The organism is Methanothermobacter sp., from assembly GCF_030055425.1.
In the GTDB taxonomy this organism is placed as follows: domain Archaea; phylum Methanobacteriota; class Methanobacteria; order Methanobacteriales; family Methanothermobacteraceae; genus Methanothermobacter.
The window spans coordinates 37,381-95,051 of record NZ_JASFYE010000005.1 but is presented as its reverse complement, the minus strand read 5'-3'; the positions used below and the strand labels follow the sequence as shown (position 1 = coordinate 95,051).

At 46.8% G+C, this 57,671-nt stretch carries 46 protein-coding genes (1 of these 46 running past the window's edge); 24 read left to right on the top strand and 22 right to left on the bottom strand.

Annotated features, from left to right (window positions below):
- The 3 genes in view from QFX39_RS06215 to QFX39_RS06205 are tightly spaced (at most 4 nt apart) and all read left to right on the top strand, a layout consistent with a single transcriptional unit that may run on beyond the window.
- Positions 1 to 1,544, top strand: partial view of a Mur ligase family protein gene (locus QFX39_RS06215; protein ID WP_300478368.1) — the 3' portion only. The gene continues 1,465 nt to the left of window position 1, outside the view; the window shows 1,544 of its 3,009 coding nt (coding positions 1,466-3,009); the start codon falls outside the window, past its left edge; the stop codon is at positions 1,542 to 1,544.
- Complete coding sequence (locus QFX39_RS06210) at positions 1,522 to 2,691, top strand: hypothetical protein (RefSeq protein WP_300478366.1); 1,170 nt, start codon at positions 1,522 to 1,524, stop codon at positions 2,689 to 2,691. Before QFX39_RS06215 ends, QFX39_RS06210 begins: the two co-directional genes overlap by 23 nt.
- A gap of 4 nt (positions 2,692 to 2,695) precedes the next feature.
- Positions 2,696 to 3,349: an NTP transferase domain-containing protein gene (locus QFX39_RS06205; RefSeq protein WP_300478363.1), complete on the top strand. Its 654-nt coding sequence runs from the start codon at positions 2,696 to 2,698 to the stop codon at positions 3,347 to 3,349.
- A gap of 50 nt (positions 3,350 to 3,399) precedes the next feature.
- Here QFX39_RS06205 and QFX39_RS06200 read toward each other — a convergent pair whose 3' ends face one another.
- The 9 genes from QFX39_RS06200 to QFX39_RS06160 form a co-directional block, all read right to left on the bottom strand.
- Positions 3,400 to 3,615 carry a hypothetical protein gene (locus tag QFX39_RS06200; RefSeq protein WP_300478361.1) on the bottom strand — a complete coding sequence of 72 codons (216 nt, stop codon included), beginning with the start codon at positions 3,613 to 3,615 and terminating at the stop codon, positions 3,400 to 3,402.
- 25 nt (positions 3,616 to 3,640) lie between these two features.
- Positions 3,641 to 4,330 carry a DUF169 domain-containing protein gene (locus tag QFX39_RS06195; protein WP_300478359.1) on the bottom strand — a complete coding sequence of 230 codons (690 nt, stop codon included), beginning with the start codon at positions 4,328 to 4,330 and terminating at the stop codon, positions 3,641 to 3,643.
- A gap of 9 nt (positions 4,331 to 4,339) precedes the next feature.
- A complete protein-coding gene (locus tag QFX39_RS06190) occupies positions 4,340 to 4,522 on the bottom strand; it encodes a hypothetical protein (RefSeq protein WP_300478357.1) in 183 nt (60 codons plus the stop codon).
- Between the two features lie 126 nt (positions 4,523 to 4,648).
- Positions 4,649 to 5,335, bottom strand: a complete 687-nt coding sequence (locus QFX39_RS06185; RefSeq protein WP_300478355.1) for a hypothetical protein — start codon at positions 5,333 to 5,335, stop codon at positions 4,649 to 4,651.
- Between the two features lie 96 nt (positions 5,336 to 5,431).
- Positions 5,432 to 5,986 (bottom strand): pseudomurein-binding repeat-containing protein, encoded by a 555-nt coding sequence (locus tag QFX39_RS06180; protein ID WP_300478463.1) that lies wholly within the window; start codon positions 5,984 to 5,986, stop codon positions 5,432 to 5,434.
- A gap of 1 nt (position 5,987) precedes the next feature.
- Positions 5,988 to 6,671, bottom strand: a complete 684-nt coding sequence (locus QFX39_RS06175) for a PsbP-related protein (protein ID WP_300478353.1) — start codon at positions 6,669 to 6,671, stop codon at positions 5,988 to 5,990.
- Between the two features lie 34 nt (positions 6,672 to 6,705).
- The gene (locus QFX39_RS06170) at positions 6,706 to 7,020 is read right to left on the bottom strand and encodes a DUF4064 domain-containing protein (protein ID WP_013295728.1); all 315 of its coding nucleotides are present in this window, start codon (positions 7,018 to 7,020) and stop codon (positions 6,706 to 6,708) included.
- Between the two features lie 15 nt (positions 7,021 to 7,035).
- On the bottom strand, positions 7,036 to 7,512 hold the full coding sequence (locus QFX39_RS06165; protein ID WP_300478350.1) for a hypothetical protein: 477 nt from the start codon (positions 7,510 to 7,512) through the stop codon (positions 7,036 to 7,038).
- A 31-nt stretch (positions 7,513 to 7,543) separates the two neighbouring features.
- Positions 7,544 to 7,870 (bottom strand): DUF2085 domain-containing protein, encoded by a 327-nt coding sequence (locus tag QFX39_RS06160; RefSeq protein WP_300478348.1) that lies wholly within the window; start codon positions 7,868 to 7,870, stop codon positions 7,544 to 7,546.
- A gap of 436 nt (positions 7,871 to 8,306) precedes the next feature.
- Between QFX39_RS06160 and QFX39_RS06155 the strand changes: the two genes are divergently transcribed.
- Together QFX39_RS06155 and QFX39_RS06150 are read left to right on the top strand one after the other, a co-directional pair.
- Positions 8,307 to 8,900, top strand: a complete 594-nt coding sequence (locus QFX39_RS06155) for a CRISPR-associated transcriptional regulator Csa3 (RefSeq protein ID WP_160323081.1) — start codon at positions 8,307 to 8,309, stop codon at positions 8,898 to 8,900.
- A 49-nt stretch (positions 8,901 to 8,949) separates the two neighbouring features.
- Positions 8,950 to 9,816, top strand: a complete 867-nt coding sequence (locus QFX39_RS06150) for an ATP-binding protein (RefSeq protein ID WP_300478345.1) — start codon at positions 8,950 to 8,952, stop codon at positions 9,814 to 9,816.
- A 32-nt stretch (positions 9,817 to 9,848) separates the two neighbouring features.
- Here QFX39_RS06150 and QFX39_RS06145 read toward each other — a convergent pair whose 3' ends face one another.
- The 4 genes from QFX39_RS06145 to QFX39_RS06130 all read right to left on the bottom strand — a co-directional run bounded on the left by QFX39_RS06145 (position 9,849) and on the right by QFX39_RS06130 (position 21,649).
- Positions 9,849 to 14,309, bottom strand: coding sequence for a cobaltochelatase subunit CobN (locus QFX39_RS06145; protein WP_300478342.1), 4,461 nt, complete (start codon positions 14,307 to 14,309; stop codon positions 9,849 to 9,851).
- 231 nt (positions 14,310 to 14,540) lie between these two features.
- Entirely contained in the window at positions 14,541 to 15,626 is a 1,086-nt protein-coding gene (locus QFX39_RS06140) for a DUF6569 family protein (protein ID WP_300478339.1), read from the bottom strand.
- Between the two features lie 267 nt (positions 15,627 to 15,893).
- Positions 15,894 to 16,733, bottom strand: a complete 840-nt coding sequence (locus tag QFX39_RS06135) for a hypothetical protein (RefSeq protein ID WP_300478337.1) — start codon at positions 16,731 to 16,733, stop codon at positions 15,894 to 15,896.
- Positions 16,734 to 16,948: 215 nt separating this feature from the next.
- Positions 16,949 to 21,649, bottom strand: coding sequence for a cobaltochelatase subunit CobN (locus QFX39_RS06130; RefSeq protein WP_300478335.1), 4,701 nt, complete (start codon positions 21,647 to 21,649; stop codon positions 16,949 to 16,951).
- Between the two features lie 160 nt (positions 21,650 to 21,809).
- Between QFX39_RS06130 and QFX39_RS06125 the strand changes: the two genes are divergently transcribed.
- Positions 21,810 to 24,566, top strand: a complete 2,757-nt coding sequence (locus tag QFX39_RS06125; RefSeq protein WP_300478333.1) for an ATP-dependent DNA helicase — start codon at positions 21,810 to 21,812, stop codon at positions 24,564 to 24,566.
- A 3-nt stretch (positions 24,567 to 24,569) separates the two neighbouring features.
- On the opposite strand, the gene QFX39_RS06120 is transcribed toward QFX39_RS06125, so the two are convergent.
- Together QFX39_RS06120 and QFX39_RS06115 are read right to left on the bottom strand one after the other, a co-directional pair.
- Positions 24,570 to 25,031 (bottom strand): hypothetical protein, encoded by a 462-nt coding sequence (locus QFX39_RS06120; protein WP_300478331.1) that lies wholly within the window; start codon positions 25,029 to 25,031, stop codon positions 24,570 to 24,572.
- A 48-nt stretch (positions 25,032 to 25,079) separates the two neighbouring features.
- Positions 25,080 to 25,631, bottom strand: a complete 552-nt coding sequence (locus QFX39_RS06115) for a PsbP-related protein (RefSeq protein ID WP_300478329.1) — start codon at positions 25,629 to 25,631, stop codon at positions 25,080 to 25,082.
- Between the two features lie 130 nt (positions 25,632 to 25,761).
- Between QFX39_RS06115 and QFX39_RS06110 the strand changes: the two genes are divergently transcribed.
- Together QFX39_RS06110 and QFX39_RS06105 are read left to right on the top strand one after the other, a co-directional pair.
- A complete protein-coding gene (locus QFX39_RS06110; protein WP_300478328.1) occupies positions 25,762 to 26,088 on the top strand; it encodes a YbjQ family protein in 327 nt (108 codons plus the stop codon).
- A 15-nt stretch (positions 26,089 to 26,103) separates the two neighbouring features.
- Complete coding sequence (locus QFX39_RS06105; RefSeq protein WP_300478325.1) at positions 26,104 to 26,751, top strand: heavy metal-binding domain-containing protein; 648 nt, start codon at positions 26,104 to 26,106, stop codon at positions 26,749 to 26,751.
- A 7-nt stretch (positions 26,752 to 26,758) separates the two neighbouring features.
- On the opposite strand, the gene QFX39_RS06100 is transcribed toward QFX39_RS06105, so the two are convergent.
- Entirely contained in the window at positions 26,759 to 27,520 is a 762-nt protein-coding gene (locus QFX39_RS06100; RefSeq protein ID WP_300478322.1) for a potassium channel family protein, read from the bottom strand.
- A gap of 257 nt (positions 27,521 to 27,777) precedes the next feature.
- On the opposite strand from QFX39_RS06100, the gene QFX39_RS06095 reads away from it, so the two are divergent.
- The 6 genes from QFX39_RS06095 to QFX39_RS06070 all read left to right on the top strand — a co-directional run bounded on the left by QFX39_RS06095 (position 27,778) and on the right by QFX39_RS06070 (position 37,519).
- Positions 27,778 to 28,803: a H(2)-dependent methylenetetrahydromethanopterin dehydrogenase-related protein gene (locus QFX39_RS06095; RefSeq protein ID WP_300478319.1), complete on the top strand. Its 1,026-nt coding sequence runs from the start codon at positions 27,778 to 27,780 to the stop codon at positions 28,801 to 28,803.
- A gap of 11 nt (positions 28,804 to 28,814) precedes the next feature.
- Positions 28,815 to 29,162 carry a roadblock/LC7 domain-containing protein gene (locus QFX39_RS06090; RefSeq protein ID WP_013295713.1) on the top strand — a complete coding sequence of 116 codons (348 nt, stop codon included), beginning with the start codon at positions 28,815 to 28,817 and terminating at the stop codon, positions 29,160 to 29,162.
- 189 nt (positions 29,163 to 29,351) lie between these two features.
- Positions 29,352 to 30,491, top strand: a complete 1,140-nt coding sequence (locus QFX39_RS06085; protein ID WP_300478316.1) for a tRNA-guanine transglycosylase — start codon at positions 29,352 to 29,354, stop codon at positions 30,489 to 30,491.
- An 11-nt stretch (positions 30,492 to 30,502) separates the two neighbouring features.
- On the top strand, positions 30,503 to 31,597 hold the full coding sequence (locus tag QFX39_RS06080; protein ID WP_300478313.1) for a DNA double-strand break repair nuclease NurA: 1,095 nt from the start codon (positions 30,503 to 30,505) through the stop codon (positions 31,595 to 31,597).
- Positions 31,598 to 31,701: 104 nt separating this feature from the next.
- Positions 31,702 to 33,282: an ATP-binding protein gene (locus tag QFX39_RS06075; RefSeq protein ID WP_300478311.1), complete on the top strand. Its 1,581-nt coding sequence runs from the start codon at positions 31,702 to 31,704 to the stop codon at positions 33,280 to 33,282.
- A gap of 13 nt (positions 33,283 to 33,295) precedes the next feature.
- Positions 33,296 to 37,519, top strand: coding sequence for a hypothetical protein (locus tag QFX39_RS06070; RefSeq protein ID WP_300478308.1), 4,224 nt, complete (start codon positions 33,296 to 33,298; stop codon positions 37,517 to 37,519).
- Here the strand turns inward: QFX39_RS06070 and QFX39_RS06065 are convergent.
- Positions 37,496 to 37,996, bottom strand: coding sequence for a DUF6884 domain-containing protein (locus tag QFX39_RS06065; RefSeq protein WP_300478305.1), 501 nt, complete (start codon positions 37,994 to 37,996; stop codon positions 37,496 to 37,498). The two genes, QFX39_RS06070 and QFX39_RS06065, sit on opposite strands and share 24 nt — an antisense overlap.
- 10 nt (positions 37,997 to 38,006) lie before the next feature.
- On the bottom strand, positions 38,007 to 39,107 hold the full coding sequence (locus tag QFX39_RS06060; RefSeq protein ID WP_300478302.1) for a hypothetical protein: 1,101 nt from the start codon (positions 39,105 to 39,107) through the stop codon (positions 38,007 to 38,009).
- Positions 39,108 to 39,137: 30 nt separating this feature from the next.
- Between QFX39_RS06060 and QFX39_RS06055 the strand changes: the two genes are divergently transcribed.
- Entirely contained in the window at positions 39,138 to 41,012 is a 1,875-nt protein-coding gene (locus tag QFX39_RS06055; RefSeq protein ID WP_300478299.1) for a hypothetical protein, read from the top strand.
- A gap of 3 nt (positions 41,013 to 41,015) precedes the next feature.
- Here QFX39_RS06055 and QFX39_RS06050 read toward each other — a convergent pair whose 3' ends face one another.
- Complete coding sequence (locus QFX39_RS06050) at positions 41,016 to 41,261, bottom strand: DUF5654 family protein (RefSeq protein WP_300478296.1); 246 nt, start codon at positions 41,259 to 41,261, stop codon at positions 41,016 to 41,018.
- Between the two features lie 47 nt (positions 41,262 to 41,308).
- Positions 41,309 to 41,692 (bottom strand): thermonuclease family protein, encoded by a 384-nt coding sequence (locus QFX39_RS06045; RefSeq protein ID WP_300478460.1) that lies wholly within the window; start codon positions 41,690 to 41,692, stop codon positions 41,309 to 41,311.
- A gap of 369 nt (positions 41,693 to 42,061) precedes the next feature.
- On the opposite strand from QFX39_RS06045, the gene QFX39_RS06040 reads away from it, so the two are divergent.
- The 8 genes from QFX39_RS06040 to QFX39_RS06005 all read left to right on the top strand — a co-directional run bounded on the left by QFX39_RS06040 (position 42,062) and on the right by QFX39_RS06005 (position 53,750).
- Positions 42,062 to 44,539 carry a DEAD/DEAH box helicase gene (locus QFX39_RS06040; RefSeq protein ID WP_300478294.1) on the top strand — a complete coding sequence of 826 codons (2,478 nt, stop codon included), beginning with the start codon at positions 42,062 to 42,064 and terminating at the stop codon, positions 44,537 to 44,539.
- Positions 44,540 to 44,553: 14 nt separating this feature from the next.
- The gene (locus QFX39_RS06035; protein WP_300478292.1) at positions 44,554 to 45,468 is read left to right on the top strand and encodes a ribonuclease H-like domain-containing protein; all 915 of its coding nucleotides are present in this window, start codon (positions 44,554 to 44,556) and stop codon (positions 45,466 to 45,468) included.
- Positions 45,469 to 45,554: 86 nt separating this feature from the next.
- Positions 45,555 to 45,866, top strand: coding sequence for a hypothetical protein (locus QFX39_RS06030; RefSeq protein WP_300478290.1), 312 nt, complete (start codon positions 45,555 to 45,557; stop codon positions 45,864 to 45,866).
- Entirely contained in the window at positions 45,866 to 46,192 is a 327-nt protein-coding gene (locus tag QFX39_RS06025) for a hypothetical protein (RefSeq protein WP_300478288.1), read from the top strand. Before QFX39_RS06030 ends, QFX39_RS06025 begins: the two co-directional genes overlap by 1 nt.
- A 93-nt stretch (positions 46,193 to 46,285) precedes the next feature.
- Positions 46,286 to 51,076 carry a DUF3320 domain-containing protein gene (locus QFX39_RS06020; RefSeq protein ID WP_300478286.1) on the top strand — a complete coding sequence of 1,597 codons (4,791 nt, stop codon included), beginning with the start codon at positions 46,286 to 46,288 and terminating at the stop codon, positions 51,074 to 51,076.
- 30 nt (positions 51,077 to 51,106) lie between these two features.
- On the top strand, positions 51,107 to 53,086 hold the full coding sequence (locus QFX39_RS06015) for a histidine kinase dimerization/phosphoacceptor domain -containing protein (protein ID WP_300478283.1): 1,980 nt from the start codon (positions 51,107 to 51,109) through the stop codon (positions 53,084 to 53,086).
- A 101-nt stretch (positions 53,087 to 53,187) separates the two neighbouring features.
- Positions 53,188 to 53,472: a hypothetical protein gene (locus tag QFX39_RS06010; RefSeq protein ID WP_300478280.1), complete on the top strand. Its 285-nt coding sequence runs from the start codon at positions 53,188 to 53,190 to the stop codon at positions 53,470 to 53,472.
- The gene (locus QFX39_RS06005) at positions 53,469 to 53,750 is read left to right on the top strand and encodes a hypothetical protein (RefSeq protein ID WP_300478278.1); all 282 of its coding nucleotides are present in this window, start codon (positions 53,469 to 53,471) and stop codon (positions 53,748 to 53,750) included. The genes QFX39_RS06010 and QFX39_RS06005 overlap by 4 nt, the downstream gene beginning before the upstream one ends.
- A 28-nt stretch (positions 53,751 to 53,778) precedes the next feature.
- Here QFX39_RS06005 and QFX39_RS06000 read toward each other — a convergent pair whose 3' ends face one another.
- On the bottom strand, positions 53,779 to 54,486 hold the full coding sequence (locus QFX39_RS06000; protein WP_300478276.1) for a hypothetical protein: 708 nt from the start codon (positions 54,484 to 54,486) through the stop codon (positions 53,779 to 53,781).
- Positions 54,479 to 57,118, bottom strand: a complete 2,640-nt coding sequence (locus QFX39_RS05995) for an HAD-IC family P-type ATPase (RefSeq protein WP_300478273.1) — start codon at positions 57,116 to 57,118, stop codon at positions 54,479 to 54,481. Before QFX39_RS05995 ends, QFX39_RS06000 begins: the two co-directional genes overlap by 8 nt.
- 130 nt (positions 57,119 to 57,248) lie before the next feature.
- Between QFX39_RS05995 and QFX39_RS05990 the strand changes: the two genes are divergently transcribed.
- Entirely contained in the window at positions 57,249 to 57,521 is a 273-nt protein-coding gene (locus tag QFX39_RS05990) for an ATP cone domain-containing protein (protein ID WP_013295694.1), read from the top strand.
- The last annotated feature ends 150 nt before the right edge of the window (positions 57,522 to 57,671 follow it).

Sequence of the window (57,671 nt, the reverse complement as noted above, 5' to 3'; positions counted from 1 at the left end):
ACATGGGTCCCGGGGTTGTCAACGCCTATGATAATGTGAGGAATGATATTGAGAGGGCCATAGAGTCAATGAGGGACTTCACAGTTGTCCTTGGAGGCTGCGGAAATGTGGGAAGCCTCATGGCAAGGAACCTCAGGGCCAGGGGTTACCGGGTAATTGTCTCGGATCTCAAGGAAAGTACACCCCTCGAGGAGGTCTTCAGGGAGGAGGGAATAGAACTTGACCTGGGGGGTCACAGCATGGAGGTCCTCAGGCGCGCAGGCACCATAGCCATCACACCAGCCCTCGAGAATAACAGGAAGGTTCTTGACCTTATCAGTGGACTTGACGCTGATGTGATAGGCGTTGAGGACGTCCTGAACATGTGCCCTGTTGAGAAACCCGTGGTGGGGGTCACGGGGACCAATGGAAAGACCACCACCACAGGTATTCTCAAATCCATAATGAGAGCTGCCGGAAAGACTGTGCCAGAGCACCACCTCAACATACAGGGCAACACCGAACTGGTGCCGGCCCTACAGGCAAGACTCCCGGGGGATGTGGCGGTGGTTGAGATAGGGACATTCGGGAGGAGGGGTGAGATAAGGCAGTCAGCCCTTCTCTCAGGGGTCTCAGTGGGCGTCATAACCAACATATCAAGGGACCACCTTTCAGGTGGAAGGAGGTTCTCTGATTACATTGAATGCAAGAGGGAGATCCTTGATACAGCAGAGGTCATGGTACTCAACGCCGATGACCCCATAGTCGCATCATTCGCAGAGGGACTGAGGGAGGAGAGAGCGGTGCTCTACGGTATCCAGAGTATGGACTCTGCCACAGTGATGCCAGAGGGGAGGGAATGCCCCAAATGTGGCAACAACCTCAAATATACGCGCAGAACCATGGGGCACCTGGGGGACTATCAGTGTGTCTGCGGCTACCGGAGACCCCAGCCTGAGGTCATGGCCATTGATGCATCAGCCACCGGCTTCAAACTCGTGATAGGCTCCGAGATGAGGGACGTGAAACTCAGGGCACCAGGGATCTTCAATGTCTACAATGCACTGGCAGCCGCTGCCGCCGCATGGGCACTTGGCGTGGACTTGGATGATATAGTGAGGGGAATTGAGTCATTCGGTGGTGTGAGGGGAAGGTTCCAGAAGCTGATGGACTCACCACGGGTCATACTTGACTACGCCCACAACCCGGCCGGTGTGAGGGCGGTGATGCAGGAACTTAAGGGTACCGATGGAAGGCTGATAGTCGTAAACACCGTGGCATCTGAGAGCGGAATAGATGGTGATCTGGAAATCGCATCGCTCCTGAAGGATGCGGACACAGTTATACCGGCCTCCTATGCTGCAAGGAGAGCCTCCAGTATCCTGGGTAAGAGGGTGGTCCATATAGAATCCAGCAGAAAACGTGCTGGTGCTGGAACCCTTGGAGCGAGCCGTGAACAGGTTGAAGAGGCCGTCAGTAAGGCCCTTGAAATTGCAGAACCAGATGACACCGTACTCATAATCGGTGAGGGGGGATTCAGATATGCAGAGGATTATATCAGGTAAGCACATCATTTTACTGGTTATTGTGGCAGCCATCATAACAGCATCAGGTGCATACATCGAGGGAAGTGTTGAACCCCAGCACCCGGTGGAGATAGCTGCCCTTGAGCCTGGAAGCACGGTACTGAAGGGCCAGGATGTCATCGACGAGTCCAGGGTGAGGAGCGTCCCTCTCATACTCCACCCGGACTACATCCTTGATGAATTCAACTACATGGACCCCGGGAACCTCCTCCAGGCGGTCCTCACAGGGGCTGTGCATGTCCCGATATCCGAGATGACCTCCGGGATGGACCCCTCAGGAAGATCCACTGTGGACGGTCCTGGGGTACTGAGGGTTTCAGGGAATAAACTGGTGGTCCAGGAGCCACCGGTCTTCCTCTGGGCCTACAAGACACCCTACACCTATGGGGTGAAGAGAAAGAATGGTATGGATATCATTGAGAACGGAAGGAAGGTTAAATTTGTCCCGGCAGATAGTATAAGCAACAGCACCGTCCCCCACAGGTACAAATCCGTTAACAGGATAAAGAGGTGGTTCAGAAGGGCTGATGAGGGTGACGAGATAGTCCTGGACTACCAGCTATCCAACTTCAGCGACGGCAGGCTCCCTGTTCCACCAGCGAGGATAGAGGAACTCTTCGGTGAAGAAGTTCTTGAGTACATGGAGAACTACCCCTCAGGGTCGCCTGTCGTGGTGTACACGGGGGGCTACAGGAAGGTCCAGGTATCAACTGCAGTGAGCTATCTGGGCTCATACCCCCAGTACGATGATAACAAGAGGGCCTTCAATGCAAGGGCATTCGCGGCGGCATGGAATGGCACGGTGATTCCACCGGGAAGTGAGGGTTCAGGTAAGGAGACAGTCAGGTTCACAGCATCAAGGGACCCCAAGGCCCCCGGAGGATACGCGTCCCACGGGTCATGTCCACCTGCAAGGGCCCTCAGGGCTGTTGTCACTGACGCAGGGATGCCACTCCCCAGGGGAATGACCTGGGAGTTCCATGCGGTTCTATTCGGCTTCAACCCGGCAACCGGGATAAAGGTCAGAAACACAGGAAGGTACCCGGTACTCATTGAGATGTGGACGACGGGTTCAGGTGCAGGTACAACCATATACGCCAGAATCTACAGGCTTGAACCGGCATAGGGTGGTGGACTTGATCTCAGCTGTTGTTACAGCGGCAGGGAGGGGTAGCCGTATGTTCAGGGACATGCAGGAACTCGGCCTTGAGCCGGTCCACAAATTACTGCTCCCCATCGACTCAGTTACTGTAATAGAGAAAACTCTGGATTCCGTGCTCAGGGCGCGTGTGGATGAGTGCATCGTCGTAACAGGCCACCATTCAGGGGAGGTGGAGGCTGCGATAGCAGGTATGGATGTGGAGATCGTGAGGAATGATCCTCCTGATGTTCCACTCTCGGCGTCACTCCTCAATGGTGTTCTATCTGCTTCTGGCGAAATCATACTCTGCATTGCCGGAGATCAGCCTGCAGTATCCCCCGGGACCATGAGGAGGATCAGTGAACATGCTGACCCTGAGACGGTTTCGATACTTGCAAGGGGAAGGAGTGGCTGGCTTGATAGCGCCGAGGGCCTCGGGATGCCCCTTGCAGCGAGCTCAGAGCTCCTTAAAAGGTACCTTTCAATGGGTGATGGAAATATAAATCCTCTGCTCCGTTTGATGGTGGATGATGGCATCAGGCTGTACGGTGTTGAGGCGTCAGAACCCATTGAACTTGTGAATATAAACCACTACAGTGATTACCTCAGAATAAGGGACTATTTTGGATTTAAAGGGGAATAATTTGGATCAGGGTCTACTCTGCGTTTAAAAGAAAATAGGAGACCATGCAACTAGAATTCTTTTTCCTCGGTCTCCTCTTCAAGAAGATCCAGTCTATCCTCAATCTCCTCGAGGAGCTTACCCACACTCCTGAGGATCTCAAGGGTGTCATAGATCCAGTTTATAACAAGTTCCTGGTCTGCCTCACTCTCATACTTCCTTATCTTCTCCTCGAGGTCAGCAACATCCTCAAGGATCCTGAAGGTCTTTGTCTCAACCACAATCATCACCCCACGGTTTTATGGATTGAACCTACTGGCTTATGGCCTCAAGGGCATTGACAACACACCCTATGTTTTCGCCGTTGAGCCCCACGATGAGTTCGTCGTCCCTTACACCGGCGTACTGCCTTGAACCGCTGCACCCCATGGTTATGTTTGCCCTCTTCCTCATGTAGGGGCCTGCAACTGCGTCTGCACATAGTGACTGTATACCTGAGAAGTCTGCCTCAACGCGGCCACCCAGGGTGTAGACAAGGGCCTGGGAGATCTTCATTGCCTGGGCAGGGTTGCAGATGATGACTATGACGTCAGGGTCAAAGGTCGCATCCTCAAGGGGCGCGTATACTGCGGCGTAGAACCTGAGGTCAACTGATGGTATCTCATCAAAGGTTCTCTTGGCGGATGCAAAGCTTGCAAAGCGGCCAAGGTTGTAGTAGAACTCCCCTGTTTTGACCTTCTCTGGTGCCTCATCTATCCCGAGGGCATCTGCACCACCCTTGCATGCCTGGGCCTCCGCCGTTGCATAGAAGGATTTTCCTGCAGCGGCCATCTGGACCATTTCACAGTGCCTTGCAGGTTTATCTATTTTTTCAACGCCCTCAGGAAGGTCATCCTCCCTTAGAACGAGTTTTATAGCCACCGGGGACTTTTCAAGTCCGAGGAGGGTCTTCAGTTTTTCTGATACCTCATCATATCCATTCGCAGCGCATACATCAACCACAAGATCACCTCAATCAATAATCTTCACTGGTTTACCGTACTGGCGTTTCTCTAGATGGCCGCAGTCGCGGCACCTGTAGATCACCAGGATGAAGTTCCCTGATTCAGGGTATGTCTCCTCCACCTCATCTGCAACTCCACCGCAGACACTGCACCTCACCCTATCTGGCTGATCCATTCTGTAGTGTATCATCAGAACCACAGTGTAATATATGTAAAAAAGAGTATATTAATTTCTCGGTTTTGTCATCCATTCATGCCGATCTCCCGTTTTTTCAGGGTTTCTCTGGCAATGGTTGTGGATGATCTCTTTTAGGGTTTATAAGGGAATTTCAGTGGAGTCAAGGGTTATTACAAACTCCCTGGCATGTTCCAGGGTTTTTGAGTAGTCCTGATACATGTAGTTCTCATACAGTATGGCGGGTGTTCCCCCCTGAATTATGGGTTCCGTTACATAGGCGGGGCTTGTCTGTGACTCAGGGAAGTAGTAGGATAACCAGCTGATCCTGGATGCAAGGTTCAGGGCTATCACCCTGCTTTGCTCATGGGGGAGGGGAGTGAAAACGAACCTCCTCATACCATAGTTGCCCCTGTTGGAGTGCACATCAACTGTTAGGCTGTAGTTGCCCCTGGATACATCGGGGACCACGTATCTTCGTGCAAGGAGCTGTCCTGCCATCCTCCCCTTTTCGTAGTCCTCAGGGTTAAATGTAACGTTGACCCGGTATACGAAGTACGTGTACCTCAGTTTATCCTGGTTCTCCTCAAGGACCTGCAGCAATGCCCTGTGGGAGTCCCTCTCAAGGGGGTGGACCCCTGTTATGTAGGCTATTTTCACCTCTGAGTCCCTGTTCCCGTAGGGTCCAAGTTTCTCAACTGTGCCCATCTTATCTGAACCGAGGACAACAGCTTTGTTCCTATCTGTGCTGTGGAGGGAGGGGTTCAGCAGGTAAACCGTGATTAAGGCTCCTGTGATTATGAGTGATAGGATCAATTTTCTCTGCATACTGAACTTCCATTAGTACAATATTCCCATTTAATGGTTTAAGGATAAAGGTCTGATCATTCAACTAATTGGGTTCCTGTAAAAAGAAAAGTTTATTCAGACATTTATAACTTCTGGTAGAGTTCCTGTCCTCCTGTATTCAACCAGAACCTGTCTGAAGATCTTCCTTGCAAGAGATGGGGTTATGTCGGGGGATCCCTCAACATAGATACCAACATGGTTGGGGCTTCTGCCATTGGCGTCCATCCAGGTGTATGTGCGCTCCGCCATGTCGGTGTATTCGCTCCTTGTAAGTGTAACTGTATCCATGAACCCATAGGGGTCCTCAGGGCCACTGTATTCACCCACATGGATCTTTCCTGTCTCATTGAGTTCCAGCATCACAACCCCCCTTGCAAAGATGTAGAGTAACTGGGGGCCTGTGAAGTTGAATCCCCTGTATTCTACTGTCCCGTTACCCGAGTCCATCTCTGCAAGTTCAAGGACAGCCTGAAGGTTCAGCTGGTATCCGTCTGAGGTTTTTTCAACTGTTGCCGTTTCAATTTTATCTTCTGGAACACCGCTGCCCTTAAGTAACTGCAGTGCACCGGCTGTCAACAGAAGAGCCACCATAACCGCTACAATAACCGGAATCATCCTGTCGGGATCCATATCACTCAACCCTGAAACTCCTTATAATTGTGTCTATATCATCCTGTATAATTGAGATGTCATCAGATGTGAAAAGCAGGGAGTATTCATATGCGCCGTCTGTGAATACAATGTACTCATGCTCTCCGCATCCATTTGAATAATAAAATGATTTTATGGCATATGCCCTGTTGCCATCAACCTTGATTTCCTTCACATATTCCACGGTGTCCCCTTTTTCATAGCATACCTCAAGCCAGATGTCCCTTAGTGCTTCAGCATCAAGGGTGTAAGGTTTTTTATAGACGGTCATGATGGAGTTTATACCCATATCATAAGATTTGAGATCAACGACGGCATCTGAGCTCCTATCTTCTAGTGTGTAAATAATCCATGTCTTGGGGTAACTGAATGAGATTCCACTGCCCTTGAACTTATTGAGGTATGATTCTGTTAACGCTGACCCTTCAGTTGCATCTACACTATCATAACTGGATTCAGTACTGTAATCGGTAAATACGGTTGCTGCAATCGCAAGGGCAATAATCAAGACAAATGGGATTGTAATCGCTATTAGGACCTTTGATGTCTGGCTCTGCTTTTTCCACCAGCTGTTACTCCTCCCGGAATTGAGTTTAAACCCGCAGCTGGAACAGAAGACAGCATTTCTCCTGTTTTCTGATCCACAGTTTGAGCACCTTTTCAAATGCACACCTCCAGTTAAAAAAATAAAATGGGGGCTATCTTATCAGCCCGAGAATGCCTGCGATACCAAGGAAAACTGTTCCAGGGATTGCATAGGCAGATATGCTTATAAGAAGCCAGATAGCACTGACTATTAGGATCACACCGCCCCTTCTGGGGTTGTTCCTCACATATACTGATCCTATGATCCCCACAATTGAGGCCAGTATTGCACTGATACCCAGATAGAGGAGTTCAGAGCCGAAAACCGAAAGTACAATGGCAAAAAGACCTCCAAGCAAACCGAAGATTGCCCCAATTATTCCAAGCACAAGTTCAAGTGTCCTTGATGTTTCTACAGCATCACTCATTACAATTCACCTCCATCAGACATTCAGGGTTGTTCTGTATATGGCCGAGTCATCGTCAGCCACCAGGTCAGTGAATATCAGCAGCTCCACCTTCACGGGGGTTCCTGAGTCAATGAAATCAATGGTGCTGAATTTAACTGGCTGACCCGATTTCGCATCATTGATGTTCCATGCGAGTGGATTGTCGTAAAGCAGATTTCCCTCTGAGTCATACCACTTAAGGTGCATCTCAAGGTAGGAGAAGTCCTTGAGTGGCGTGATCTTTCCCTTCACAGAGTAACTTCCATAGCCCTCTGAGACGACTTCAATATCCTCAACCCTGATTTCAGATTGGGCCTGTGTGTTTGATTTTTCTGCACTGGATGCTTCAGTAGCGGTGTTATCTGGCGACATCATCCCGCCTATTGCAACAACAAGTATAAAACCAAGACACAGTGCCCCGATGATAACACCTGCCCTGGTTGCTGAACTCTGTTCATCCCACCAGCTCATTTTATCAACCTCTTTTTTGATCCAGAATTGTTCAGAGATGGAGTATGAAGTACTTCAGTGCCTTTGTGAGTATACCCAGCCCCACACCGGCTGCAAGACCTGTTGAAAATCGCAGAAGATTGTTGCTTTCCCTGTAACCAAGTAGCTGTGTGAATCCATCTAGAAATGTTGGTACCATCATAAGTAACGCCGCTATTATCATGGTGGTATCATATTCAATCACTGTGAGGTATGCGTATATGAAGTATGCAAATGCACCTGTATATATGCCGGTACACCTTGAACATACAGGAAAATAGTGGCCTCTTACTGAAAATGTTCTCTCTGGTTTTCTGTGGCACAGATACTTCAGTTTCATATGGGCAACACCATCTCTAAAATGTCAATTAGGACAATTACTTAATCAGTACCTTATTATATTTAAATGTTAATGTTTTTCATTTACATTAATAAATTTTTTTAAGGATTGTGGTACAATTTTTCATCATGAATTCTCTGCATTCACCCATTAACTTCATTATACCTAATGACATATGATGGCGCAATCATCATAAAGCACCCATCATCTGAATGGTATGAGCAAATTCGGTGTAATGTAAGGTGGGATATCCCTCTTTTAACTGACACCTTACAAGATATCTCAGGATTCAGAATAAAAAAGAGTCATTTCTGAATGTCAATCTGTATAGAGGAAAATATATATAGAATGATCAGAATAAGATAACACCATATGCAAGGAATTGTTTTCCCTGAACAAATCTTTGGGATAGGAAAACTTAAGGGACGTGATAATAATGGATACAACGCTGATATCCACAATATACTCCATTGAGCCGGTGATGTTCTGCATAACACAGTTCTCACCAAAGAAGGTTGTACTGCTCAAGGAGGATAAGGCGCCAAGGGAGAAGGAACAGGTCGAACAGGTCCTCAGAGACACCCTGGGCAACTTCGTTGAGATAACGACATTTGAGACAAGCCTTTATGATGTTGTCACCATTGCAAAGGACATGGTTGAGATCATAGATGAGGAAAGGGCCAACGGAAGGCGCGTGGTGGTTAACATAAGCGGGGGCAGGAAGACCCAGGCACTCGGTGCACTCTTTGGCTGCTATGCCAGGAACCACGATGTTCAGCGCATAGTGTACGTGACTGAGGAGGACAGTGAACTCATAGACCTCCCAATACTTAGCTTCGGGATCTCCAAGACCAAGAAACAGGTCCTTGAGGAACTCAAGGCCGGTGAAACATCGGTTAAGAACCTTGCAGTCAAGATAGGTATAAGCAGGGGGATGACCTACAACCACATAAGGGAACTCCGTGACATGGGGTTCATAGACCGTGAAAGGCTTGAAATAACCTCTGCAGGCGAACTTGCAGTGCTCTAAATAATTTTCATGGACACATCTTAACCTATAAGGAACTAAAGTGTCCTCAATGCCAATAATCTCTTTAAACAGGACAAAAGATTTTTTTGGAAGAGAAAAGGAGATAAGAAGAATTAATGAGGCCCTCAATGACCCCGGATTTGTGGTTGTGACGGGTAAGATGGGCTCAGGGAAAACTGCTATTCTCAGGAGAATCCAGGAGGAAAACTCCAACAGGACGACCTTCATTGATATGAGGTGCACCGATATCAGGAGGTCCCATGAGGGTATACCTGACTTCAGGAGGATAACAGTTCTTGCAAGAACCATGGAGTGGAATATACTCCTTGACAGCATGCCCCCTGAGAAGTCATCCATTACAGATGCATGGAAGATGTCACAGATGCACTGCATGAGGTGTGCTGTGGCGGTGAGGTACAGTGCAGGACTTATCAGGGATATTCAGAAGGAACTACCCAGGGCGGCTGTTGTTGAGGTGCCACCCCTCACAGAAAGAGACACAGAAAGGTACATAAGGTTCAGGGCACCGGCTGTCAGGGCTGTCAGGGCTGGAATAGAATATATCCATGAGGTCACAGGGGGCATGCCCCTATTCATTGACAGCTTCCTGAATGTGCTATCAGATGGAATCATATATGGTCCCGCGCTCCTTGAGGAGAACTTCAAGGCAAAGTTTCAGCAGATAGCCTTTCCATGGATCGCTGAACTTAACCGCCTGACCCTGAGGGAAAAGAATATACTGAGTCTTTTAAAGGACGGTCCCCTTGGAGGGGATGAAATACCTGCCAGCAGCAGTGAACTTGAGGAACTTGAACTCAGGGGCCTCATTGAGCTTCATGGAAATAGATGGAGTCTCGGCTCAGATCTCCTTAGAAGGGTCATTGTTGAACTTGAGAATCAGACGGGGTGTATCTAGTTTTCATTCAATAAAAAAAAAATAAAATGGGGTTATCTGCCCCTCCAGTAACCGAATCCCACCAGGAACACAAGGGCCACAACACCTAGAAGTGCGTAAAGCGGCACCTGGCTTTCTGATGAACCACTCTGGGTTGATGCTGAAACCTCATAGGCTTTACCTGATTCAGCACCCTTTCCTGTTTCATCAGGGGTAGCTGGGCTCTGACTTTCAGCCGTTGAACCTGATGATCCTGTGTATGATTCACCTGATGAACCTGAGGGTCTCTGTCCTGTCATCCCGGCACTTTCACCATTACTGTCTGAACCTGAATGGCCTGGATTCCCTGAACCTCCTCCCTGCGGTAAATTGACTGATGCGCCTGTTGCAGCTGCAAGGGCAGAGGCAAACCTTTTGAGGGACGCCTGGTTGACCGAGGAGACCTTAACAACCCAGTTATTGAAGACTATGTTTGCACAGGTATGGTGGCAGCACACCACACCATACTGCCCGGCAAGTTCAATGTAGCGGTTTGCAAGGTCCCGAAGGACAGCCTTGTCCGCATTCCAGATGTTCCGCCTTGCAGCCTCAAGGACCCAGGCAATCATTGACTGGGTTGCAACAGCCTCATAGTCCCCTGATGCCCTGAACCTGTCACTGAGGAGGTTCACAGCAAGCTGGTTCCACAGTTCATTGCTCACAGCACCGGTTGTGACGGCCACACCGAACACATTCTTGTACCTTGAGGCGTATTCCAGCCAGCCGCTTGGTGAGCTGAGGAGTGAGTCCATGTAGCGCGGGTTGAGGAGCTGGGATCTCACCTCAAGTTCAATCTCCTCTGCAACGGTCCTCACTGTGACCGTGTTCCTGTTCCGTATATCCACCAGTGCGGTGTCAGGGTTGCCGCCGAGGTGGCGTGATGCAAGGACCATTCCACCGAACCAGTCATAGTAGTCGTCTGTGTCAATGAGCCTCCAGGTGCTGTCCAGGTTCTGTGTAACAAGGTTCACCCTACCCAGGAGGTACTGGAAGGTGCCCCTGCTCTGCTGTATATCCACTCCCCCGGGGGTTGACCTCCAGGCATAGGAGACCCTTGAGAGGTAGACATCTGCAAGTTCAGCGCTGGTATTCCACCTTGAGGTTGCCGGTGTCATATCTGATACCCCTGTACCCTCAAGCACGAGCCCCCTGAGTCCAAAGACACGGTCCAGTGAGCCGCATTCACTGTAGTGCCTCTTAACATAGTTTTCGGTGTCATTTGCCTCTGCAGCCATCTTAACAGCGGCGTTCATGAGGTCTATCCAGAGCTGGTTACCTGTGACGGCAGTTACAAATACGTCGATGCGCGGCCTTGGTATCTCAACGCCGTTCACTGTGATCCTGAGTTCTGATGCGTCCATGAGGACAGGTTCAGGTTTGACGTCACCGTTGGTGTTCCACTGGGGCTTAACCCCGAGGAGGTACATGAACTCTGCAATGGCAACCCCATCGGTCCTCAGAAGCTCGGTACCCCACATCACCATTCCGATGAGTTCAGGGAATTTTCCGTGCTTCATGTAGTACTCTGCAAGGAGGGTGTCTGTGATTTTCTTTGCGGTCTCCCAGGCGGCCCTTGTCGGCATCTTCTTGGGGTTGGTGGCGTAGAAGTTGGCGCCTGTTGGAAGCACATCACACCATGCAGGGTCACCTGCAAGGCCTGGCCTCACAAATCCACCTCCAAGGGCTGAAAGCAGGCTCTGCCATTCGGTGTTTCCACGTATCTTTCTGATTGTCTCATTGATGAATTCAAGGTCGGTGCCGTTTATACCTGCAGGGGCAGTGCCGTTTATGATGTTCCTGATCCATGTCCGTGCAAGGTTCTTGACCGAGGCTATCTCGTCGCTGTATCTCAGGGGGTCCTTAAGCATTTCAGTGTAGACTGGCTTTGAGGGGTAGAGGGTTTTTCTGATGTTCTCCAGGAACTCTGACCTTGATGATGCTATGGTGAGAACCTCCTCAACCAGCTCCTCACCCTCAAGCACCCTTCCCAGGCTGTGAAGTCCCAGGGGGATTATGTCTGATTCTATCTCATGGAGACTGAGGTGGAGCCTCTCCAGGGCATCTGTGAAGTTGCCTGACATGTTGAAGCCCATCTCTGAGGCTCTGGATCTGATCTGGGACTCAATGGCAGGGAGTATCTGGCTGTTACCAACCTTCAGGGCGTTCTCGTACTGGTGGATGAGGTCATGTATCTCAATGAGTTTACCGTACAGTCCGCTCTCGACCATTGCAGGGGTCATGTGGTCGATTATGAGTGCCCCGCTCCGGTCCTTTGCAACCATGCCCTCCCCTGGATTTGAGACTATGTAGGGGTAGATGTTTGGTATCCCTGTGAGCTGGAATGGCCAGTCATCCTCCATGAGCCCTATCATCCTTCCAGGGAGGAACTCCAGTGTCCCGTGGGTTCCAAGGTGTATCATTGCATTTGCCCCGAAGACGTTCTCCATCCACCTGTAGAAGGCTATGTACTGGTGGTGTGGCGGCAGGTATGGGTTGTGGTAGTCTGTGACCTCGTCCCATCCACGTGCCGGCTGGACCGTCACGAAGATGTTCCCCAGCATTATACCGGGTATCACAATGCTTCCGTTCACCGTCATTATCTTGCCTGGTGCGGCCCCCCATTTTGATATGACCTCTGACCTGAGTTTTTCAGGGAGTTTGCTGAACCATTCCAGGTATTTCTGCACATCAAGGAGCTGCCCGCTGGCCTGCAGTTCTGCCCTGTGCTCACTCACGTACCTCTCAAGGAGTGGCTGTGCCCAGGTACCCTTGTTACCGAACTCTGAGACTATCCTGTAGAGCTCCTCCACATCGGGTATCCTTTCAACCCTGTAGCCTGTCTCGTTGAGCTTCACCAGGAGGTCGTGGAGGCTCCTGAAGACGTCCAGGTATGATGCCGTGAACCCATCCTTGCCTGGTGGGTAGCTGTAGAGTATCACCGCGATTTTCTTATCTGAATTGCTGAGTTCCCTGAGCCTTGCCCATCCATCGGCCAGTTTGACGATCTTCTCCACACCCTGATGAACCACAACCTCATTCCATGATGCGTCGGTGTAGGATACAACGATGGGTGAGAAGACACCCTCGAACCCGGGTATCGTGACCTGCCATGTCCATTCGTACTGGGCACCCAGCGGGTTTGTGAGGCTTGAGTTGCTGTAGAGCTGCACCCCCTTGATCACAGGGATGTTTATCCTCTCAAACTCTGCAAGCGCCCCACCTGATGGCAGGTTGGCGTAGTTGAGTGACCAGGAGTAGAGGGATATCACCGCGTTTATCCTCCTTGTGAGGGGCCCCTTACCGTTAACACCAAGGGCGAGTTCCTCAAGGAGTGAACTCACAGCAGGGTTTGTGGCGCCCTGGTAGAGGTTGAATATGGCCCTTCCCTGTTTCTCTGCCTGGCGTATTATTGCGTCCACGGTCGGTGATGGATTGTAGCTTACAACGACGATGAATGGTCCTGTCATGTTTTTGTTTGCTGTGTACCAGTTCTCGAACTGTCTGTAGATATCTGCCCTCTGGTCTTCCGCCCATGCCGAGAAGTTCTGGTCTATCCATCTGAGGCTGTCATATGGTGGTATGAGACCAGGGTTGCCCTCTATCCAGGCCTTTATTCTGGATCTTTCTGCAACCACACTCATGACTCCAAGGTCAGGGTGGTAGAGTCCCCAGTCAGGGGCTGCCATGACCGGCCCCTGATTGTTCTCAACCGGGTTGAAGGTGGTCTCACCGAGGAGGTACTGGATGTACTTTATCATGTTCTCCAGGTTCTCCCTGGCTGCCCCTCCTGATGCAAGGGCGTAGTAGCTTGCAATGTAGGTATTCTCCACTGTGTCCGGTGTGTCATTTCCTGGTGTTCCGCCGAGGAGGTTCAGACCTGTTCCACCGTAGGGGTCAGTGTCTGTGTCTGTTGGGTAACCGAAGGCAGCTGCTATCATGTTTCTCTGGTTCGCGGGACTCCTCAGGAGGTATGGATACCAGGAGTCGCCCCAGCCTGTCCCGGGCATTGCCATGTCCAGGTAGGCGAAGTTCACGTGCTCCATAATCCAGTCACTGGTCGCTGAGGATGGGTCCCACATGTCATGGTAGATTATCCTCCTGTTACCCATTGACTTCAGTATGCGTCCCTTCTCAGGGACTGAGCTTATGATGGCTATATCCGGCATGAATGTGTGGTTCAGTGTTTGGCTTGAGGTCACGGTGTATGTTACCGGCCGGTAGGTGTGGTAGCTTATCCTCACCTCAACAGGGAATGTGTCACTGAATGTAACCCTGTAGGATCCGTCTGCCGCTGTTCGTGTTTCATTGATAACCGAACCATTGTATATCACGGTGATGCTTGCATTCTTCACCGGCAGTGCATCCTGGAGTGTGGTGTATCCTCCTGATGTTTCATTGTAGATCTCCTTTATATGTCCTGAAACCTCCGCTGCGCTGGCTGTCCCTGTCAGTGTAACTGCGAGTATTACTGCCATTACTGTGATGAATCTTTTAATATTTTCACCTCCCTTTAATTTTATTCAGGTTTACTTTAAGGGAGGCGATATTTAAAATTAACTTTAATTATTTTAAAACAAATTTTAAATATGTTTATTCATATGGTCCGATTAAATGCCTTTGCTGATAATAAAAGAAGTTGATGGGGTTTTCAGGTTATTTGGCGGGGATTTTTTACTATTCACTGATAATAAAAGAGGTGATTGGAGTTAAACGTGGTGGCTGTTTCTCCTCATGGTCTCAGCCCTCTCCCTGTAACCTCTGATACCCCCGCTATCCTCCTGGAGGTTGAAGAACACAGAGTGTATGACCTCACCTGCATGTGTCAGGGTCGAGCCCACAAGACCCTCTGCAGTGTACCTGTGGTCTATCCCGTAGCCGGGGGATGGGTAACGGTGTTCTTCTGCGTTCATGATCCTCTCAATGAAGCCATCGGGGTCCACAGGGTCGTATTTTACATCATCATGGAGCATGGCCTCGATTGCATAGCTCTTTATGATCTTATCATGGAGTTTCCTGTAGGCTGAACTTCTTGATACAAGTTCAAATCCTGCAATTCTACCGTTGATTGCAACAAGCACTCCGTTCTGATCTTTAAGCGGTTTGAATGGTTTTTTGAATTCCTCCAGTGTCTTTCTCTTCTTTCTGTAGGCATCTGCCATTGCACCTGTTTTTGAGGTTGAGCCGGCCCTCCTGTGGAGCCTGTTAACCTCATCCCATACGCTGCTCTGGCGTGAGCAGTACGCCTGCAGTAACTCTTCCTGGTTCCTGATATTGATCTCCCTGATATCCTCAAAGGTGTCACGTATGACATGCTCATCCTCAGGGGCATCATCTATTTCAGCGCTTCTACCAATGTTCTCAAGGTTCTCTGTCACGGTCCTTGTCTTGGTAACCCTTACGTTGAGTGCAGCCACCCTTTCAGGGTCCCTGAACTCCTTTGAGGTGTAGGACCATCTGCCCTGCTCCACGCAGCTTACAGGTATCATGGTTTCTGACTTCTCAGGCAACAGAACTGTGACGTTGGCCACACGGTTCTGCTTGGCACCCTCCAGTTCCTCCCCGTCAATTATGAGTACGGGTTCATCAGCCCGGTTAACTGCAAGTACCGTGGGTACTGAGCCATATTCGTCCACCTCACCTATACTTATGAGGTCCTTGCTCATGGCATCTCTCAGTGTAAGGTAGTTCTGGCTCCCCTCAGGCGCCCTCACCGGGATGACCTCCATCTGACCTGAAACCTGGGGTTTGAGGAACTCCAGGCTATCAAGACAGCTCTTGACTATCTCATTCAAAACATCACCTCTCAATGTTAACAGCCAGATAATTCACTCTGGCTCTAGTTATGTATATGTAAATTATTGAATATAAATATTTTTACTGAATAATTGAAAATATTTTATTCAAATATGGGTGAAATATCTGTTTAATGAAAGAATTGCATTTAAAATGCGATATTCTGAAAGATTTGAAGTGTTTACAGGGGCACGCTGTGATCCTGGTTTCCTTCTCTGAGAGCCTGTAAGCATTTAATAAAAAATTAGAGGTATTATGGGGATATATCAGCTGTTGTCCATGAGGGCGGCCCTCAGGTCCTCAACAGGTACATCGTAGGTCTCACAGACCCTCTGGAGCCATGCCAGTGTCGACTCAGGTGTTAGGGACATGGAAACCCTGAAGAGCTCTGCAAGCACCTGAAACTGTGGTGAGGCGGTATCAAGGATTTTCACAAGTGATCTTGAAAGTTTGAGGCATTTCCTTGCGTTTGATATGAATGAGCTCAGGGTCTCCTGGTATTCAAGGGCATCCACGTCCCTCTCATCATCCATTATCACTGTGGGGGTGAAGATGTCGTACTCCCAGTTGAAGAGTCCCAGGATGAATCCCCTCTTATCCTCTGCCCCCTCAAGGTACCCTGATATGATGGACAGAATACCGTGGGATACCGCCGATGGACTTGACCTCAGGTTGCCTGTAACCCCCAGGCTTGACTCCAGCAGTTTCTTCAGGGAGGTCTTCATCCAGCCGCTCTGGGGGTCGTCAAGGTCGTTCAGCGTGGCCTCCACAACCTTCCTAATCTCAAATGGTTTATCTGTGAGGTCAAAGAAGTGGGGGTAGCGGGATTTCATTTCCATCTTCAGCTCCTCTGTATCGTGTTCCCCAGGGTCTTCACGGGTCTCCTGGAAGGCCTCAAAGAGGATAATGTCCCTTAAACGTATGTGGGACGTCCACTCGGTGAAGTATTTTATCCGGATATCCTCGGCGGTTTTACGCCCCAGTGGGGTGTTCAGGAGGGAAGGATGGTATTTCAGGAACTCCTCCCAGCCCTCAAGGCCGGTGTATCCTGATTTCAGGATTCTCTCTGCAGCCTCATTATATTTCATGCCTTCAAATATGTCCAACATACCACCTCTAGAAGAGAGAGGGAGGTCACTGAGCCTCCCTATACACAAATATCCTGAATAAAACAATCATATATGTAGCAGTGTATATGTATTTTATTGAATATAAAGGTTGTGGTGAAGTTGATGAAAATAGTTCATTTATTAATCCTATGATTAAAATGTATAACAGAATTCTCCCGGGATTCTAAAAAAATAAAATGGGGATGTCGCAGCTACCTCCCGGTACCCTTAAGGTAACCGGCTCCAAGGAGTGCGACAATTGAAACTATACCCAGTATGGCGTAGAGTGGAGTTTCAGTGGATCCGGAGTTGCTGTTACTTGATGCTGCGACCTCGTATGCCTTACCAGATTCTTTACCGGTCTCTGAAGGCGTATTCTGAGATTTTGCTGAAGCCTCCTCTGAAACCGCAGATACGCTCCTACCAGGGCTGATATGTCCCTCTGATCCCCCAGGTGTGGATGGGTTCTCTGATCCCCCGGGCCTGCCCGGTGTAACATCAGGCGCGGGATCTCCTTCCACCTGAATGGCAGCCCCTGTGGCGTACCTGAATTTCTCAAGGAAGGTCCTGAGTTCAGCGGAATTCAGTGAGGAGAGCTTCAGTATCCAGCTGTTGAGCTGGATGTTACCGCATGTGTGATGACAGCATGCAACACCGTACTCACTGGTTGTCCTCACGTAGATATCTGCCAGCATCCTCAGGGTCTCCCTGTCGGCATTCCAGTAGCCCCTCCGGGCGGCGTTTAGGAGTGTGCCTGTTATACTGATGAGTGCATATGCATTCTTCCCTGTTGAAAGCCATTCCCTGACTCCGAGACCATATCTGTCCCTTATATAGATATTCACTGCTTCGTTCCACATGGAATCAGTCACAGCGTCTGGTACTGTCACCTTCCAGCCCCAGAGGTTCTCAAAGAAGTTACCTGATATGTAACTGGCGCCGGCATAGCCCTCCCGCATCATGGCACTGATCCATTCCCTGTTGAAGAACTTGCTGTGCAGGTCCCTGAGGATGAACTCTGAGAGCGTGTCGATGCCTGGTTTTGCCGGGTTCACCTGGTTCAGTATGAAGAGTTCAGGTCTCCTTCCTTTCACCCTCTCAACAGCAAGGCTGAAACCGCCAAGGAACTCGTAGTTATGGTCCAGGTCCAGGACTCCGTGTTTTGTATCTGAACGTGAATGGTAAACCCCGTCGATGTCCCTCAGCCTCCTTGTGAAGATCTCTGTGTTGATGGATCCCCAGTCGTCCTCCCGGTAGGAGTACTTCATGTCTGAGATGAAGGCGTCGCCGAGTTCCAGTCTGTCACTCCAGGTATCTGAGAGCTGTGCACCTGTTCTAACACCTGATGACCCCCACTCGCCAGGTGGAGGACCGAATATCCTGCTCACAGCCATCCTACCCGCCTCGGAAGCTCCAAAGTTCTTCGAAAGAAGAGCCTCTGTGTCGCTGAGCCAGTGCAGTGCTATGAAGTTCATCTCAAGGGGATCGTCCCCTGGCACAAAGAGACCTGCAACCCTCACTGTTTCAAGAGCAGCATCCAGGGCCTCCCTGAGTCGGGACCTCATTGGTTCAGGTTTCCTTGAAATCTCCCCTGCAAGTGTTGTGTATGACGCTGCAAGCGCCACCCTCACGGACCTGTCAATGAGAACCGCGCACTGGGGGAAGGTCTCCCTGAGTATACCTGATATGGTAATGAGGACGTCGATTCTGGGCCTGCCAAGCTCTGATAGTGGAACTGCCCTCACACCCAGGACGTTGCCGCTCCTCTGGGCCTGCTGTGCATAGACCGGTTCAACACCAAGAAGCCTCATTATGAAGGCAATGGTGGCACCGTTATCCCTCTGGGTCTCGGTTGCCCAGAGCACCACACCCAGTTCCTCAGGGGTCCCGTTGTAGGCTGCGAGCGCATCCCTCACAAGGTCCAATGCCTTAAGGTAGGCGTCCCAGTAGGGCAGCTTCTGGGGGTCAAGGCCATAGAGGTTACCACCCGTCGGAAGGGCCTCAGGGGTCCTTATGGGGTCGTTACCCAGGGATGGGGGAATGTAGAGTCCATTGAGTGCCCTGAGAAGCATTGAACGCTCCCTGGCAGGGCTTTCAATGATACTGGCGGCGAATGATGCCACCTTCACCGCGGCGGCCTCCTCAAATGCCGATAGGACCCTGCCACACCTTTCCCTGAGGGCCTCTGTGACATTACCACCACTCCGCACGGTTTCAATGATAAGATCCACCGCGCCTGTTATGTTTCTGAGGGCTTCCTCCGGTGTTATAAACCTGTTGCCTCCAGCAGGCACCGCTGTGATCCTTGATGCCATTGAGAGTACAAGTGCCCTCACCATCTCAGGTGTCCAGTCACGTCCAAATACATGGAGCCCCAGTGGTGTGATGGAGGACTGCAGATGGATGATGTAGTCGTGTATACCCTCTGCAAGTTTCTCGGGTGATTCGCTGAAGTTCACCACGGATTCCAGATGCAGGCGGGATGCAAGTTCCACCATCTGCGGGATAAGTGCGCTGTTCCTCTCCTGCATGTACCTCTCTGTCAGTGTCTTGAGTGCCATCATGTCATCATCAAGGACTGTCGCTGCAAGGGGCTGTACCAGGTGGCTTATGATAACTGCAAGGCCGCGCCTCTTGGCATGGAGGGCCTCACCCACACCATCCATGGTGTAGAGGTAGATTGATGGTATGTTCCCTGTGCAGATTTCAGGGAAATCGGCCCCTGAAAGTCCGGCGTCCTTCCCTGGCAGCCACTCATAGGTTCCATGCCTTCCCAGGTAGACCGCTGCATCAGCACGCCCCTGAAGGTAGGAGTAGAATGCAAGGTACTGATAGTGTGGCGGTATAACAGTGCTGTGATAGAGGAAATCAGCGTTTTCATAGCCCCTCTGTGGCTGGGCAGCCAGGTAGATGTTCCCGAGTTTTATAACAGGGAGCACGAAGTACCTGGTGCCGTTTCGTGTAACAGTCATCACATTGCCTGGAGGGGCGCCCCATCCACACAGTCCGGGTATCCTGAGATTCAGGAATGATGTCTTCGCCCTCTGGAAGTCAGCCCAGCGGTTTTCATGGTTCAGTATACTCTGAAGTGCCGCGTGGGCCTCATCAAGGTATCTCAGTGCGTTCTGCTTCTGTGTTATGTTCATGGACTCCAGGGTGGACCTGAGTTCCCTGTACCATTCGCTGAGGATCCTTGCTGATGTCGCCCTTAAATCCGCGGTTACCCGCGCTGGATTGAGATTGTAGACCTTCCTGCAGATGGCCTCCATATAGCCCATGGGTCCCTGCTCCATCTGAAGCCTTGTAACCTCAGGGAGATTCCGGTACCAGTCCATGAATTCATTCACAGGGTAGAGCACTGCATGCTCTGCAAGTTTCTCAAGTTCGCCGGGGGCCCATGTACCCACGTTTATCCCGCCGCTGAGCATGAGGTCAAGGAGTGCCCCGGTACCTGCAGGCACATCAACCCTGTATCCGCTGGCATTCAGGATCCGGAGGATCTCCATTATTGATTCAGGGCCGTTTAGTGAATCCGCACCTGCGATTCCCTGTTTTCCGGGTGGGTAGTTGTAGTAGATGAGCGCAACCCTCTTATCACTGTTTGCAAGTACCCTGAGGCGGCTCCATGCCGCTATCCTGGATGCAAGTCGCTCCACCCTTTCTGTAATGGGCTCTGTGAGGTCAACGGCAATTCCCGTGAGGGTGTCGGTTACACGGCATGTTGCACCCATCACCACGGGCATTATCTGTCCCTGGGTCTCCTTGAGGGCGATCACATTTGTGTTTATACCCAGACCCGATGTTTCTATTTCCCAGGTGTTCACATCTGAGCCATATATGAACGCCGGTACTAGGAGTATCCCGTGGGTGTTTATGAGGCTGTTAACCATTGCCTTGCTGGTCTCACCACCAACCAGCCATGTCAGGCTGATGATGGCATCGACCCTTGACATGTTGGTTGCCTGGTCAATGAAGTAGCTCCTTATACCTGCAAATTCGTACATACCGTTACCCATGTTTGACTGGGAGATAAGCGGAAGCACATTGAGTCCCTGGACCTCAAGGGCCTCTATCATTGCATCTATATGTCGGAGGTCACCCCTTTCAAAGGTGAGCGCGCTCCAGGCGGTTATTCCCACTGTTCTCCTTCCGGGTCTCAGGTAGAGGGACGCGTATTCTGTGAAGTTACTGTAGAGTCTTCCGTTACGGTATAGGCCAAACTGTGGCACCGTGGTTGGTGCCGTGCAGTTGAATCTGCCAGGGAAACTCTTTGCAAGTATGTATTCAAGCATCCGTGCCCTGTTTTCAGGTGAAGCGGTATCTGGAACATAATACTTTTTGACTTCAAGGTAATCTGCCATTGCAGGGTACTGGGCCTTGAGCATGTCAACCATCTGCATGGATGTCTTCCCCATCGGGGGGTATGATATGCTTGAGAATATCTGCTGTATCTCCATGTCAGTCAGTGCTGTTCCATTGGCATTCACAAACCTCACACCGGCGAAGTTTGAGAGCCTAACCACTGGAATTGAGAAGTAGGGGCTTGGATAGGACGCTATCACCTTACCATCGAGTTTTCCCTGGGATTTCAGGTTTACAAGGGTATCTGTGACTATCCCTGGCTGTATGTTACTGAGGTAAATTACGTGGGCCCATTCCACGAGTTCAGGGATCTCACTCACGTTCTCGGAAACCTGTGTTGTGCTCCTGGCTTTGAATTTCACCTCAGGGTATCTGCTGCTTATCTCGTGCATGGGCTGGACTAGCTGCCCTGCCTCTGTGGGCCATGTTATCACGAGAAAGTGTATATCGCTCTGGTTTCCACCGTCTGTACTGTTGGCTGCCGATACAGGCGCTGTCAGTGCTAAGATCACAAGGAATAGCATCAGTGTAATGTATTCTCTTCCAGTCATTTTTCACCTCCTTTTAATTTTTATCAGATTTACTTGAAAAATTAAATATTTAAAATTTTCTTTAATTAAATTAAATTAAATTTGTAATACGGCCTTATTCAACAGAAAAACTATAAAAGTAAAGGGATACCATAGAAATAACATTGAGGTGGTGCAGTGAATGGGAGGGGAGATTCAGCTCACAGATGAACAGCGCAGGGCCGTGGAACACTTCACAGGCCCAATGCTGGTTGTTGCAGGGCCAGGGGCCGGGAAGACAAGGATCATAGTTGAGAGGGTGGCCAACCTCATGGAGAAAAGGGGGGTTGACCCAGGAAGCCTCGTGGTGATAACCTTCACAAAGAAGGCTGCCGATGAGCTGAAGGAGAGGATACTGGGCCGTGTGGGATCACGGGCAGAGGAGATGCAGATATCCACCATACACTCATTCTGCAACCGCATACTCCGCATGTACCCGGACCACCACCCCATGGGTTCCCACTTCCATGTCCTGGATGAGGAGAAACAGCTCATGTTCATCTACGACCACAGGGAAGAACTCGGATTGGAGCACACCCCCAGGGAACGCTTCCCCAAACTCCAGGCCTTCTTCAGCGAATGCCAGGAGAACATGATTGAACCGGAGGCCCTGCTGGAATACCACCGCACCAATGGTTCAAAAAAGACAGATGTCGTCGCTGCAGAGGCATATGGTAAGTACCTCAAACTCATGGAGGAAAAGAGGGTCCTGGACTTCTCAGGGATGCAGTGGCAGGTGGTGAAACTTCTTGAAAATGATGGGGGGGTCCTCCAGGACCTCAGATCAAGGTACAGGTTCCTCATGGTTGACGAGTACCAGGACACCAACCCCATACAGGAGAGGTTCCTGGAGCTCCTTGCAGGTGAAGAGAAAAACATATTCGCAGTTGGGGATGAGGACCAGAGCATATACGGGTTCAGGGGGTCCACACCAGAGAACTTCCTGGGCTTCGAGGACAAGTACGATGCAGAGGTTGTGATGCTTGAGAGGAACTTCCGCTCGGTCCCCAGCATAGTGGACATCACCCAGAGGTTCATGGAGGATTACAGGGACTACCCCAAGACCATAAGGCCGGTGAGGAACTCAAAAAACAGGGTCTTTATCCTGGACAACCCCACCCACCAGGATGAACCAGGAAACATAGTCAGCATAATAAGGGCCCTCGTGGATCACAATGTGATCCCCCACCAGGGGTACGTGACACTCCTCTTCAGGAGTGTTAAACACGATGCAGTTGAGATAATGAATGAACTCAGAAGGGAGGACATACCCTTCAACGTCTACGGTGAGGGCGGATTCTTTGACAGGGAGGAGATACTCTATATCATACAGCTCCTCCACCACACAAGGAACATAAGGCGGAGGATAATCAGACTGAGCAATGAAAACACTGAACACTTTGAGAGTGAATTCATGGACCTCACCGGTGAAAGCATTGAGATAATCAAAAATATGGGTGATGAGGGCTTCAGGTCACTCAGAAACCACGAAGAATTCAGGGAGGCAGGATTCACTGATCCAGATGATATTGAAAAACTCGTTGCCCTCAACAGACTCATAGACAGTGAACTAGGCGTCCTTGAGAGGTACTATGAGATCCTTGAGATCAGCAGGTACCCCCACAGGCTCCTTGAGAGGGGTGATGATGAGTCAAGGGAGAAACTCTACAACCTTGCAAGGTTCAGTTCAATAATCAAGGACTATGAGCGGGTATCATCAGAGCCCACCGTGGAGGGTCTCATGGAGTTTGTGAGGATGGCAATGAATGGAAGCGTTAAGAAGTACGACCAGATCCTCCTTGACAACCCGTACTCGGTCAATGTCATGACCATGCACAGGGCAAAGGGCCTTGAGTTTCCCGTTGTCATAATCTGTTCCGTGTTCAATGGCAAGCTACCCAGGAAGAATAGAGATGAAAGGGGGGACCTCAGCATCCCTGATGAACTCAGAAAGAGTACTGGAAGGGGTGATGTACTTGAGGAGAGACGGCTATTCTATGTGGGAATGACAAGGGCCCAGGACATGCTCATAATTTCTGCGACAGAGAACCACCGGGGGAGACTGGGGTATTCGCCATTCATAGAGGACCTCCTATCAGCTTCAAGGATAACAAGTGATAAACTGGGGAGGATAGACCCTGAATATGCCAGGATAGAGGTCATAAAGAACACCTGTGAGGTGGAGGATATTGAATCCATGGAGACCTTCAGGATGAGCTTCACAGAACTCAACACCTACCTCACATGCCCATTCAGGTACATGATGCTCTATGAGTACGGCTTCGATGTCCCCTCAACCATGAACCAGCTCTATGGGATGGCGGTCCATGAGTGTCTCAGGAGGATAAACAGGCGCCTCATGAGGGGTGAGGCCATAACCGATGGCTACATACACGAGCTGGCATCAGAGAACCTCAGGGATCTGAATTTAAGCCGGGAGGCATTTGATGCCTTCAAATCCAAACTGAAACGCTACATTGAGGATATAAGGTCCCGTGCAGCCAGGATAATCTCTGCAGAGAAACCCTTCAGTATAATGAGGGATGGCTTCATGCTGACAGGTCAGACAGACCTCATCATAGAAAATTCCAATGGTGGACTGGAACTCGTTGACTTCAAGGCAATGACAGGGGAGGGTATAGAGGCGACTGATATTTCTCTTCAGCTTGGACTCTACAGACACGCCCTTGAAGAGGACTTTGATGGCTTCCTTGCCTACACCTTTGAGGATTCAGAGTGGCATGGGATAGAGCCACTGGATGATGTTGAAGCGGTTCTCATCGAGGTTGCAGGCAGGGTGAGGAGGGAGGAATTCCCTGCAAGGAAGAACGATTTCTGCAGGTGGTGCACCTTCCACTCCATATGTGAACATGTATCAGGGCTCTATGGGACCCTTTAGTTTTCACGGCTTCACCCTGAATGAGTATGTTACAAGGTCGAAGTTTTCCTTCTCCATTTCAAAGTCACCCCTATCTGCCCTGCATATCACGGCATACCTCCCCCTGGGGGTGACAATTATTGTCGTCCTCACAATGCTCCTATTTTCAGGGTAAATGAACTCAAGACCACGGTAGCCATTCACTGTGACCTTCCTTTCGCCTGTGAGATTATCCGGTACAGGGAACCTGTAGTCAGCCTTCAGCTTTTCAACCATGACCATGGTCCTGAGTTCCCCGCCGGGCTCTGCAACGGTGATGGCATACTCATAGCCCCGCTCCACCTCATATGGTGGGTGGATGAAGGAGACCTGCCTCCAGGATGCGGGGTAGTGGAATATAATCTCATGGTTCTCAAAGACCCTGTAGCCTGCTGTGCAGCATGATACAGATACGAGAACCAGAAAAAGAATGGGAATTAGCCTCATCACTTCACCCCAAACGTGGAGGTCATAAAAGAATGGGAATTGGCCTCATCACTTCACCTGGAAGGAGTAGGTGATAAGGTCAAAGTTCCTCTTTTCAGACTCGAACCTCTCAGGCGTTGTTCCGCAGAGTATGACGTAGATCCTCCCGTTCTTCTCAACCCAGGTTACACGTTCCTGTTTCGTCACCCCATCCACGTTGATGGTGTGTATGTTCTCATATGCGGTTACACCGTCAACGGTGAGGGTCCTCTCGGAGATCAGCCTGTAACCTGGCTCACCTGAAAAGGCCCGGTAGGTTTCATCATAGACGTCCTTCAGGGTCCTCCCTGCTGGCAGCGGTATGCTCTGTATGATGACCAGGGTCTCAAGGTTACCAGCATCATCCACCCCTGATGGGTCAGCGACCGCTGCGATGCTGTTTGGACTTGCAACAGTCAGGTTCTCTGAGGTCCAGTTCGCAGGGTACCTGAATGATATCTCACTATCAGAGTACGTCTTATATGGAACGTCCGGGACCGTATTGTTGCCCTCGGTTGTGACGGTACAGCCTGAGACCGCAACGGCCACAGCGATTAGGAGCAGAAAAAAGTATTCCCTCATATCAACCCCCCTTTATCTGTATAGTTAACTATGTATCCCATTATGGATATAGTTAGAGTGGGTGTTATTGATGAGGGGCTATTCGCATATGAGACTACGAACAGGATATGGTTAGAGTGTGGTGTTAGTTATGCTCATGGTAACGTCGAATACCGTTGAGGGTAAGGTGATAGGCAGGTACCATGGTATCGTGACCGGGGATGCGCTCATAGGGGCCAACATATACAAGGACCTCTTCTCAGGTGTTAGGGACGTGGTTGGTGGCAGGACATCGGCCTATGAGAGGGAACTTGCAAGGGCAAGGGAACTGGCCCTGTCCTCCATGAGGGAGGCCGCCGGGAAGCTGGGGGCTGACGCAATTATAGGTGTGAGGATCGACTACCACAACCTTGGGGGTACAATGGGTAACACCATCCTCGTATCCGCCACAGGGACAGCGGTGTCCCTTGAGGAGTGAACCGGGGTGTTGCCATTGGGGAGGTACAGGTGGGCCGTTATTGCGGTTGCAGCGGGCCTTGCAGCGGGCCTCCTATCAGCCATCCTCTCTGTCAGGTTCCAGCTTGTGATATTCGGCTTCAACATCATGTACATAGTATCCCCCCTCCTGGCAGGATTTGTTGAATCCTACATTGCTGGGAGGAGGTACGGGGCAAGCACGGGTGCTGTAAGCGCAATACTGGTCTTTTTCGCTGTGAACATCTATGGATGGTTCTTCCCGGCTGAACCCATCGAGTGGAATGTGTTCACGGTTGGGGGTCTGATGCTTGCCTTCCAGGCGGCCTTCCCCACAGCAGTGAACTTCCTCCTCGCGGCAATCATAACATACCTCCTTGGACTCGCAGGTAAGGGTGTGGGTGACCTTCTGGTACCCAAGAACGGGACCATACCCCTTGGCTATGATGGTGGAGGTGAAGTGCTTGGTATAGCCGCAGGGGAGGCTGTTGGTAAACCCGATGAAATCACAGAACTTCGAAGGCTGGCTGTTGAGCGCATGCTGAGTGATGCTGAGGCCATGGGGGCTGTGGGGGTGGTTGACATTGATGTTGAGGTTACGGTGCTCAGGGACCTCGGTGGGGAGGTTCTCGCTGTGACAGCCACAGGGACAGCTGTGAAGGGTTAGTTAGACTTCATCTACGTTTTTCCAGCATGTCCTCTATTCTCTCAAGTTTCATTTCCAGTTCATCCAGCTTATCACGTAGCATCCTGAACTCATCCCTCCGTGTGGAGTCTATCCTCTCCTGCTCCTTCCTGAGGGTCTCAAGGAGTGTGGATGTAGCGGACGCGGTTATGAGGCTTGTGGATGCAATGGCACTGATCATTATGACCACACCGGTCAGCCTTCCAGGGGCTGTTACAGGTATTATATCACCGTAGCCCACCGTTGTGATGGTCTGGAGGACGTACCATAATGAGTCCTCATATGTCCTCACAAGGGGATTCACCGGACTCTCAACCAGGTAGAATACGATTGTGAATACGAAAAGCACAGATACAAAGAGTCCCAGACCATAGCCCAGGCGGCTGGTCCTTATGAACTCCCCAACAGACCCTGCAAGGTCCCTGAATGCAATGAAGAGCCCCACAACCTTTATGAGGTTCAGAACTGCAAGTATGACAGAATCAGGGTTCACCCCCAGGATGTTCACGCCGATGAAGTAGAAGGGCACCATCACAACGGGAATATTCCACCTGTCGCGGACTCCTGGCTGAAGTATGTAGGCTGCCACAACCGTGATGCTTGTGAGGAGGTCCAGGAGGACTATCCTTGAGAATGTCACGGGCTGGAGGGGAAGAAATGTGCTGATAATGAGTGACAGCCCGTCAAGTCCAAGGAGAACAAGGATGATAATCTCAGACAGTACCCTGAAACCTTTCTGAAGATCTTTCACTTTGGAACCCCCTTGAGGAAAGCATGAACTGGATACTACTTCTATATCGTGGATTATTTATAACCTTTCAGGCATGAAAAATGAAATCTTTCAGATTAAAACTCCATTTAATGTTTCGAATAAGTAATAACAGAATATCAATGTCCTGAATAAGTAATAACATGATATTATCCCCCATTCATGGAAAAACTTTAATAGGGTGATTTTCTATAACCTATTTTTTCTTCTGGAGACTTTCACATGAAAGAGTGATAACAATGAAGGTGACAGTTTACGGTGCTGGTAATCAGAAATTATATACTGAGGAACTGAACCTCCCTGAAAAGTACGGCGGGGAGGCTCCATACGGCGGAAGCAGAATGGCCATGGAATTCGCACAGGCCGGACACGAGGTTACACTTGCGGAACCTGTAAGGGATGTACTGGAAGATGAACACTGGAACCTTGTTGAGGAAGCAGGTGTAACTGTCACAGATAACGATAAGGAGGCCGCAGCTGAAGCCGATGTTGCAGTGCTCTTCACACCCTTCGGAAAGGGAACCATAAATATAGTCAGGGAGATACTCCCTGAGCTACCAGAGGGGGCAGTTATAGCCAACACCTGTACGGTATCACCTGTGGTGCTGTACTACGTCCTCGAAAAGGAATTAAAAATGGACAGAACAGATATAGGTGTGTCCTCAATGCACCCTGCGGCTGTGCCAGGGACACCGCAGCACGAACACTACGTTATAGGTGGAAGGCCCACAGCGGAACTTGATATTGCAACAGATGAACAGATATCAAGGTGTGCTGAACTCGCAGAGAGCACTGGTAAGACAGCCTACGTGGTCCCGGCGGATGTGACCTCAGCAGTTGCAGATATGGGCTCCCTGGTCACTGCGGTGGCACTTGCAGGTGTCCTGGACTACTACTATGTGGGTACCCAGATAATAAAGGCCCCTGAGGAGATGGTTGAGAAGCAGATACTCATGACACTCCAGACCATGGCATCCCTGGTTGAGACATCAGGTGTTGATGGAATGGCCAGGGCCATGAACCCTGAACTCCTGGTGAAAAGCGCAAGGTCAATGCACCTCCTTGATGAACAGGAGGAACTGGACGCAGCCCTCAGGAAGATCTCCCAGCTCAACGATGATGTCATGAAATGGATCGAGGGCGCAGAGGTTAAACACACGGACCTTGTGGCTGCCCAGGCCCTCACAGGTGAACTCAAAACCGTCATGGGGGACCGTGCAGCTGAGGGTACAATAAGAAGGTGCATGAGGAAGATGTTTGAATAGGGGGTTTGAAGTTGATAGAGAGGATACTCAAGGACCTTGGAAGGGTGAACGGTGTTAACGGATCCCTTGTTGTTGGAAAGGACGGTCTCATAATAGAGAGTGAGGTTTCAGGTGACATCGACGCGGAACTCGTGGGTGCAATGGCCTCAGCGGTGTTCGGTACAGCCGAGAGGTCGGCCGAGGAGATAAAGCATGAGCCCCTCGAGCAGGTCATGATTGAGGGTAAACGTGGTAAGACCCTCATGATCGATGCCGGTGAGGGGATCCTCGTCGTGATAACCGATGTGGATGTGAACCTGGGAATGATCAGGATAGAGATGAAGAGGAGCGCCGAGAGGTTAAGTGACCTTCTCGGATAATATTAATTTATTTTTATCATGGTTATTTTTCGTAACACGATATTTATCTTTGTAGCTATTATTTAACTTTTTTATTTTTTGTTAATGGTTATCATTTAATAGTAAAGATTATAGAAGATATAGAGGAGTATTACTAACTCAATGTATTCATTACAGTAATAATTTATCATATCAAGCGCGGGTGATTAGGTGAGCTTGTGGAGTAGTAAGGTTTCCTTTAAAGATCATTATGTTGATGATACATTTCCTCTTGTAAGATCTGCAAAGTTAAAAATTAACAAAAAATCAGTTTATACACCTTTATTATGGCTAGGGCACCTTCCCTCAGCTCAGCCACATATATGGAATCATTTTGATATTGAGACCATCATGGTTAGTGCGTATGAAATTATTAGAAATCGAAGAGTATACGAAGAAATATGCGAAAAAGGGATCCACAAATATCTGGGCTTCGACGGTTTAGTGATAATGGACTCTGGAGGATTCTCCTTTCAGAAAAAGGATAGTTTAGAAGTTGATCCAGAAGACATACTTGAACTTTATGAAATGTCCAAGCCAGATCTAGGTGTTGTGCTTGATCATCCACTCAATCCCTTGGAAAATGAGATGAAGAATAAGGATAGGTGGATGAAAACTCTTCAAAATTCTGATTTAATGTTAAAAAATGGTAAAATTCCGTTAATACCCGTTGTTCATGGTTATTCTTTAGAGGATCTTAGAAATAGTTGTAATGACATAAAGAAGATTCATGAGAATCCTCCTATTATTGGATTGGGCAGTATAGTTCCTTTGATTTTTAAATGTAGGGGGAGTAAAAAATTTAAAAATAGTGTTAACTTCATAATAGACTCGGTAAGAATGGTAAGGAAGGAATTCCCAGATTCTTTATTGCATGTTTTTGGTATTGGCAGCGCGAAATCCATGCATCTGATGTACTCCTTAGGTGTTGATTCCCTTGACTCAATGGGCTGGAGATTAAAAGCGGCCTATGGCTGTATTCAGCTGCCAGGGGTAGGTGATAGATATCCTCTTAATAAGAACAATGGAAGGCCTTCTTTAAGTAAAGATGACAAAAAACTTTTAGATCTTTGTGAATGTCCAATTTGTAGATACAAATCTTTAAAAGAGAAAATAGAAGTATTAGATTCTGATTTTAAGAGCAGAGCAATACATAATGCTTGGGTTTTTATGAGGGAAAGGGATTTGTATTATGAGAAATTATTGGATGGCAGTTGTTTTGATTTCTGCAATGAAAGATTAAAAAAAGGATTTTTTTCAAAACATTTTAATTACGCTCTTCAGGAAGTGGTTCATCAGAAACTGGGGTAATGGTGTATATAATGGATATAGATGAAATAAAAAAAAGAATAGAATTCAATGAAACCGATGGAGAAGTTTTAATAAATTTAATTGAAAGTGCCAATGAAAAGGGGTCTAAAATAGGTGAAACTTTTCGTTTGATAAAGGAACAATCAAAAAAGATATTTAAAGACTTATCTTCTCTAAAAAAAATCATTTTTACTATCGATGACCTTAAAGATTATGGTCAGTTTAGAGAATGGTGCAGCGTTGGTATCGATGGCAGTTTTTATAGTGTAGGGCCTATTGGTTCTAAATGGTACGCTCCTTATTCAATTGTGAGGATACTTTTTGAAAAAGGATTATCTGATGAACCTGTTGTTGATGTTTATGCTGCAGGAATAGAGGAAATTGATGAGAATAAACACAAATCTATTGATGGTGAAGCTTCAAGAAGAATGCTGTTAGGGGAAACCAAGGCTTTAGAAGATTGGAATACAAAGAACACAGAATCAATTGTATTTATTGACGGGCCAGTTGTAGATCCACCAGGTTATATTGATGAAAACTATGTTGAATACAGATGTGATGCAATAAAAAAAGCTACATCCCAGTCTTTTTTAGTAGGATGTGTTAAAAAATGTATTGATTCCCATTTCCTAAGGGAATATGAAAGGATTTTAAAATTAGAGAGAAATAAGTTACTCAAAAATTTCTCAGTAGATAAAAACCTTTTTGCTTACTTTTTCACTGCATACCGGCTTGATAACAATTATGACGATGTTCTTTTCACACATCCTCTTGAATTAAAGGATGAAATAAGTAGAAGATATTCTAATTATGGTATCAGAATATTTTCTGTTTTCTTCCAGAAAGATTTTTCTTCAGAAATTATCCGGCTTGATATTCCAATGAAGTATGATAAAGGTGATGTTAACTTGAGAGTGCAACGGGCAGTTACTGCGTCATATGAGTGGACATTTCCAGGCCAGAATATACCGGTACCTATTGAGATTGCCCACGAAAAGTGTAAAATAAGGGGGGGTGCTGCGCAGGTTATTTACGAAGAGATTCTTGCAAGAACACATGCAACAGGTAACATTGAGGACATGATTATAATGAATAACATGGGGTGATTTAAATTAAAGACAAAATTGGTATTGTTTTAAGCGGTGCAACAACAAAGACTGCTAAATTTCAACTATTGGAGAGTTCTGAGTCAGGAAATATTTATGAGGGGATGCTGGTTTTAGTTGCTACAAAAATGGGCAGTAAGATCCTTGCACGAGTAGCTAAAATAGTTCCATTTAACGCTTATTATACTGAAGATGATCCTTGGTCTGAGGCACGTCGTAAAGGTCTGCCTATTCCAGATAACATCGCCCGCAAGTATGAGATATGTGAATTGGATCTTTTAATTCAACTTCCTAACACTGAAGTCAATTATCCTCCAAAACCAGGGGATGAAGTTTTAAAGATAGATCTTGAAGAGCACTATGAAGATATATTTGGCATTTCAAGGGATGAACCTGGTTATATATGGTTTGGAACACTATTTGGTTACAAAAAGGCACCAATACCTTTAGATATTGAGAAAGTCCCAATGCACATGGCAGTATTCGGTACAACAGGTAGTGGAAAATCTTTTAGTACGGGGGTATTGATTGAGAAGTTTATGGGTATTAAAGCAAGTGAAAGTCGTGCTGTTTCATTTCCTATGATGATCATAGATGCAAATGGAGATTACCTGGAGTATGATAAATATTTTAAAAAATATGATTATGGGGATGTAGATCCCGGAATAAGTCCTGTGGGATGGGTTAAAAGATTTGTATTTCCTCACATAGCAAACGAAAACCAGGAATTAGTTGGAGAACCTGTCATTGGTATTGATTTAGACCGTCTTTCAGTTAAAGAAATGGCTGAAACAATTGTAATGTATTATAAAGGAAGTTTAGATGGTGCAGAACTTCAAGTAAATGGAATAGTAACTCTATTCGAGTATATAAAAGAAAACTTAGGTTATGAGTCACTACATGATTTCTTTGTTGATGATGATAGCTATGAAGAATTAATAAGACAATTAAGAAACTTTGATAACAAAAGAATAGCCTCTGCTACTAAACCTGCTATTGAAAGAGCATTCGAAAAATTCAGGGAAATAGAATATAATTATGGGATATTATCAGCGAAATCTGAATCAGAATTAACCAGAGATGATTTTATTGATGACATTACAGAAAACGGCGGGATTGCAATAATTGATTTTTCTGAGGAGGGGGCTACTGGTGTTGATATTCGAGTAAAACAGCTTGTAATGACATATCTGGCTAATTTGCTTTTTAACAAATTCTCAAAATACAAAATTGAAAACAGGACAAGATATTTAATTTTCTTAATAGAGGAAGCTCAAAACTTTATTCCAGATAGGAGTTATCCTATAAGCTCTAGCTTAGCTAAGAATAAGTTATCTTTAATTGCAACTCAGGGTAGAAAATTTGGATTGTCACTATGCATTGTAACTCAAAGACCTTCATTTATTGATAAAATAGTTTTGTCTATGTGCAACACATTTTTTATACATAGAATTTCTCCTGATGATGTTTCTTATGTTAGAACAGCCACTGGAGGTCTCCCTTCTTCACTTGAAAATCGCTTAACACGTCTAACTCAGGGCCATATGATAGTAACAGGTCAGATGAACAAATTACCATTTCCAATGATGATCAAAATTCCTAAGAGTGATAGAATAGTTCCACATCCTATGGGTACAACTGATGTTGTTTCAACTCTAAAAAGACTACGTGAAGGATTTGAGTAATATGGGTGATCTTATGAAAACTCAGATATACAAAAAAGAAAATTTAACTTCTTGGGTTTCAAAAGAGGAAAATGGAACAAGTTTTGAGGAAATAGAAAGTAGAAAACATGTTATAAACAAGCTAAGAGATTATATAAAAAGGTGTGAAGTTTCAAAAGGTCTTAACGCTTGTAATATTATAGGAGAATGGGGTCAGGGAAAAACTGAGCTTTATAATGGCTTTATTAGAAAAGAACTAGAAGAAAAAGGTCATATGGCCTTCTTTGTGTCTGCATCAACTCTTTCTAATATTTTAAAGACCAAAGAAATGATCGATGTTATTGAAAGAAGCTCTCTTTCATCTGTAAGAATACTTTCCACAATATTTGAGGGCGTAAACGCTGAAAATGAAATTGGTTTACCATCAATTAAAAGTTACGAATTTCCAGAGGACTATCTTGAGGATGCACTTGACTTCATCTTGGGAGATTACAATGGATCTCAAAGGATATTTATATTCATAGACGAATTTGAAGAGCTTTTAAATACTCCTGAGACTCTTAAAAGCATGATTTCAGGTATTAAAGAGCTTATTAATGGCAGTTATAAAAAAATAGATGTTAATGGTGATTTTTCAGGTTCTGTACATTTATTTATCTCATTAACACCTGATGCTAAATATAGGCTCGAAACAGATGAAGAACTAAGTTTAATTGCGGGCGGGTATGAAAGGAGAGTTGATGAGGTAGAATTAAGCACTATAAGAAAGCAGGAATCCATAGAATTTTTGAGAAATCTTATTAAAAGATTGTACGATAGATCAGAACCAACTCCTTATCCGCTGGGAGATAGTGGAATATTTGATACTCTTCATAGACTAAGCCTGGGAAATTTGGGTAACTTGAAGAAGTTGTTTATTGAACTTTTTACTAAATTTGCGAACTATGATGAAGACTTTTTCGAAGTAGTTGAATATGACCACTTTATTGATTTTTTACAAGAGACTAGAATATACGTTTTTGGAGCCCAAACACTTTGTGTTGATGTGGAAAATTATAAAAATATCTTAAGATATCTTAAAGATACATCAGAAGTGTCCAAAGATAAAATAAAATCTTTAATAAATCTATTTAACATTTTAATAGCTTATATGAGGCCTATCTCCATAGGAGATTTATCTAAATTCATCGATACCGAAGAAGCCAGCGTATATAAATTTATTCGTATCATCAATGAGAAGGTAGAAAATGAACATGGTATCGATAACGCTATTATACCTGTATTTCCGCTCAAAGAACATCTAAGTTTTGAAGATATAAAAGAAAAGTTGAGTGATTATATAAAAACCGATGACATTCTGCAAAAAGAGGTTCTTCAGATAGGTGATTACTCAGAACCACTGGATCAATTCGAAGATTCTATAACATTTTTTGAGGGCAATTCAGATGCTTTAAATACGAGAATATTTATTCCAACTACGTCAGAAAGTCTTAAAGAACTATTCAAGAATGAGGTAAGTGAAGATTATTTAAATGAGATAGAGGCACTTTTCAGGGACATGGTGGATGAAAGTGAGCGATATTACATAATTTCAAATACCTTTGTAGAAATCTTGTATCCTACGCCTATTCCAAGGTTCTTAGGATATATTCTCAAGAAAGAAGAAAGATTATCAATTTGGAGGAGAATCTCATTAAACCTTGCAGAGGAATATAAAAACAATATCGAAAGTGCATTTATTGAAGGACTTGAAACTTATAAAAAACTTAAGGTTACCTACAAGAAAGTTGATGTTACAGGTTCGGAATTGAGAGAAAACGAAGTGATTTTAAAGTTACATGATCCTGATCTAGAAGTTGATATTAGATTATTAACTAAATTTGTGCAAGGAGACATTAAAGAAACTCATATTAAAGAAATTTCAGAAACTCTAAAAAATGATTTTAGTATTCATGGCTGTCTCTTAGTATATAATGGAGAGTTTACACAAAGAGCTCGCGAACGCCTTGAATTGGAGGGATTAGGTAAAAAAGGGACATCTCAACTTATAGATATCCATCTTCATCAAACATTAACTAAACGGCTTCTTTGTGCATACGAGTCACGCAATAAATCTGTTGACAAGTCATTACTTAATATAGAATTTAAAAATATTTTTGATGATCTTAAGCTTCAAGAAAATATTAGAGAATGGCTTAAAATCCAGAAGAAAAAGGGATTAGTTGTAGATCAAGTAGCAACCGAAAACTTAAGTAAATTTGCTGATACGCTTAAATTATATTTAAATTATATTAATGAACCACTATCTGCAAATGAAGTTTTAGAGAAAAATTTGAATGGCATATTAAAATTTAAACTTTATGGAACTAAGAAAGGTTTTATTAGAAGCGACCTTGAAGATTCCCCAGAGGATGTCAAGAAAATATCCATTGAGTTACGTGAACATGGCTTTTTAGAAGAATTAGATGGTAAATATAAAGTCATTGAACATCCTGTTGAAAGGAGAATATATGAAATAATCAAGAAGGAAGGCAAAATTAAAGAGAACGACCTCAATCTTTATTTTATACTCAAATCAAAAAGTAAAAACATTTTTTCTGATCTATTTCTGAATATTTTAGAATATAAAAATAAAATAAAGAGAAATAGAGATGAAATAGAAATTACAAACATAGAAGAGGAATACAAAGAGATTTTGAAATATTTAGATAAATTTAATAAAGAGCTTGAAAGAAAAGAGTTATACAAACTCTTTGGACATATTTTCATGACCAAAAAGAAGGGTCATAAACTTATCATGTTAGATGAGTTTACGAGTTTCGTTAATGAAAATTCTGATTTTATAAAAGAATATTATGGACACCCAGATTATAAAGAAGCAGTTTCAACAAAAATTTTCATATGTAAAAAACTTTTAACGGAAATATTTTCTTGCGGTAAAAACCAACGGTGTTTAAAAACCTTTTTTGAAGGCGCAGCCAGAAAAAGTAAAGAATCTTTTAATGAAATTAAAAAGATAAAAAATGAGTTTGAAAGATCCCTTGAGACAATCTCTAAGGATTGTGAAAATATACTGAAATTAAAAATTGATGGTGGAGTTAAAAGTATTAAGGAATATACCAACATGTTAAATGATTTTGAAGGAATAAAAAAACTATACGAAAGTTCCTGCACAAAGGAAGAATTAGAAAATGCAATTTCAAATCTTGACGATTTTGATCACTTTAAATTTGATAAATCTCCATCAACAGCATATTATTATAACCTAAAGTTCTATAAAATTAAACAAAAGGAATTAGAATTCGATTCTAGAAGGCCATACTCACTTTTAAAAGATTTGGATATTGATGAACTTAAAAAAAGAAGAAATAAAGTCGATAGTAAACTAAAAAGTATTCAGATTGACCCAAAATTAAAATTAACAACAGAATTTTTTGAAGAGATAAAGTCGATTAGCATAAATGTGTCTGAAAAGAAAATATCTCCCATTTCTTTGAGAAAACTAAGGGATCGAATAAAAGAAAGGATTAAAGAACTAAGAGATAAGTTAGAAAAGGTCGACAGGTTATTAAACTACCTAAATGACTTGATGAATAAGGAAAAGATGCTATTGGATACAATTAGCCATACTCAGGAAATATTAGATATCTCTGATAAAATATTCGACGATGGTAAATTAGAAAAAAACGAATTAAATAAATATAAAGAGAAATTTAATTCTGTTAAAGAGAATTACAAGGATCTAAATTTGCAAGACTTAAGAGATTATCAAAAGGAACATGGAAATTGGCTTGAACTAGTGGATAATTTGAATCAGGACTTGAACTATGATGTTAACAAGCCCATAAAAGAAATTTGGAGGAATTACAGGAAACAACAGTTAGAATTTATTAAGGAATATGAAAATGTTCTTTACCGGGTTAGAATTAGTGATGATTCGAGAGCGGCTCTTGAGGATTTAATAAAAGAGTTCGGGTCAAAACTAAAAAATGATATAACTGAGCAAGAAGTTTCAGCTTCACAAATAGATGTTTTAAAATTAAAAATTAAGAAAGAATTTGAATATCAAATGAAAGAATATCTCAGTCCTGATGAATTGGGCCTTTTAAAGGCTATAAACTCTATGAGTGAAGCTGGAATTATTGATTATGAGAAACTTAAAAAAAGAGCGCTAAAAGAAAATATAGACTTTAAGAAAGCTCAGGATGGGCTCATTAAGAAAGGTTATATCAAACTAGGGTTCTATTTCCCTAGTTAAATTAAATTTACTCATATAATACACCTTTAGATTCGAGAACCATAAAATTTCAAAGTAAGGTTTGGACATTAGCGGGCTTGGGTAATAAAAAATAATTTCGTCAAACCCATATCTTTTTGCTTTTCTATTGATAAATTTTCCAAGTTCTTCCTTTTTTTCTAGTGTTAATTCCTGTGGATGTATGTCGTAGTATCCTAATTTTTCATCAAACATATGAATACCATATTTATCAGAAAGTATGCCGTATGTGAGGTTATTATTCTCGACATACTCATAAAATCGATTGTGATAACGTCCATTGTAAAAGTCCCTAGGCATCCCTAATCTCTGCGTCTTTTTTGTTTTTGAGCAGGAGGTAGTCCATATGACACTATCAGGATCAGGTAATTTTTTTCTAGATGAAATGTAGGTAAATCCAAAATCTCTTTCTAGAGATTCTCTCCATTTTTTTGAAGCTGGAAGTTTGGGGGGAGCCAATAGAGTCCTCCTATTGTTTTTTTAATTGATCAAGTAAATCAAATGGATCAATATCTTCATTTAACTCATTAACCTCATTTTCAGAGTCTAAATCATTTAAATAGAACGTTATAGCTCTTCTTATTGCAGAACTTTTAGACTCATCAAAATTAGATAAAACATTTATTTTTTCCTCAAGGTGGTTGTTTATGTTGATTGCTATCTGAAATTCCTTTTTTTTACCCTCACACAAATCTCCGGTGCTTTTAAACAAGTCTAAGTTGTCATAGGAATAGTAGATGGCTTCCTGACAGAATTTTGATTTACTTATTTCGAGGTATTTAGTTTTAGACTGAACCTTTCTAAATAACTTTTCACACACATTAATTATCCTTGTTGTATTACTCGATAAATTTTGTTTTTCTGACTTAAATTCATCCATAAACTTCTCTATTTCTTCGTATTTGCCTAAATAAAGAAGTTTTTTGAATTTTAGTGCCATTTCTAATTCAGATCTTTTATTTAGCAAGAAAGGTTCTAACTTATCGATTAATTCAAGTGAATCTTGGAACATAGCTATGAATTTAAACTTATCATTGTAGGGGATTATATAACCTAAATTAAAAACCTCAGATAGAAGTACAACCAAGTCTTCATATTCGGATATAAGGCTAATCTGAAGATAATATTCATTTGATTTCTTATATTCCTTTAAATTCCAGCGGGAGGAACCATCAAAATAGCCTAGAAGGTATAGATAAAACCATTCCTCTTTAACATAATCAAAAAAATTTATTTCCTCAGGAGGTTCTTTTATAACAAAACAGAACTCTTTATCTTTTATAGTGTTACTTACTTGTAATGCTTGGTCCTTTTTTATTATTATATAGGATATCAGCTGATCTAAAATGACAGAAATATCGTTGTTCATAATCTTCCAAGTAGCATTTGGCATTAAGGTAACAGTACCAACGCCAAAAAGAGAATTAAGCTCTTCTAAGAATTTTTCATCTCCATAAAAATTCATTATAATGTTATTATATTTGTCAACAATGAATGAACCTCTTGCATCAAAGTATCCTGCGAGATAAGGTAAAAATATGGCGTCTTTTTTGAATTCCAATCTTTGCATGAAATCACCATATTAGTAATAACGTTATAAATGAAGGGAGAAAAATGTTATATAGATAAATTAAATTTTCTACTTTTAAATACTTTCGTTGTTCCATATTATATGGTCAATGAAGCAACAAAAAAAGTAGTTATCAGTGATATCATGCTTAAAAAAGGATTTGACAAGTATTCTACATTTGGCTTAAGGGAAGAATGGCTCATCGATTATCTGATTTATGGTGAAGATTGGATAAAATCTGAGAGTAACCTTGGCCCCATTCAAATAAAAGCAGTAATTAACTGGCTTCTAGACGCTAATTTATTAAGCTTAAAAGATTTATCTCAGGATTTATTAGAAATTTATTTCTTGAATCCAGATTTTACTTTTTTTGTTTTATGGGTAAACCTATATTATGGATCTCCTATTGTCAATTTTTTCTGTGATTTCATACAATTTAATGTAAAGGTAACAAAAAATGACGTTTTAAATCTGATTCTGGAAAATGAAAATTTAGGAAAAAAATCAGCAATGAATGCTGTAAGCGCTTTATTTAACCTTTTTAGACATTCAAGATTAAGAAAACTAGTTTCTATTGAAATGAAGGGTAATTCTGTTCGGCATATAATCAGAAAAACTGTTAATATTGAGCCATATATGGTTGTATATAGCATTTATAAATTAGCGGAATATCTTGAAACCTCTAGAATTTCCTTTGAAGAAATCTATGATAAAAACTGCCCTGGAGGGCCATATAAGTTATTTGGAATATCAAAAAAGAATTTAATAAATCACTTAAAGATGTTAGAGGAACTTGAAATTATCTCTAATTTCAATGAAGATTTTGTTGAACTTAGAGATCTAGAATCAAAAAATATACTTAAATGTTACTTGAAGTCCCTCAAAAGCCACGAAAAAATAAGACTTGGAAAATATGAAACAGAAATCAGAGAAAAATTAATAAAAAATATGTATAAAAGACCTTCTGCCATTTTTAGAGATAAAACAGAATTTAAAAATCTTTTCAAGAAATCAACAAATCGTGATGTTAATTTAATTCTTGTAGATTTCAAAGATATTGCCTTGATAGAGAAACAGCTACAAAATTTTAAATTCAACAACCAGAACATAAATATAGCCCTCTTTTTATCTATAAATAAGGAAGATGTAATATTATTGAATGATAAAGCGAAACAGTTATTTAATTATAAAAATCTAGTTTCTATAGTGCCCTGTGAACATTTTAAAGAATTTGAATTGTTTCTCAATAACAAAACACGTGGATTTACATTAAATGAAGAATATCACGAAAAAGCGAATCAAATAGTTTCCCTATGGATTATTGATATGTTGCATTCTGGCTTTTTTTGGCATATTAATGGTGAATCAGGCTATTGTAACAAACTTTTGCATATTAGTGAAATGATAAACAATGATTTCTCAAGAAGAATTTTCCCTTTAGGTCCTGAAAATATTACTAATATACGTAAGAATAGAAACTTATGGAAGAATGGAAATTATCCAAAAATCTCGGAAATATTTCTTCTTTCTGAAAATCTCAATGAATTCAAATCAAAGACTAAAAAAGGTATTATATCTTATTTATCTTATCTATTACGTGATTCCAATGGAAACTGGATTGTCGATGATAATCTTCGCTTCATGGAAAATATCTACCATCCAGTAAAAACTATGATTGAGGTGGCTATAGAAAGAGTATCCAAAAGGGGCGCAATAAATGAAAAGGATTTAATATTTCTTGCTAAGCCACCATATGGCCTTAAGGGGGATATGATAGGGCATGCAATAGTGTCTTTCATTCTTAGAACTTTAAAGGGATACTTACTTATAAATGGAAAAGTAGTTAGTGACGATGAACTTCAAAAATTTAAGAAAAAGATAATCGATTCTTGGGACAGTTCTTGATTTTTACTCGTCACGCAGTTCTATCCCGTAATGAGCAAGTCTCCTTGCAATTAGGATGGTTGCAATGACTGCAAGGATGGTAACAACGAGTGCATAGACAAATAGTCCTGTGAGTTCATTGCCCGCCTTGAAGAACTGTGTTATGAGTACCTTTATGGCCTCGTTCCAGGCAAGAGCAGCTATTAGGCCGAATGCAGTTGTTATCAGTGTACCTATGGTCTTAAGAACTTCGAGTTTGAATTCCCCCATTTTATCACCCCCTTAATTGTTTATAATATATATTCAGGTCTTATATTTCAGGTCCACTCATATGGGTTGAACTCTGATGGTGGAATGTACATGACCTCCGCATATCCCCTTCTGAGGAGTTCCCTGTTTATGTTGACTCCGTCAACGTAGACCACGGCAAGGACCCTACCGTATTTATCTTGTCTTTTTGCATCGTCTATGTCGAGCTGCACGGTCCTTGAGAGGCACATGGATTTCATGAAGTCCTTCGCCTCCCTGTAGCCTGGCTCCCCCCTCTCAGGGGTGTTGACACCCACAAGGCGTATCCTCCCTGTGCCTGAAACATCGATGGTGTCCCCATCAACAACGTAGGTGCAGACACCACTGGCATCATACTCAGGAGTCCCTGAGGCATTACCAGTATCTGAGGTGATATAATCCTCTGGACTCACATCCGAGTAATTGCTGAGGTCCTGGTTCTGGTATTCTGATTCCTCTGAGACACAGCCCGCCACCGCAAGAACGGCAAGTGCAAGGATAATCACAATCACTCTCTTAATATTAACACTTCCCTCTTCACTGTTAAACAGTATGACTTTACATGTATATATTAATTTTGAATCATTAGGGAAGGGGCCATGATCTGAAAAAACATTTAATAGTATCTGGTCTCTTGATTCTGACTCAAATATTGGCGGATATTCTGAGATCTGAAAAAAACATTTAATAGTATCGTCCCGGTCAGCCCCCAAAATAGAATTTAGGCGGCTGAGTTGATCTGAAAAAAACATTTAATAGTATCGTCCCCCAATTCTATTAACATGGTTAAAAGGGTGCTTGAGAGGTTCACCAGGGACTGGCGCTTCAGGGATGCAGTGGAACACGTTGAGACGGTCCCCGCAAGGCGCGCTGAATACTCTGAGGTCACCGACCTCCCTGAGAATATCAGGGAGTACCTTGAAGGGCACGGCATCAGACTCTACCGCCACCAGGCAGAGGCCCTCGAGGCCATAAGAGAGGGGAAAAACATCCTCATAACAACCCCGACGGCCTCAGGGAAGACACTGGCCTTCAACCTCCCCATAATGGAGACCCTAACCCTTGATGGGAGTGCAACGGCCCTCTACATCTACCCTGCCAAGGCACTCTCAAGGGACCAGCTGAAGGTTCTGAGGCACCTGGAATCTGAGCTTGGAATCACACTGAACCCGGCAACCTACGATGGTGACACCCCCAGGGATATGAGGCCATGGATACGTGGGAACTCACGGGCGGTCCTCACCAATCCACACCAGCTCCACCGTATACTTCCATGGCACCACCAGTGGAGGAGGTTCTACAGTAACCTAAGGTATGTGGTGATAGATGAGGCCCACCAGTACCGGGGTGTCTTTGGATCAAGTGTGGCGCTCCTCATGAGGAGGCTAAGGAGGATCTGCAGGCATTACGGTTCAGATCCCCGGTTCATCCTTGCAAGCGCAACCCTGGCCAACCCTGAGGAGTTCTCAGGTAAACTGACTGGCCTGGATTTCCATGTTATCTCACGGGACACGTCACCCTCCGGCCCCAGGCACTTCGTACTCTACAACCCCTACAGCAAGAGGGGGGACCCATCGGCGCACCTTGAAACCTCATCCATACTCACCTACCTTGTTCTGAGGGGTGTTCAGACCCTCTGCTTCACCGTCTCAAGGAAGATGGCTGAACTTGTAACCCGGTGGACCCGGGAACAGCTTGACAGGGAAAACAGGAAGCTCATTGACCGTGTGACATCCTACAGGGCAGGGTACCTTGCAGATCAGAGGCGGATGATAGAGTCAGGACTCAGGGATGGTAGCCTTCTGGGAGTCACCACCACCAATGCCCTGGAGCTTGGTATAGATATCGGGTCACTGGACGCCGTCATAATATCAGGGTACCCGGGAACCATGATATCCACCTGGCAGCAGGCAGGAAGGGCAGGGAGGAACAGGAATGACTCCCTTGTGATACTGGTGGCATTCGAGAACCCCCTGGACCAGTACATCATGAAGAACCCCTCATTCATCTTCGAGAGGCCCCATGAGAACGCCATAATCAACCCTGAAAACAGGTTCATACTCAGGAACCATACTGCCTGCGCGGCATCAGAGTTACCCCTCACCCTCGACGACTTCCTGGACCACGACTTCAGCATGGCGGTGGCAGGGGAGATGCTGGACGAGGGGGAACTTGAAATCTCACATGAGGGACTGGTGTGCAGCACCGACCCCCAGTTCAGGTATGGCCTGGATGATATCTCATCAGATACCTTCACGGTGATATGTGAGGGCCGGACACTTGAGACCATGAGCCGGTCCCAGGCATACAGGGAGGCCCATGAGGGCGCTGTGCTTATGAACCACGGCAACACCTACATCGTACGGGACTTTGATCTGGAAAATAGGAGGATAACCGTTGAGAGAAGGGACGTGGAGTACCATACATCGGTCCTCAGGGAGACAGATCTCAAGGTGATCAGGAAACTCAGAAGACGGCGTGTGGGAAGCCTTGAGGTCAACTTCGGGGAGGTTGAGGTTACAGAGCACTACACCGGTTACAGGGTCATGAACTACAGTAAGGTCCTGGGTAAGAGGGACCTTGAACTTCCACCCATTAGGTTCAGGACCAGGGCACTCTGGTTCACGCTACCCGAAACCCTCAGGGAGAGGGTTGAAGGGAGGTACGGGGATGATGAAACATTCGAGGGAGGACTCCACGGGGTTGAACACGCGCTCATAGCACTTTTCCCACTCCATGTACTCTGCGACAGGATGGATATAGGGGGACTGTCAACCCCATGGCACCAGGACACACAGGAGGCAACGGTGTTCATCTACGACGGCTTTGAGGGGGGTATCGGACTTGCTGAGAAGGGTGTTGAGGTCTTCGAGGACCTCCTCAGGTCGACACTTGAACTTGTCTCATCCTGCGGCTGCAGTGACGGGTGCCCGTCATGTATCTACTCACCAAAATGCGGCAACGACAATTCACCCCTCCACAGGGACGCCACAGTGATGATACTCCAACACCTCATGGGGAGGGTCTCGGGGGTTGCCGAGGAGGAAAGCAGTGAGGAGGCCCCCGGCGTCCTTGAGGAGGTTGAACTCCTCTGCAGTGAGGGCAGGCTATCTGATGCCAAGCTGAAGCTGCATGAGATCCTCGAGGAGGAACCAGAAAATGCTGGTGCATGCTACCTCATGGGGGCCATCCTCAGGGAGCAGGGGGAGGCTGAGATGGCAGATTACTTCCATGAGAGGGCCAGGAATGGAATGCATTGAATGGGGGATACTGGATGTTTGAGAAACTCAAATGGAACCTCATGAGGCAATATGAGGGCATGGAACTGGATGAGGCCATCGGGGCATCCAGGGTGACCGTGGCTGGATCAGAGGCACTTGAGGTATCCTTCACCAGGAGGGTGAAGTTCAGGGTGCGCGAATCAGCGGATAACATCCTCTCTGACCTCAAACTCCTCAGGGGCGTTGGGCCGGTCACCGAGGAGAGGCTGAAGTCTGAGGGGTACCTCACGGTTCCCGACCTCCTTGACCATGAAAGGTACCGGTATGAGGCCTCCAGGGTCCTTTCCATGATCCAGTCAGGGGATGTGTACAGTCTGAGGTGTTACCTCAACGCCTCAGCATCCGATGAAAGGGTGCTCTGTGCTCTGGGACGCCTTGATGGTGGGGCGTTCACCTTCCTTGACATTGAGACCCTTGGGCTTTCAGGGGAACCTGTGATACTCACAGGTATGGCATGGATTGAGGATGGTAAGATCCATGTGAGGCAGCGCCTCGCCCCTGAACCCTCCATGGAGGCCGCCGTCCTTGAGATATTCCGGCACATCCCATCTGACTCGGTTCTTGTAACATTCAACGGGGCAAGCTTCGACATCCCATACATAAGGAGGAGGTCAGAGTTCCATAACCTGAGTAACCGGCTGGAGCAGTGCCACATTGACCTCTACCATGTGTCAAGGCGCCTCTGGGGTAAGAGTCTACCTGACTGCAAACTCTGCACGGTCGAGAGCCACATCCTGGGGGTGGAGAGGGACCTTGACATTCCAGGGGCTTATGTACCCGACTACTACCACACCTACCTTTCAACCGGCAACCCGGGGCCCCTTGTACCTGTGGTGGAGCACAACAGGGAGGATATAATCAACATGGCCCTCCTGCTCTCACACATCAACTCCGGGTCCACTGATTGAACGGTTATGGTGCAGATGGGGATTCTGGAGGTGAAAAACCCAATAAATAAATATTCCCTTTAACATAGTATCTGGTGGTGTTTTAGATGGATATCCTGATTCTTGTAAACCGCGTGGCGGGGCTCATCCTGGGGGTCATGATAATAGTCTCATGCCTCAGGATAATCTCGGAGCTGAGGTCCAGGGAACTTGCTGTCTCCATGCTCTTCCTCAAGAGGCGGGAGTCCAGGATTATAGCTGCATCCATATTCATATCATCCATCTTCACGGTACTCGTGGGACTCACATTCGTGGGGGGACAGTCAGAGTTCGTGGTTGAGGGTCTGCTGAACCTGAACGCCCTCTTCCTGCTTGTAGTCGTGGGTTTCCTGTCCTCGGTCATGGGGGGTGATGCCTGATGGTCCCTGGCTGGCTCATCATGATACCACCCATCCTGACCCTGTACTTTGCAGCGAGGATACTCCTCAACAACCTGAGATACGGTGAGGCGGCCCTTGGGATGCTCTTCTCCAACATCAATGAGACCACACTCCTCCTGAGGGTATTCGCTGTTTCAATGATACTGTTCTCGGCCACGAGGGTGATGGACCTCATTGACCTCTTCCACCCGATACCCTGGAATGATGAGATAATAGCCGCCATCATATGGGTGGTTGACATCGTCCTTGTCTATGTCTTCTACAGGGTTGCCGCCACCACAACGCCCCATGAGAAGAAGATCTGATGGATGCAGAAACAGCTAATGATCTTTATAATAGAATCTAATGGAGGGCCTGCTGCTTTCGATGCAGGATATAACTGTTGAGGGAGAATCTGAATGGATAAATCTGCAAGGAAGATCATCGAGAGGGAATTTGAGAACCTGAGGGAGAAACTCCTTGACCTCACAATGCGAAACCAGCTCCTGAACTTCAGGCCAAGGTCAAGGACGGTTGAGGTTGTGAACCACGACCCTGAATACATATACACCTACCTTGTCCTGAATGGGGGTAAGATGAAACTGGCCCCCAGGAGGGAACCTGAAGAGGAGACTGACCCCGGTAACGAAATGGAGGACCCTGAAGGTGAAGTGGATACCTTTAATGACATTGAGGACCCTGAAGGTGAAGGGGAGATTGACCCCGGCCATGAACCGGAGGGCCTTAAACCCGATGATGAGAACATCCTCCTGACTGACCTCACAGAATCTGAACTCCAGAGGAGGCTCTTCTACATCAACCAGAGGGCCAGGACGATGATCCAGGAGCAGGGCTATAACATACTATACCTTGCCCTGGGGTTCCTTGAGTGGATGGCCGCGGATGAGCCTGACATAAGGAGGGCCCCCCTGATACTTGTACCTGTGGTCCTTGAGAGGCGCAGGGCCGGCTCATCATTCTCACTCCGCTGGGATGGCAGCGAGATCATAACCAACATGTCACTCCAGGCCAGGCTCAGGGAGGAGGGAATCGAACTACCCGAGTTCAGGATGCCCCAGACTTCGTCAGGGATCTCAGAGTACCTCAGAAGGGTTGAGGATGCGGTGAAATCCATGGATGGCTGGGGGGTCACCGATGAGGTCCAGCTGGGTTTCTTCTCATTCACCAAGTTCCTCATGTACATGGACCTTGACCCGGCATCCTACTCAAACTGGGATGAGATAGTTGAACGCCCACTCCTCAGGGCCCTCTTCTCCATCGAAATAGATGAGGACGATGGGGAGGTGGACATAGACAGCATCCCCTACGAGGACCTCTACCACGTGGTTGACGCCGACTCATCCCAGATCGCGGTTATAGAGGATGTGAAGGCTGGTAAGAACCTTGTGGTTGAGGGGCCCCCGGGGACAGGGAAGTCCCAGACCATAGTGAACCTGATAGCCGAGCTCATGGCCGCAGGAAAGACCGTGCTCTTTGTTAGTGAGAAGATGGCCGCCCTTGAGGTTGTGAAGAGCAGGCTTGACTCCATAGGCCTCGGGAGGTTCTGCCTTGAACTCCACTCCCATAAGGCCCGGAAGAAGGACGTACTCAATGAGCTGGAGTCAACACTCATGGAGGCCGAGGCAGAGAGGCCAGACGCTGAGAGGGAGTTCAGGAGGGTGGAGAAGCTGCGCGATGAGCTCAACGAGTACAGGAGGGCCCTCCATGAGCCGCTCTACAGCATACAGCTCTCACCATTCCAGTTATTCGGGATGAAGGAGAATTCAGAGAGGTACTTCAGTGGTGAGCTGCCATTTGTCAGGATACCCTCACCTGAGACCATAACCCCCGATGAGTGGGACGAGGCCCTGGTGGAACTGAGGAACCTTGCGAAGCTGGCCGAGCTCCTCCCACCCCTCCATGAGAACCCCTGGTCAGGCACCGACCCGGGGATGATGCTGCCCTCCGATGTGAGGGAACTGGAGGTCCTCCTGGAGTCGGTGATGAAGGTTACCGATAGACTTCTGGCCGCACTCAGGGAATTCCAGGAGAGGTACGGCTTCAAGCCTGTTAAGACGACAGGGGACCTTGAGAGGCTCGGTGAGGTTGTCTCTGTGGTTGCAGAGTCACGCCCCTTCGACCTTGGTGTCCTTGAATCAGAGATCTGGGACCGCTACAGGGCCGATGCCTTCACCCTCCTTGATAAACTTGAGGCCTACACCCGCAGGAGGGAGATACTCGACAGGTTCCATGAATCTGTCCACAGCGTGGATCTGGAGGCACTCCTCAGGGAGTACCTCAAGGAGTCGTCCAGCAGGATAAAGTTCCTGAGCGGGAGGTACAGGAAGGTAAGGAATGAGATAGAAGCCCTCTACGTTGGAAGGGCCCCTGAAAATGACTATGAGGTTGTGGAGGACCTTGAGAACCTGATTGATGTCATGAGCCTCAGGGGGGAACTTGAAAGGTACAGTGGGGTGGCCGGGAGGTTCTTCGGTTCAATGTGGAACCCGGAAAACCCATCCATCCAGGACCTGAGGGCCACCGCAGAGTGGATAGTGAGGTTCAGGGACCTCCACAGTGAGGGCCTCATATCAGAGAGGACCCTGGAGTGCATCTCTGATGGCCTTGACGGTGATAAACTTCTCTCTGAATTCCATGAAATCCTTGAAATCCACAGTGAACTCGAGGATAAACTCTCAAAGCTCCAGACAAGGATAAACACCCATGCCCATGTCATATTCAACTCAGCACCGGAGGAGGTCCCGTTCCGGGCCTGGAGGTCAAGGGTTAAGTCCTGGAGGGAGGCCCTCAACCTCCTCCCCCTCTGGTCCCAGTACCTCGAGAAAAAGAGGCTCTGCATGAAGACCCGTGGTGCAGCATTCATACCACTCATAGAGTCAGGGATAATCAGCATGGAGGATATAAGGCCTGCCATGGAGGGTAACCTTGCAGATGCGCTCCTTGAGAGGGCCTTCAGGGAGATACCATCCCTTTACACCTTCATTGGTGACCTGCATGAGGCCAGGATAAGGGAGTTCAGGGAGCTTGACTCCAGGATAATCGAGCTCAACAGGAAGAGGCTAATACATCAGCTCAACAGTAACATGCCCACGGTCTTTGGTGGGGCGGCTCCAGACTCTGAGGAGAGCATCCTCAGCGGTGAATTCACACGTAAGAGGGGGCACATGCCCCTCAGGAAACTCCTTAAACTTGCAGGTGGCGTTATAAAGAGGATAAAGCCCTGCTTCATGATGAGTCCCCTCTCCATTGCCCAGTACCTGGACCCAAGGAGCAGCGAACTCCAGTTCGATGTGGTGATATTCGACGAGGCATCACAGGTTAAACCAGAGGACGCCCTGGGGGCATTCCTCAGGGCCAGGACCGCTGTGGTGATGGGTGACACCAACCAGCTCCCACCAACAAGTTTCTTTGACCAGATGCTCACATCAGAGGAGGACTCTGAGGATGTGGCCACTGCGGCTGACATTGAGAGCATACTCCACCTCTGCAAGAGGAGCTTCCCTGTCAGGATGCTCAGGTGGCACTACAGGAGCCGGCACGAGTCCCTCATCGCGGTTTCGAACCAGGAGTTCTATGACAACAGGCTCCTGGTGTACCCTTCACCGTCGAGGGAGGATGAGGAACTGGGACTCCACCTCAGGTACCTTCCAGACACGGTATATGAACGTGGAAGAACCTCATCCAACCCCCTTGAGGCCGCCGCTGTTGTTGAGGCCATAGAGGAGCACTTCATGAGGTACGGCACATCAAGGAGCCTTGGTGTGGGCACGTTCTCTGTTGCCCAGATGAACGCCATCCTCGAGGCACTGGAGGAGAGGCTTCGGGAGAACCCTGAACTTGAGCGGCTCATAAACCAGGAGACCGATGAGCCATTCTTCATAAAGAACCTTGAAACCATACAGGGGGATGAGAGGGACGTTATCTTCATCAGTGTGGGCTACGGCTTTGATGAGAACGGAAGGATGTCCCTCAACTTCGGGCCTCTGAACCAGGAGGGGGGTGAGAGGAGGCTTAACGTCCTCATCACCAGGGCCCGTGAGAAGTGTGTGGTGTTCACCAACTTCAGGGCATCGGACCTTAAAACAGGGCCGGGGACGCCCTTCGGTGTCAGGGCACTTAAGAGGTTCCTCAGGTACGCCGAGACAGGTGTGCTTGATTCAGATTCCGCCAGTAATTCACAGGGCCTCTTTGAGGATTCTGTATACGAGTTCCTGGTTGACCAGGGATTCGAGGTTGACCGGGGTGTGGGGTGTGCAGGTTTCAGGGTTGACTTCGCGGTTAAGGACCCGGATGACCCTGGCAGGTACATTGCAGGGATCCTCACCGATGGTGAGATGTACAGCAGGGCGGAGGTTGCAAGGGATCGTGACAGGCTCAGGGAGGAGATCCTCAGGAACCTGGGCTGGAACATCATCCACCTCTGGTCCTCGGACTGGTACCGCAACAGGGATGAGACACAGAGGAAGGTTGCAGATGGGCTCTCTGAGATAGTTGAGAAGACCAGGGAATCCAGGGAGCTACATGAGGGGATCGAGGTGGAGGGTCAGGTGGAGGTTGATGAACCTGAACCCCCTGAGGTTGATGAGGGTTCATCTGAGTCCACCATAGAAGAGCAGGATGCAGCAGAACCAGTGGATCTTCCAGATGAATCCATGGGAGAGGCTGTTGCCAGTTACGTTGAGTACAGCACCGATAAGTTAAGAAAACCAGACGACCTCTACAAAAACCCTACACCTGTGATATCATCCGTTGTGAGTGAGATAGTATCAATGGAGGGTCCTGTGCACGTCGAGGAGGTTGTAAGGCGTATAAGGGAGTCATGTGGACTTAGAAGGGCAGGAAGGAGGGTCAGGAGCATAATAAACTCTGCAATTGAGATGGCAGAGAACAACGGTAACATCAAGCGAAGCGGCGACTTCCTGCTCCTCACAGAGTCCATGCCGGTCACGGTGAGGAGGAGGACTGGCAGGGTTGACATCTCACTCATATCTCCAATGGAGATCGAGGAGGCTGTGAGGATAGCCCTGAGGTCCACCTCAGAGATGGATGAGGTTGTAACACGGGTCTCAAGGATGTTTGGCTTCAAAAATACCAGCAGGAAGACTGCCACAGGTATCAGAAAGGTCATAGAGGAGATGGCCCGGAGGGGTGAGGTGGTGGTTGAGGATGATACCATCAGGTCAGGGTGATTTAAGAACGTCATACCCATTTAGATTCGCATGGAGGCGTGTATGAACCCCTACTCAATCATATCCCTCCTTGCATCTGTGATTGCATTCTACACATCAGTATTCATTTACTACAGGAACCCCCGCAATAACCTCAATCTTCTTGTATCCAACGTTGGTGTTGCTGTATCATTCATGGCCTTCACCGAGTTCGTCTACCGGACAGTGTCAGCACCGGGGGATGCCATAATATGGCTCAGGCTGAGTCTCCTCTGGCCCATTATACCTGCAATTCTCCTCCACACAGCCCTAACCTACACTGGAAAAAGGGTGGGTAAACCTGCAATTGCAGTAATCTATGCACCGGCGGTTATATTCATATTAACGGGGCTTCTAAGTGACCTCTTCATTTCAGGTCCGATACTCACATATTATGGCTGGACCTACGCCCTCCCGGAACCCCCCATGGTCTTTGCACTCTTCTCGTTATGGACGGTTACCGTGACACTGACAGCGGCAGCCATCACCCTCAGGGACTACCTTAGATCTGAGGGATACAGGAAGAGGGAGTCCCTTTACATATTCATGGGCCTTTTTGTGCCTCTTATTGTGAGCTTCACAACTGACTTCATCTTCAGGGATCTTATGGGGCTGGTCTTCCCTGAGTTCACCCAGACCATGCTCTCCATTGGACTGCTTTTCATGGCCTATGGTGTCTGGAGGTACGACTTTCCGGAACTCTCACCTGCCATAGCTGCAAGGAGCATATCTGATGTGATGCCCAACTTCCTCATAATAACGGACCTTGAGGGGAGGGTTACAAGCTGCGGGAGGAGCGTCCATGAGAAGCTCTCCTACAGCTCCGAAGACCTGAGGGGTAAACCATTCTGGGATCTTTTTGACCCCTCCGACAGGGAGGTGCTGAGGGAGGTGGTCTCGGGTTTCAGTTCATCTGAGATGGAGACCAGGATAATCTCAGCGGACGGAAGGACAGCTGACGTTCTCCTCACAGCATCACCAATAAGGGGGCGCTTCAGGGAGCCCATTGGGTTCGTATTCATTGCAACCGATATAAGCCTCCAGAGGAGGGCCACAGAGAGGCTCCGTGAGAGCGAGATGAGGTTCAGGGGAGTTGCAGATAACATATCAGATGGCATAGCAATAACCGATGAATCAGATACTGTCATCTACTGGAACCGGGCACTCGAGGAGATAACATCCACTGGAAGGGATGACGCTCTGGGAAGAAAGATGCCTGATATATGCTCTGAGGTGATCCTCGAGGCCCGTGGAAACGATGAGTTCCTCATAGAGGGTGATAGGGTTGTTCAGATCTCCAGGTTCAGTATCATGCCAGGGCTCGGGGCTGTGCTTGTGAGGGATGTTACAGAGGCAAGGCGATATGAGGAATCACTGATATCTGCCCTCAGGGAGAGGGAGACACTTATAAGGGAGATACACCACCGTGTAAAGAATAACCTGCAGATAATATCGAGCCTCCTGAACCTGCAGAAGCCCTACATAAGGGACGCTGAGGACCTCAGGATATTTGAGGAGAGTCAGACCCGTATAAAGTCCATGGCCATGATACACGAGAACCTCTACCAGTCAGAGACCCTCTCAGAGATAAACATGAGGAACTACATCTCACGCCTTGTAACTGAACTCCTCTCAACCTACGGGGCCTCGGGTATCGTATCAGACATCAGAGTGGATGATGTGAGCCTCGATATTGAGCTGGCGGTCCCTGTGGCCCTCATAATCAGTGAACTTATCACAAATTCAGTAAAGTACGCCTTCCCTGATGGTGAGGGGAGAATTATAATCAGCTTTAACCTTGAGGGTGGGGTGTACCTCCTGGATTACAGGGATACAGGCCAGGGTCTTCCAGAGGATTTCAGTTCAGGTTCATCGGATTCACTGGGGATGACCCTCGTGAGGGCCCTTGTTGGCCAGCTTGACGGTGAACTTGAAACCTTCAATGAGGGAGGGGCTGTTTTCAGGATAACGTTTCCTGATAGAGGTTCCTGAACTGTGATGGATTGGGAGAGGGATAACGTTTCCTGATAGAGGTTCCTGAACTGTGATGGAAAGGACTAAAATGTCCAGACATATATGTACATGGTGATAGTATGATCCCCTATGGACGTGAATTCCAGGTGGCCCAGTTCATATCCACACTTATAACAGGTCTGAGCCTCATCTACATGTTGAGGGTCTCTGCTTGTGATGGTAGATGGATCCCCATGACCATAGCAGTTTCTCTGCTATTCATATCAACTGTGTTCGGTTTCATGAGGGAGATAATGGCCTTTGATCTTATGAGAACCATTGAGTGGGTCTTCATCATGCTCTCAGCGGCAATGTTCCTCTATGCCTCACTGAGGTCCAACAGAAAACTGGAGGCTGAGACATGATAATAATACTCCTCAAGGCAGCGGCCCTGATATTCATAACCCTTGCAGCGGCGGTTTCTGTGAGGAACTACACCCTTACAAGGTTCGCCTCAGGTGTGTGGGGATTCGTGTCCATGGGACTTGTAAGTGGTGCCATCATAGTGGCTGTGAGGTTCATAAAGGAGTTCATACCCCTCATGGAGCTTGAGGTGGTTAAGATCTGCCTTCTCCCTGTTATGATGGCATTCATCCTTGCAGCGTCATTTGAGCTTAACAGGGACATACTGAAGCCCATCTGATACTTTTTAAGTTAGAAATACTGGAGATCTATTCCATCTTTTCCTCCTCTTCATCTATCCCCTCGAACCTTGCTATCTCATCAACCCAGTCAAGGCAGTAGTTTTTCTCCTCAGCCCTTTTTATGAGTATTATACCTGTCACAGCCCCGAAGATACCGCCTATGAGATCTGTGAGGAGGTCCATCATTGTGTCGGTAAGCGGATCCATGACAGGTGAGCCCTGGGTGGGGCCAGTGGGGAGGAAGTGCTCTATGTGCCTGTAAAGGTGGTGGTCGTAGCCGTACTCAACCAGTTCAAGGAGGGCACCTATGCCCAGCGTCACGAATATTATGAGAAACGCCATTATGAAGAGACTGGTTCTTATCTTCCCGTAGACGTAGGCTGTGTAGAGGAGCATCATACCGATTAGGGCCACTATGAAGGGGACTGTGAAGTGCATGAACTTGTCATAGTAGGCTATTCTCCCGTAGAGGCCAAAGGTATTGCCCAGTATATACTCCAGTGCAACCACTGTGAGGAAGAGGATCTCTATCTCAACCGGGATGACGCTGAGGCCATCAGGGTGCCTGAGGGCCGGGAGGTACACCACGACCACCGCAAGGAGCGTCATGAGGCCGAAGACCTTTGTGCCCCCGGCCCCGAAGACCACTATTATCAGGCCCATAACCACCAGGAATATCCTCATTGACGTAAGCAGTTTCCTCTTCCATGAACCGTTCTCTCTGCACTCATTCATGCTTTAACCTCCCCATGATGTACTTCTCGGCCTCTATTGAGAGGAGGCCTGTGAGTGAGAATGGTATTATTATCCCCCACCACTCAGATGGAAATGGGGAGGTCCTGAATATGACCTCAAGGCCCGGGACGTACACTATGAAAAGGGTAACTGTCACGGTTATGATTATACCGGTCGCCACCCACCTGTTAGCCGGGGGAATCCTGAGGACGGATTTATCCAGTGACCTTGCTGTGAGGAGATAGAAGACATGTACAAGAATCACCGTGGTGAAGGTCACGGTCCTTGCCACGGTAACATCAAGTCCCCGTGAGACCCCTATATAGAACACAGCGAGTCCTGAGATGGCCATTGCAGCGGATACCAGGCCAACCTTCCTTATGAAGGTGTAGTCCACTATTCCAGTCCCGGGGTCCCTTGGTGGTTTTTCAAGGACAGATTCGTCTGAGGCCTCTGCAACCAGGGGGAGGGCGAGGAAGACACCATCAAACATGTTTATCCACAGTATCTGGAGGGGGAGAAGCGGCAGGCTGGCGCTGAAGGTGGGGCTTACCGGTGCGAGGAGGAATGAGAGGAGTATTATGAGGGCCTGGCCCCCGCTTGTTGGGAGGACATAGTATATTATCCTCCTTATCCTCTCATAGACGTTCCTCCCCTCACTTACAGCCGCAACGATGGTGGCGAAGTTATCATCTGCAAGGACCATATCAGCTGATTCCCTTGCAACCTCTGTTCCGCTACCCATTGCAACGCCTATGTCAGCCATTTTAAGTGCCGGGGCATCATTCACCCCATCACCTGTCATTGCCACGATCTCACCGTTCTCCCTCAGTATCTCTGTTATTGTGTACTTGTGATCAGGGGTCACCCTTGCAAAGACGTTGCAGTCATCCAGGGATTTTGTGATTTCATGGGTCTCCATTGATGATAATTCGGGCCCTGTGAGTACCCTGCTGGTTTCTATTCCGAGTTCAGCTGCAACAGCCCCTGCGGTGGCAGCATGGTCCCCTGTTATCATGATGATCCTTATACCTGCGGATTTGCATTTCCCAACGGCCTCAATGGCCTCGGGTCTGGGGGGGTCAATCATGCCCTGGAATCCCAGGAGGGTCATGTCTGTGAGGTCCTCATCATGGATTTCTGTACCTGAATGCCTTTTTTCTGCAAATGCAAGGACCCTCATACCCTCTGATGCCATTTCATGTATCCTATCCTTCAGTTCATCTTTTTCAAGGGGCTTCAATCCGCTTTCTGTTAGTTCATGGCTGCACATACCTATTATCCTCTCAGGGGACCCCTTTGCCTGTATTAAGCCATCCTCTGTGAGGACAGCCATGTACTTCCTGGTGGAGTCAAAGGGCACCTCATCGACCCTTCTAGCTCTCTCCCTTACACCTCCCTTGTGGGCCGCCACGACCAGTGCCGCCTCTGTGGGGTCACCATGGATCCTTTCATCAGCAACTGATGCGTTGTTGCAGTTGAGGCCGCATTTAAGTATCCTGAGGAGTGGCTCGGGGGGCTCTTTGATTCTGGAACCATTGAGTGTTATGTAACCATCCTCACTGTAGCCCACCCCCTCGACCTCATAGCTGACCTCCCCCGCGTATATGGATTTTACTGTCATCTCATTCCTGGTGAGTGTCCCTGTCTTGTCGGAGCATATCACGGTGACACTTCCAAGTGTCTCCACTGAGGGGAGGTTTCTCACTATGGCATTCCTCTCTGCCATGGTCCTCACTGCAAGTGCGAGGGTTACGGTGAGTACTGCTGGCAGACCCTCGGGGATTGCAGCAACCGCAAGGGATGTTGATGCAAGGAATGATAGTACCGCATCGTATCCAAAGAGGATTGCAGCAATGAAATTGAAGGCTGCAAGTGACACAACAGCCAGTGTTATTGTCCTTGAGAATTCATCGATCTTCTCAAGGAGTGGTGTTTTAACGTCAACTTCCTTCACCCTCTCTGCTATCCTGCCGAGCTCTGTTTCCCTTCCAGTTGAAATCACAGCACCAAGAGCCCTACCCTCTGTTATCAGGGTTCCGCTGAAGAGGATGTTTCTGAATTCGCCCCTGAGGATATCCTCCTCTCTGAGCGTGGAGGGGTCCTTTTCAACAGGGACGGATTCACCTGTGAGGGCAGATTCATCCACATGGAGGTTCTTTGATTCGATTAACCTTATATCTGCAGGCACCCTTTCACCGGCTCCCAGCACGGTTATATCACCTGGAACTAGGAGTCCTGAGGGGATCCTCATTTCCCTTCCTTCCCTGATTACAGTGGAGTATGATTCAGTGAACTTCTGAAGTGACTCGATGGCCTCAGAGGCCTTCCCCTCCTGTATGAAGCCGATGATGGCGTTAAGGACCACAACTCCTGTGATTACAGCGGTGTCAATCCATTCTCCTATGAATGCCGTGAATATGGCGACGGTGAGAAGTACATATACCAGGAGGCTCTGAAACTGCTTCATAAACCGGAATATGGGGTGTGGTTTTTTGAATTCGATCTCATTGGGGCCATGGATCTCAAGCCTATCCCTGGCCTCTGCCTCTTTGAGGCCCCCGGGTGATGTTCCAAGTTCATCAAGTGCCCCTTCCACATCCATTTCAGATATTCTCTTCCAGGGAGTCATTCCAGCACCATGTGTTTTGAATACCAGTATTTTTATGTAATCTGTTCTGAATAAGCTTTTATGGGGTCCTTCCTTTTTTTACTGGAAAAAATTTTATTGAAAGATGAACATAATATACAGGGTGATCATTATGAATGTGATAAAGAGGAGGGGCTCAAGGGAGGCCTATGACCCATCAAAGATACGGGCCTCACTTGAGAAGGCTGCCATTGATGCAGGTTACAGTCCTGAGGAGAAGAGGGAGATCATTGAGAAGGTCTACCAGACAGTTACAGAGAAGATAAAGGGTGAGGAGGAGATCAAAACTGATACCATAAGGATGTGCCTTTTAACCGAGCTTGATAAATGTGAACCCTACATTGCAAGGTCCTGGAGGAGATTTGAGAAGAAGTATAAGGGTTAGGGTCTGCTTTTTCCTTTTTTTGAAGATTTGAGAAGAAGTATAAGGGTTAGGGTCTGCTTTTTCCTTTTTTTGAAGATTTGAGAAGAAGTATAAGGGTTAGGGTCTGCTTTTTCCTTTTTTTGAAGATTTGAGAAGAAGTATAAGGGTTAG

Coding starts and splice junctions, on each gene's coding strand:
- QFX39_RS06180 (WP_300478463.1), bottom strand. CDS start 5,986: ATGGATCCCGACAGGATGATTCCGGTTATTGTAGCGGTTATGGTGGCT.
- QFX39_RS06185 (WP_300478355.1), bottom strand. CDS start 5,335: ATGCAGAGAAAATTGATCCTATCACTCATAATCACAGGAGCCTTAATC.
- QFX39_RS06035 (WP_300478292.1), top strand. CDS start 44,554: ATGTTTGAGAAACTCAAATGGAACCTCATGAGGCAATATGAGGGCATG.
- QFX39_RS06190 (WP_300478357.1), bottom strand. CDS start 4,522: ATGATACACTACAGAATGGATCAGCCAGATAGGGTGAGGTGCAGTGTC.
- QFX39_RS06120 (WP_300478331.1), bottom strand. CDS start 25,031: ATGAGGCTAATTCCCATTCTTTTTCTGGTTCTCGTATCTGTATCATGC.
- QFX39_RS06110 (WP_300478328.1), top strand. CDS start 25,762: ATGCTCATGGTAACGTCGAATACCGTTGAGGGTAAGGTGATAGGCAGG.
- QFX39_RS06080 (WP_300478313.1), top strand. CDS start 30,503: ATGGATATAGATGAAATAAAAAAAAGAATAGAATTCAATGAAACCGAT.
- QFX39_RS06020 (WP_300478286.1), top strand. CDS start 46,286: ATGGATAAATCTGCAAGGAAGATCATCGAGAGGGAATTTGAGAACCTG.
- QFX39_RS06060 (WP_300478302.1), bottom strand. CDS start 39,107: ATGCAAAGATTGGAATTCAAAAAAGACGCCATATTTTTACCTTATCTC.
- QFX39_RS06170 (WP_013295728.1), bottom strand. CDS start 7,020: ATGAGTGATGCTGTAGAAACATCAAGGACACTTGAACTTGTGCTTGGA.
- QFX39_RS06050 (WP_300478296.1), bottom strand. CDS start 41,261: ATGGGGGAATTCAAACTCGAAGTTCTTAAGACCATAGGTACACTGATA.
- QFX39_RS06070 (WP_300478308.1), top strand. CDS start 33,296: ATGAAAACTCAGATATACAAAAAAGAAAATTTAACTTCTTGGGTTTCA.
- QFX39_RS06005 (WP_300478278.1), top strand. CDS start 53,469: ATGATAATAATACTCCTCAAGGCAGCGGCCCTGATATTCATAACCCTT.
- QFX39_RS06150 (WP_300478345.1), top strand. CDS start 8,950: ATGCCAATAATCTCTTTAAACAGGACAAAAGATTTTTTTGGAAGAGAA.
- QFX39_RS06075 (WP_300478311.1), top strand. CDS start 31,702: ATGCTGGTTTTAGTTGCTACAAAAATGGGCAGTAAGATCCTTGCACGA.
- QFX39_RS06200 (WP_300478361.1), bottom strand. CDS start 3,615: ATGATTGTGGTTGAGACAAAGACCTTCAGGATCCTTGAGGATGTTGCT.
- QFX39_RS06210 (WP_300478366.1), top strand. CDS start 1,522: ATGCAGAGGATTATATCAGGTAAGCACATCATTTTACTGGTTATTGTG.
- QFX39_RS06155 (WP_160323081.1), top strand. CDS start 8,307: ATGGATACAACGCTGATATCCACAATATACTCCATTGAGCCGGTGATG.
- QFX39_RS06000 (WP_300478276.1), bottom strand. CDS start 54,486: ATGAATGAGTGCAGAGAGAACGGTTCATGGAAGAGGAAACTGCTTACG.
- QFX39_RS06025 (WP_300478288.1), top strand. CDS start 45,866: ATGGTCCCTGGCTGGCTCATCATGATACCACCCATCCTGACCCTGTAC.
- QFX39_RS06095 (WP_300478319.1), top strand. CDS start 27,778: ATGAAGGTGACAGTTTACGGTGCTGGTAATCAGAAATTATATACTGAG.
- QFX39_RS06015 (WP_300478283.1), top strand. CDS start 51,107: ATGGAGGCGTGTATGAACCCCTACTCAATCATATCCCTCCTTGCATCT.
- QFX39_RS06040 (WP_300478294.1), top strand. CDS start 42,062: ATGGTTAAAAGGGTGCTTGAGAGGTTCACCAGGGACTGGCGCTTCAGG.
- QFX39_RS06160 (WP_300478348.1), bottom strand. CDS start 7,870: ATGAAACTGAAGTATCTGTGCCACAGAAAACCAGAGAGAACATTTTCA.
- QFX39_RS06145 (WP_300478342.1), bottom strand. CDS start 14,309: ATGGCAGTAATACTCGCAGTTACACTGACAGGGACAGCCAGCGCAGCG.
- QFX39_RS06055 (WP_300478299.1), top strand. CDS start 39,138: ATGAAGGGAGAAAAATGTTATATAGATAAATTAAATTTTCTACTTTTA.
- QFX39_RS06125 (WP_300478333.1), top strand. CDS start 21,810: ATGGGAGGGGAGATTCAGCTCACAGATGAACAGCGCAGGGCCGTGGAA.
- QFX39_RS06030 (WP_300478290.1), top strand. CDS start 45,555: ATGGATATCCTGATTCTTGTAAACCGCGTGGCGGGGCTCATCCTGGGG.
- QFX39_RS06165 (WP_300478350.1), bottom strand. CDS start 7,512: ATGAGCTGGTGGGATGAACAGAGTTCAGCAACCAGGGCAGGTGTTATC.
- QFX39_RS06010 (WP_300478280.1), top strand. CDS start 53,188: ATGATCCCCTATGGACGTGAATTCCAGGTGGCCCAGTTCATATCCACA.
- QFX39_RS05995 (WP_300478273.1), bottom strand. CDS start 57,118: ATGACTCCCTGGAAGAGAATATCTGAAATGGATGTGGAAGGGGCACTT.
- QFX39_RS06130 (WP_300478335.1), bottom strand. CDS start 21,649: ATGACTGGAAGAGAATACATTACACTGATGCTATTCCTTGTGATCTTA.
- QFX39_RS05990 (WP_013295694.1), top strand. CDS start 57,249: ATGAATGTGATAAAGAGGAGGGGCTCAAGGGAGGCCTATGACCCATCA.
- QFX39_RS06115 (WP_300478329.1), bottom strand. CDS start 25,631: ATGAGGGAATACTTTTTTCTGCTCCTAATCGCTGTGGCCGTTGCGGTC.